Genomic DNA, 42,556 nt, shown 5'->3' on the forward strand with positions numbered 1-42,556 from the left:
GATTTTTGTCAGAAACATTTAAATCAAAAGATTAAAAAGGAAGAAAAGAAATTAGCCTTGCGTAAGCAAGTTGCAAAAAAACGGCAAGTTCATCTCAGTGAGGCTAAGAATTATCAAAAACAAAAGAAAAAAGTGGCGCAGTTGGAACAACGAAAAGCCAATCAAAAGCGTGATTATTTGGATCAACTTTCCTATTTATTCGTTCAAAAATTTGATGAAATCGACGTAGTGAAAGGGATGAATCAAGCAGAAGTGCCCCAAGCGACTTTTCAAGGAGCAGACTGGCAACAATTTTTAAATAAGTTGCAATACAAGACGACTTGGTATCAAAAAAAGTTGAAAAGCACCTAAAAAAACGTTCAGACCCAAAAAAGTCTGAACGTTTTTTGATTGGCAAAAAGAAAAGCATCCTGGAGTAGTTTTAAGAAAACTCACCAAACAAAATTTCTTCTTTGAGGCGATAGACTTTTGATGGACGACCAATTCCCATTGAGCGAACACCAACTTCTTCTAAAAAGCGTAAAAGGGATTTCTTAAAGTTTGAATGGTCAATCTCTCGATAGTTCACACCTAAAAATTTGGCAAAAACTTTTCTCGCTTCCGTAATCGTGAAGTTTTCACCAAGGACTTGTAAGACTTGGGGTTGGTTTTCCATTTTATTTGTAATACGATTGAAGGCTTTTAAGAGAATCTCGCTATGGTCAAAGGCTAATCGATCGGAACTCAATGCTTCACCCGTTGTTAAATCTAATAAAATTTCTGTTTCCTGATCTTTTAAGGCTAAAACATTGCCCTCTCTTTCAAGAGCAAACCATCGAACTTGCTTGGCGTCGTCGCCGGCAGTTAAGGGTTCTTCTCCAATAAATGCTAAGTAACTCACCGTAACGACCCAACCACGAGGATCACGATTGGGCGTACTAAAAGTATGGAGTTGTTCGATGTTTTGTTCTGAAATGACAACGCTTGTTTCTTCTTTGGTTTCGCGTAAAACAGATTCACCGGTCGATTCTTTTGGATTAACGAATCCTCCCGGCAAGGCCCATGAATTGCGGAAAGGATTGGTCTTTCTTTGAATGAGGGCGACTTTCAAACGATCTTCTTCTTTGTTGTAACACATGAGAACCATATCAACTGTGACGGAGGGCTTTTCAAATTGCGGCTGCTCCTGTTTTTTATACCAAGCAAGGAACGCTGCTTCACTCGCTTCTTGTTCGTAATATTGTTTTTCTTGTTCTTTTGAAGTAAACGTCATCTCGAGACTCCTTTATTAGATAAATGCTTCTTATATTTTAGCATGCTTCCCGTACAAGCAAAAGCCTCGAAGCCACTTCTTTGTTTTTTTATCAAAGAAACTGATGGAAATATAAAACGGAAATAAAAAAATATGGTATACTGTCGAAGAATGACTTTTGAAAAGAGCAAGGAGGAAAAGATAAATATGGCTGAAAAAGAAACATTTTACATTACGACGCCTATCTATTATCCAAGTGGAAAATTACATATCGGAAACTCTTATACAACGATTGCCTGTGATGCAATTGCGCGTTATAAGCGTTTAATGGGTTTTGATGTCTTTTATTTGACAGGTGTGGATGAGCACGGACAAAAGATTGAACAAAAAGCAGATGAATTGGGTGTGGAGCCACAAGCATACGTTGATCATATGGTGGCAGACATTCAAAAATTGTGGCGAACACTTGATATTAGCTATGACAAATTTATTCGAACAACCGATCAAGATCATAAAGAAGCGGTCCAAAAAATCTTCCAACAATTACTTGACCAAGGAGATATTTACTTAGGGGAGTATGAAGGTTGGTATTCCGTTTCAGATGAAGAATATTTTACAGAAACACAATTAGCAGAAGTTTATCACGATGCCGACGGAAAAGTTACTGGTGGAAAAGCGCCAAGTGGGCATGAAGTTGTTTTAGTTAAGGAAGAATCATATTTCTTTAAAATGAGTAAATATGCGGATCGCTTATTAGCCTACTATGAGAGCCATCCAGAATTTATTCAACCAGAATCACGCAAAAATGAAATGATTAATAACTTTATCAAACCAGGATTAGAAGACTTAGCAGTTTCACGGACGACCTTCTCATGGGGCGTACCGATTCCATCAGATCCCAAACACGTGGTTTATGTCTGGATTGATGCCTTGTCTAACTATATTTCAGCGTTAGGCTACGGAACCGATCATGACGAGCTCTTCCAAAAATATTGGCCAGCAGATGTGCACATGGTTGGAAAAGAAATTGTGCGTTTCCATACGATTTATTGGCCAATTATGTTAATGGCCTTAGACATTCCTTTACCAAAGAAAATCTTTGGTCATGGTTGGTTAATGATGAAAGATGGGAAAATGTCAAAATCAAAAGGGAACGTTGTGTATCCAGAAATGCTTGTTGAACGCTACGGGCTAGATGCTTTACGTTATTACTTATTGCGTGCAGTTCCTTTTGGGAGCGATGGCGTCTTTACACCTGAAGATTTCGTTTCTCGTGTGAACTTCGATTTAGCAAATGACCTAGGAAACTTATTAAACCGTACCATTGCGATGATCAACAAATATTGTGATGGTGTGGTACCCGCCTACGCATCTAAAGTGACAGAATTTGATAGCGAATTATCCACGACTGCAGCGAACGTGATTGGACGTTACCATCAGGCAATGGATCGAATGGAGTTTAGCACCGCTTTATCAGAAATTTGGACCTTAGTCTCTCGTGCGAATAAATATATTGATGAGACGGCTCCTTGGGTCTTAGCAAAAGACGAAAGCAAAAAGGCAGAACTCGATAGCGTGATGGTTCATTTAGCAGAAACTTTGCGTATCTCAGCTATTTTATTACAACCAATTATGACTCAAGCACCCGTTCAAATCTTTACACAATTAGGCTTGAATCCTGAGAACATGAACTTAAAAGGCTTGCACTTTGGAGAATTCCCAGAAGGAACGAAAGTGATTGCCAAAGGAACGCCAGTCTTCCCACGTCTAGAATTAGAAACGGAAGTCACCTATATTAAAGAGAAAATGGCAGCAGGCAGCCCAAATGCAACGGAGACCATTAAATGGGACCCAGAAGAAACAGAAATGGTTTCCGTGAAAGAAAAAGAAATCAAGTATGAAGACTTTGATAAAATCGAATTAAAAGTAGCAGAAGTCATCGACTGTCAAAAAGTCAAAGGTGCCGATAAGTTACTGCAATTCCGTCTAGCAGCTGGCGATAACCAAGACCGTCAAATTTTATCAGGAGTGGCCGAATTTTATCCTGATCCAAGTCAATTGATTGGCAAGAAAGTCGTCATTGTAGCAAACTTGAAACCACGGAAAATGCGAGGCTTAATCAGTCAAGGAATGATTTTATCCGCTGAAAATGCAGCCGGTGAGCTAAAAATCGTGGATGCACCAAGTGGCATGCCTAACGGTTCGATTATTGCGTAACCATGATCATGACGATTTCATGGAAGTTACAACCTCAAAAAGAGCGATGAGCAACATCATCGCTCTTTTTTCATATCAAAACCAAGCTGTTCCCTTTCGCGAAAGAAGCACCTGTAAAAATAGAAGAATTAAGAAAAAGCATTGTTTGAGGGAATCAATCTAAAAAGATTGTCAAAAGGGTTGGCTATCTTGTATAATAGAATTTGTAATTATTTTTTGTTCATAGGGGAGTAACTGGCAGCATACAAAAAGCTGTGGCAACATCACCAGCCGAAATGAAAGTTTCTGGTGTTGCCTTAATTAGTGAGACTTATGTATGTGTTGCACATACACAAGTCTATTTTTTTTTGGAAAGATGGATTTGTGACAAACCAAAGGAGGAAAATCATGTCAACAGAAGAAACAAAGAAGCAACAAACCGGCCAAGCTTTCTACACGAAAACCGAAGAGGAAGTCTTGCAACAGTTTGACACAAGCCTTGAAGGGTTAACAGACGCGGAGGCCAAAAAACGTTTGGCTGAGTATGGAGCCAATGAGTTAGACGAAGGTAAACGAACCACCATGTTCCAAAAAATCTTAGCGCAATTTAAAGATTTAATGATTATCGTTCTACTTGCAGCTGCAGCCGTTTCTGCTATGGTACCAAACGCAGAAGGCCATCGTGAGTGGGTCGATGCGGTAATTATTTTAGCCGTAGTCGTGATCAACGCGATTATGGGTGTCATTCAAGAAAATAAGGCCGAACAAGCCATTGAAGCCTTGAAAGAAATGTCCACGCCAGATGCACACGTCTTACGTGGCGGGCACAACGTAACGATTAACAGCCATGAACTCGTTCCAGGAGACGTGGTTTTATTAGAAGCAGGAGATGTGGTTCCTGCAGATATGCGTTTAATCGAAATTAGTAACTTGAAGATTGAAGAAGCCGCTTTAACCGGAGAATCTGTACCGACAGATAAAGAGCGGGTCGTCTTGGAAGATACAGAAGTTGGTATCGGCGACCGTGTGAATATGGCTTTTGCCAATAGTAACGTCACATATGGTCGTGGGAAAGGGATCGTTGTTTATACGGGAATGAATACAGAAGTTGGGAAAATTGCCAACATGCTCGCAAACGCCGACGAAACCGAAACCCCATTAAAACGAAACTTAAACCAATTAGGTAAATTCTTAACCTATGCAATTTTAGCGATTGCCGTCATTATGTTCTTCGTTGGAACCTTAATTAACGGTCAAGGGTGGGTGGAGATGTTATTAACCTCCATTTCATTAGCCGTTGCAGCAATTCCAGAAGGATTACCAGCGATTGTGACGATTATCTTAGCCTTAGGTACCCAAGTGATGGCGAAACGAAATGCAATGATTCGTAAATTGCCAGCCGTAGAAACATTAGGTGCAACAGATATTATTGCATCTGATAAAACAGGTACCCTAACCTTAAACCAAATGACCGTTGAAAAATTGTATGTAGACCGCCAAGAATACGATGCAAGAGGCGATGTACCAAAAGATACTTTAGCTGTGAAAATTATGAACTATGCCAACGATTCTCGTTTTGATAAAGAAGGAAAAGTCGTCGGTGATCCAACCGAAACCGCGCTCATCCAATTTGGTTTGGATTTAGGTTTCGATGTTCGTGAAGAAGTGGCGAAAGAACCACGTGTCGCTGATCTTCCCTTTGATTCGGAACGTAAATTAATGAGTACCATTCATGAACTCGCAGACGGTCGTTTCTTAGTTGCTGTCAAAGGTGCACCGGATGTCTTATTAAACCGTGTCTCTCACCTATTCGTTAATGGCGAAACAGTTGAAATGACGGAAGCGGAGAAAGAACAAATTTTAGCAGCCAACAAAGGCATGGCCAAACAAGCTTTGCGTGTTTTAGGAACAGCGTATAAATATGTCGATGCAGTACCAACAGAACTTGTTTCAGAAGAAATTGAAAATGATTTAATCTTTGCTGGTTTAATCGGAATGATTGACCCAGAACGACCAGAAGCAGCTGGCGCAGTAAAAGTAGCCAAAGAAGCGGGCATTCGTCCAATTATGATTACAGGAGATCATCGCGATACAGCAGAGGCAATCGCCGGTCGTCTAGGAATTATCAAACCCGGTGATGACAAGGCCGTGTTAACAGGCGCAGAATTAAACTTAATGTCTGAAGAAGAATTCGCCAAAAGAATTACAGAATATTCCGTTTATGCTCGTGTGTCACCAGAACATAAAGTTCGAATTGTAAAAGCCTGGCAAGAAGCAGGAAAAGTCGTTGCGATGACGGGGGATGGTGTCAACGATGCGCCTTCACTCAAACAAGCGGATATTGGAATTGGTATGGGAATTACCGGGACAGAAGTTTCGAAAGGTGCTTCTGATATGGTTCTTGCGGATGATAACTTTGCAACCATTGTCGTGGCTGTTGAAGAAGGACGTAAAGTCTTCTCGAACATTCAAAAAGCGATTCAATACTTAATGGCAGCCAATCTAGGTGAAGTACTTGTACTATTCATTGCGACGCTACTTGGATGGGATACCTTGTTACCGATTCACTTACTCTGGATTAACTTAGTCACCGATACATTCCCAGCGATTGCTTTAGGAATGGAGCCGGGAGAAGGAAACTTAATGTCACGCAAACCTCGTGGAAAGAGCTCGAACTTCTTTTCTGGTGGTGTGATGAGTAGTATTATTTATCAAGGAATTTTAGAAGGGGCAACCGTCCTCTTTGTTTATTGGTCAGCTATTAAGTGGCCGGCACATACGGCCTTAAATATGGTTGGTTTAAGTGCGACAGAACTTTATGACTTACAGCATGCAGATGCGTTAACAATGGCTTTTGCGACATTAGGTCTGATGCAACTATTCCATGCCTTTAACGTGAAATCCGTTCACCAATCCTTATTCACGGTTGGCTTCTTTAAAAACAAAGCCTTTAACTGGGCGATTTTATTATCCTTTGTCCTAATGATGGGGATCATTTTAGTCCCAGGATTAAATGACATCTTTAAAGTCACACACTTAGACACTTATCAATGGGGAATTGTCACGGCAGCGTCCTTTGCCATCATTCCAGCTGTTGAAATTGTTAAGTTTGTTCAACGTCGCATGGGTAAGATTTAATAATAGAAAAGAAAAAATGACTGGCCTCTCGCTTCAGTCATTTTTTTCTTTTCTATTTGCTTCAAACAGGGTAAGATAGAGCTAAGTATTAGGAAAGTAGGGAATCTTGTGAGACCAAATTTAGGTTTTTATGTTCAGAATATTAATCAAATTGTGAAAGATACAGAAGAAATTGGTGAAACTTTGCATCCGAAGTATGAGGAAATTCGCCAGGCCATTGATTCAGACAAAGTATCCGAATTATCCGCAGAAACACTAACGAAAACCATTGAAAACTTTGAAAAAGGCACCGAAAAATACAAAGCGATGTTAAAACAAATTAAGGCCTTGCGCCCGCCCGCACAAGTCTTAGGCATTCATAAAAAATTTGAGAATTCTTATTTAAGTTACGTGGCAGGTTGCGAGGAAATGATTGCCAGCCTAGCGAACGGGACAGTAGATGTCGCTGCTTTTAATGCGGCAGAGGAAAAACAAGACCTAGCAACAGACGGTATTTCTTTCTCAATTCAAAGAATGACTAGTACATTATTAAAAAGATAAAGTGAAAAGCAGAACAAAACAAGAAATATCTAATAAAACTATTATCTGTTTTTTATGTATGAAAGTGTAAAAGAGTATATACTATAGTCATAACCAACAAATAACCTTTTTATTTTTCATTTTACTCCTTAATCGAGTAAAACTCCTTTTTTTCACCCGACCTAACCAATCGGGTGATTTTTTTTGTTCCTTGTGTTAAAATAAAACAAATAGATGTGAAGTGAGGGATCCTAGATTGAAAAACTAACCCATTGATTGAAGCTGCATTCAGACGACTTTTTTGGTAAGACCAAGGGAGGCGTGTGCAGATTTTCAGGATGGGTATGTTTTTAATCGGGGGCTTTTTAGGCTTTTTTGATGACGAAACGACCTTTTCCTGAAAATAGGAAGAGGTTTTTTTCTTCTTTTTTTAGAAGGGAAAGGAGTTTCTATGTCCACGATACAGTTAAAAAATGTAACTTACGGATTTGACCTACAAGGCCAGTTCTTATTTGAAAATGCGAATGTAACAATTCAAACAACTTGGAAGTTGGGGTTAATCGGACGAAATGGGCGAGGAAAAACCACGCTCTTAAACTTGATCCGAGGAGAACTGGCTTATTCTGGGAAAATCGAACACCAAACATCTTTCCTTTACTTTCCTCAAAAAATAATCGATCCGACCCGATTGACTTATCAAGTCTTAGAAGGTTTCGAGGAAGTGGAATATTGGAAGCTGGAGCGAGAATTGAATTTACTCGCTGTTGATCCAGAAGTTTTATGGTTACCCTACCAACAGCTTTCTGGTGGGGAGCAAACAAAAGTCTTACTGGCCATCTTATTTGCCCAAGATTCGGGTTTTCCACTTATTGATGAGCCAACCAATCATTTGGATTTGGCTTCTCGGGAATTCGTCGCTCGTTACTTAAAAGAGAAAAAACAAGGCTTTATCCTAGTGAGTCACGACCGGCAATTTGTTGACGCGGTCGTTGATCATCTTTTATCGATTGAAAGAAGCCAACTTGTCTTGCATCAAGGCAACTATTCTCAATATGAAAAAGAAAAACAGCAACGCGATGCCTTTGAACTGGCTAGTAATACAAAGTTAAAAAAAGAAATTCAGCGATTGCATCAAACCGCAGCTGAAAAAGCTCGTTGGTCGGCTTCTCGGGAAAAGGATAAGTATGGCGATCCAAGGAAAAAAGGAAGTGGTTCGATTGGTGATACTGGATTTATCGGCGCAAAAGCAGCAGCGACAATGAAACGCAGTAAAGCGATTGTGCATCGCATGGAGGAACAGGTGCAAGAAAAAGAAAAGTTGCTAAAAAATCTTGAAAAAGTTGACCCACTCACGCTACAAGTGAAACCCACACATCGCAAGCAGTGGCTGAAAGTTGACAAGTTACAGCTATTTTATGCAGACAAAGCCTTGTTTCAACCAATTTCTTTTGAATTAAATCAAGGCGATTGTTTGGCGATTATCGGCAAAAATGGTTCAGGAAAAACGTCCCTGCTGGATTTTCTTCTTGGGAAATTTAAAGGGGAAGTGAAAGGAGAGGTGACCCTTTCTCCTGATTGGACCTTAAGCTTGGTCCAACAGAGTTTTTCGGACAACCAAGGCACCTTAAAAGCCTTTGCGGAAGAAAGGAAAATTAGTGAACAAGCATTGTTAAATCATTTGCGAAAATTAGGAGTCGAACGCTCCGTCTTTTTAAATAAAATTGAAGACATGAGTCAAGGGCAACAAAAGCGTGTTGAAATTGCCAAGGCGATGGTCACTCCCGCCGATGTATTTATTTGGGACGAGCCTTTAAATTACTTAGATGTCTTTAACCATCAGCAATTGGAAGAAGCAATTGTAAAAAGCCGCCCCACCATGATTGTTGTCGATCATGACCGATACTTTTTAGATAAGATTGCCACAAAGAGAATCGAATTGAAGAAATAAGACGCGGAGGCTGTGACGGATGTCACGGCCTCTTGGTAATTTACGGGGGTTCGGCGGATAAACGGGCAACAAAGGGCTGCACTTTCGGAAATCTCATGAAATCCAAGTCATTTAAAAAGTCAATTGCTCGCATTTTCCTCCAGTATCTCAGAGCAAAACAACTTTTGTTCCATCCTCTTCTTATGATTTTTATCGAGATAGCGCTTTATAGGCGAACGATTGATTAATGTTAGATGAGAAATGTTACGTTGTTTCGATGTTTTTTCTGAAAAGTTTGTATAATAAATGCATAAAGGAGAGGATTTAATATGGGCGTTCAATATTTTAAAGGTTCATTTTTTCATACACCGACGCACGGCCAGTTAGAATTTTTGAATGATGCCTTATTCATTGTTGATGAAGCAGGAATGATTCAAGAAATTCTGCAACCGACCGCCAGTCTTTATCAAGAAAAATTAAAAGCGGCAAGACAAACGACCAATTTTGTTGAATTAAAAGAGGGCCAGTATTTCTTACCAGGCTTTATTGACTTACATGTTCACGCACCTCAATGGCCACAAGCAGGCGTTGCCTTAGGTGCGCCTTTACATACGTGGTTAGATGAATGTACGTTTCCTCTAGAAGCAAAATATGCAGATGTCGAATTTGCGAATGAAGTATACAACGACTTAGTCTCGCATTTACTTTCTTTAGGAACAACGACTGTTTTATATTTTGCAACCGTTCATTATGATGCGAGCTTGGCCTTGGCTAAAATTTGTGCCAAACAAGGTCAGCGCGGCTTAGTTGGGAAGGTCGTGATGGATTTAGAAGAGATGAATCCAAGCTTTTACCGCGATGCTTCGACAGAAAGTGCCATTCAAGAAACAGAAGCATTTATTCTTGCAGTCAAAGCATTAGGAAAAGACGTGAAGCAAGGGGTTTATCCAGTCGTTACCCCACGTTTTGTTCCAAGTTGTAGCGATGAAGCTTTAGCCGGACTCGGTCAATTAGTCGACAAGCATCAAGTGCATGTGCAATCTCATTGTAGCGAGAGTCAATGGGCCCATGATTTTGTTTTGGAACGCTTTGGTAAGCGAGATACAGAAGTCCTACGGGATTATGGCTTATTATCCGACAAATCAGTCATGGCGCATTGCAACTTCTTGAATGAATCGGATGGAGAGATTTATATTGAAACAGGAACTGCGGTTGCGCATTGTCCGATTTCCAATAGTTATTTTGCCAACAGTGTGTTCCCAGTCAAAAAACGAAAAGAACAAGGCGTAGAAATGGGTTTAGGCACCGATATTTCTGGTGGTTTCTCACCTAGCCTATATGACAATCTCAAACAAGCAGTGATTTCTTCACGCATGTTGGAAGATGGGGTAGATACCAATCGACCGATGAATGAAAGAGGCGTATCAGACGCTAGAATATCAGTTATCGATGCCTTTTCATTAGCCACTCAAGGAGGAGGCCAAGCACTCAGCTTACCTATTGGCGTGCTCAAACCTGAGTATGCTTTTGACGTTCAAGTTCTTGATTTGAATGTTCCCCATCATCAAATCAATGGTTTTGGCGTTTTTGAACAACCCGAAGAGATTTTACAAAAGATCCTCTACTTGGCAACAGGAGAAAACATTCGTCAAGTTTGGGTGCAAGGAAATCTTGTTCATACAAAAGAAGAGGAGAGCAAAAAGAATGGAAGCAAATAAGCAAGGAACAAACTCACATTTAACAATCGGAGTCAATGATAAGGTCCCAACCGGCCAAGCAATTTTACTTGGGTTACAGCATGTTTTAGCAATGGATGTGTATGTCGTACCTTTTATCATTGCCGCAGCAGTTTCAATGCCACCAGGTGACGCATCGAGCTTCATTCAATCGACTTTTTTAGGGGCCGGGATTGCGTCCCTCATTCAAGTCTTGTTTTTCTTAAAGTTACCTGTCTGTCAAGGACCTTCTTTTGTTCCAGTTGGAGCGATTATCGGAATCTATCTTGGTGGAAATGGGATGAATACGGTATTAGGCGCCAGCCTCGTCGGAGCGATTGCAATTACGATATTGGGTTATACCGGTATTTATAAACACATTGTTCGTCGTTTTATTCCAACGATTGTAAGTGGGACCATTATTATGATTGTTGGGTTAACCTTACTACCTTCTGCTTTTAATGGGAATATTTTCATTGAAAGTGATGCTTTAAGTATGGGACAAAACGTCTTATTAGCGGGTATCACAGCAGCCATTTTAATTTTGTTCTCCATGTTGGGTGTTTATTTTCCTCAATTAGGAAAGATTTTTCGGATTAGCTCTGTCATTATTGCTTTAATTCTAGGTTCTGTGATTGCTTCATTTATGGGCGGTCTCGACTTAACGTCTGTCTCAGAAGCTTCATTCTTCCGCTTGCCGAATGTTGCCTTTCTTCATTACGGTTTTGATTTTGACCTGTCTGCGATTGTGACGATGCTAGTCATTTACATGGTTTTATTGGCGGAAACAACCGGAACTTGGTATGCAGTCAGTTCGGTGACCGAAACAGCAGTGACGGATGAACAAATTAACCAAGGTGTCATCGGCGAAGGAATCGGCTGTCTGATTGCTTCACTCGTGGGAGCGACACCCGTCACCGGTTATTCAACAAATGCGGGAATTATTTCAATCACCGGCGTTGCGAGTAAAGTCGTTTTTGTGGCAGCTTCCGTATGGTTCATCCTGTTGTCTTTTTTAGGAAAGCTATCCGCACTTATTAATGCCGTTCCAGCAGCAGTTATCGGTGGTGTTTTTATCGTGGTTTGTGTCATTATCATGTTAAGTGGTTTTCGTGTCATCAAAAATGAAGAGTTCTCTGAAAGAGAATTATACATCATCGGTGTTCCTTTGATTGTTGCCCTAGGCCTAATCTTTATGCCTGCCGAGTTAAAAGGAAGTGCGCCACAATTTATCCAGTATTTACTTGATTCGCCGATTGCAGTGAGCGCCTTGACCGCTGTGGCCATGAATAAATTGATTCCTGTACCAAAAAGAGCGTAAAAAACGAGACGAGAGGCGGACCTCTCGTCTCGTTTTAATTTTCGACGTTTCGAACATATTCATCAAAGTAGCGAAGTAAATCACTTTTAAACTGTTGATAGTCTTCTTCGGAGAACATTTTTTCTTCAACCTTCACTTGGAAGAAAGGAAGTTCTAATTCTTCTCGTAAACGGTCTAAGACTTCAGTTGGTGTCACGTGTTTTCCCTCATTTCTAAAATAAGTTAAAGGACGTATTTACTTTTTCATAGGCTTCACGCATGGCTCTCAATTGGACGCGCAAGGCTTCAAAATCACGGTCATCATGGAATAAAACTTGTTTTAAGCTGAAATAAAAGTCATCGAAAGCATTGACGTAATCTTCGACAGCAGGGGTTTGCAATTCTTTAAAAGTGTCACAACGAACATAGGCCTTTTCAGCAATCGCATAAGTTTCGGCAGCGGTTAAAATGGCTAAGGATTCATTGTAACGACGGCTCGTCACAAGTTCGTAGATAGACTGGCACTTATTATACATATTTGAAAAATCTTTTGATAACAATTCGATCGGTGTTTTAGAAAACATTCGAATCCCTCCTTCATTTTTTTCGCTTGGTTTTTAAAACAAAATACAAACACATTCAGGTGCGTAGCGATCCTTTTGTAGCATCGTTAACGTACCCTTGTCAAAATCACGCTCATATAGGGTAAGGTTGTCTGTGTTTTGATTGGCGCAAACAACAAATTGCTCCGTCGGGTCAAGATCAAAGTCTCTTGGGTGGTCTCCTTCGGTTGAAATCAGTTGAATCAAATCAATATGAGTGCCTTCTTCAAACACTTCAAAGACTGCTAAGGAATTGTGTCCGCGATTGGAAGCGTAAAGGAAACGCCCATCTGTAGAGATACGAATTGCTGCACCGCCACTGAATTCCGTAAAGTCTGCGGGAATCGTTGAAATCGTTTGAAGAGAATGAAAAGCGCCAATTTCGGCATTGTAAGCAAGAACCGTGATCGTATTAGCCAATTCTCCAAAAACATAAGCATATTTTCCATTTGGATGAAAGACTAAATGACGAGGGCCGGTTCCAGGAAGTGCTTCAAACAAAGCCACACGTGTCAGTTTTCCCTCATCGGATACGTCATAGGTATATACACCATCGGTACCAAGGTCACAAACGACCAAGCGACCATCGGGGGTTAAACCAGTATAATGCACATGCGGACGGTCTTGATTGGCATGTGGTCCGGTTTCTTCTTGATGAAAAACAGTATCTGCTGCTGCAAGTGAACCATCTGCCTGAATCTTATAAACGGTTACTTGTCCTTTGTGATAATTTGCGCCGTAGACGAGTTGACGTGCTTCATCGACTGCCAGGTGACACAAAGGTGCGCCTTCTTCCGTAACGGCATTTAGGAAACGCCAATCTTTGTCATAAGCGGCAGCACCGCCACGTCCGTCGATTGAAGTGACTGTATAAATGGCTTGTTTTTGACTTTCTGCTAAATAAGTAGGGCTTTCTTCTTTTTGGACGAGGGTAAGACCAGAAAGTGTTTTTGCTTGGGTGTCGAGTTCCAGTGAGTATATCCCTTCGCTTTCACGACGTGTATAGGTTCCTAACAACATTTTATGCTTCATAAAACTCCTCCTAAAGTAATGAACTAATTCTTTCTTTATTTTACCATACTCCGCAACGTAAGAAAAAAGAATGTGCTATAATTATATTATTCATAGCATAAAGGAGGAATCTTTTTTGAAACAAGTAGCAAAAGTGACTCATATTGGCGCGCAAGCAATCGATCATCAAGAACCGCTTTTACTTTTTTTCGGTGAGGGAGTGACGGATGGGCTGCGTGAACATTCAATTATCCAAAAAATAGAACAACCTGAAGCAATCGATGTCAGAGTCGGTGGGCAAATAATTTTTGGAGAAGAAGTCTATCAAATCACCTACGTTGGGAAATTCGTCAATCAAAATTTACAAACAATTGAACACGTTTCATTTGTCTTTTCAGAAGAACCACAAGAAAAAATGGAGGGGACGATTTATCTCACTCCAGCGAAAGTTCCAACGATTACACTAGGGATGGAAATTATCTATCAAAGTTAGGAGCGGGTTTCGATGAATCAACAAGAAAAAGCACCTCTTTCATGGTTTTGGCGTTGGTTTTTAAACAATAAAGTCGTCACGGGACTATTGATCTTTTTATTAATCTTATGTAATCTGTTCGTCTTTACGAAAGTGGCGTATTTGTTTACGCCTGTTTTAGAATTTTTAGCGATTGTTGGCTTGCCGATTATCATGGCAGCCATTTTGTATTACTTAATGAATCCGGTCGTTGATTACTTAGAAAAAAAGGGGATTAAGCGAGTTTATGCCATTTTAGGGCTCTTTATTTTTGTTTTAGGTTTAATCATTTGGGGCGTAGTGGTGATTATTCCAAAAATTCAAGAACAAACAGTCAGTTTTATTAATAATTTTCCAAGTTATGTCAAAGTAGTCGAAGATTCGGCGGACAATTTTTTATCCAGTCCGATTTTTTCGCAAGTGCAAGAACAACTGGAAGAATCATGGGATAAAATCTTCTCATGGGCAACCAACATTTTACAAAATATTTCCAAAGTCACCATCCAAAATATTGGTAGTTTCTTTGGAGCGGTTGCTTCTGTCGTGATTGCGATTATCACCATGCCCTTTATTTTATTTTATCTTTTACGGGATGGGAAAAGCTTGGCGCCGTATGCCGTTCAGGCGCTACCAACAAAATGGCGTCAACCAACTCTAAAAGTACTAAAAGAAATGAATCAACAAGTGTCTTCTTATATTCGAGGCCAGTTGACCGTTGCCTTTTTAGTGGCCGTGATGTTTATCATCGGTTTTGGAGTGATTGGTTTAGATTATGCGGTTACCTTAGGAATTGCAGCAGGCTTCTTAAATCTAATCCCTTACCTAGGGTCCTTTTTAGCAATGATTCCTGCTATTTTTCTAGGCATCGTTGGGGGACCGGTACTGTTAGTCAAAGTCCTGATCGTTTTTGTGATTGAGCAAACGCTCGAAGGCCGTTTTGTCTCACCGTTGATTCTTGGAAGTCAACTATCGATTCATCCGATTACGATTTTATTTGTTTTACTCACTTCAGGAAAACTGTTTGGCTTGGCAGGAGTGATTCTAGGAATCCCTGTCTATGCCGCAGCCAAAGTCCTGATTCAAGCAATTTTTGAATGGTATACAAGTATCTCAAGCTTGTATGAAAAACCAGTGCCAGCAGAAACAGAACCAACAAAGTCAGAAGCAAACGAAGAATAAGCGAAAAAAGGGCGTTGCGACAAGTTGTCGCAACGCCCTTTCAATAGAAGGCGATTGTATTAAAAAGTTAAGCTGACTTCTTCTGCTTCTTTAATAGCTGCCGCAATGATTTCTTCTGTTTTTTCTGGTTGGTGGTCGGCTCCTTCAACCAAAACTTGTTGGACATCGTTGACACCAATAAAGTTGAAAATGCCTTTGATGTATTGAGAAGAAAATTCTTGTCCTTTGTACACGCCGCCGTTGGCTTGAATGTGTAATAATTTTTTCCCTTCAGTCATTGGTACGGGACCTTCTTCTGTATAGCGGAAAGTTTTCCCTGCTACGTTAATCGTGTCAATCCAAGCTTTTAAACGGGTCGGAATATTTAAGTTCCATAAACCATTGCCGATAACGATTTTATCTGCTGCTAAGAATTGTTCGGTCGATTCATTGAAGCGAGCGATTTTCTTTTGTTGGCTAGCGGTTAAAGCAGAAAAATCTTTGCCTGCTCGTAAGTCGTTCCAACCAGTTAAGATATCCAAATCGATTTCAGGGAAATCTTCGTTGTATAAATCGAGTAAGATGATTTCATCTTCGGGATTACTTTTTTTATAGCTTTCTAAAAAAGCATAGAATACTTTCATTGATTTTGAATCTTCTCCCATCAGGGGGTGTGCTTTTACTGCGAGTAAAGTTGACATCTGAAAAAACTCCTTCGAATTCGTAATATTTTATTCAAAAAGTAGTATATAAAAAGAAAAAAAGAATTTCAACCTATTTGCTCATTGGTTGAAATTCTTTTTTTTAGGCTGCAGAACTTTGGCGATAGGCCTTCATTCCACCAATGATCGCAACGGCATCATACCCTTGATTGACTAAAAAATCAGTGATGATCTGAGCGCGACGACCCGCATGGCTAAGAATATAATAGGTGGTGTTTTTGTCTAATTCATTTAAACGGTTAGGTAAACTAGTAATTGGCATGGAGATGGCATTAGCTAGGTGTTCTTCGTTGAAGGCACCTTTGTCACGAATATCTAAAATCGTCATCTCTTGAGTGGCAAGCAGCAATTGAAAATCTTGTGTATTGATTGTATGCATTCTCTAAATTCCTCATTTCTCTCTTGCTGAAATTTATATTAAAGAGAATTGTCGATGAATGCAAGTCATTCGTCTGGTAAAAGAAACATAATGAGTTTTTTCTTATTTTACTTTCATCAACGAAAATGAAAGCAAATCAGCAAAAAAAATGAAAGAAGAAACTTGCTTTTTATGGAAGAATACAGTAAAGTATACCTGTGCGTAAAAGCACCACCTGTTACTTGGTTTAACGAATCACCAACGTTGTACTCAGTCATAGGGGAAATATAAGAAAGAGGTGGAAACACATGGCAATTTCAAAAGAACGTAAAAACGAAATCATTGCAAAATTCGCTCGTCATGAAGGAGATACTGGTTCACCAGAAGTACAAATCGCTGTTTTAACAGAAGATATCAACACGTTAAACCAACACATTCGTGAACACAAAAAAGATCACCATTCATACCGTGGATTAATGAAAAAAATCGGACACCGTCGTAACTTACTTGCTTACTTACGTAACAAAGACTTAATCCGTTACCGTGACTTAATCCAAGCATTAGGCTTACGTCGTTAATCATTGGAAAAAGAAGTGAGGTTCCTACGAATCTCACTTTTTTACTATGTATTTGGTGAAAAGACAACTTGAAACACAAAAAATAAAGAAAAAGCAGGCAAGTTTGGCATTGGCTTACTACTAACCAAAGAAAAGAAGTGAAGCCGCTTCACTTTTTCTCTTTGTTTAGTAGCAGTCACAACTTGTAGCAAAAAGGAGAAACTTATGACAAAACAAGTATTTTCAACGACTTGGGGCGGACGCCCACTTTCAGTAGAAGTCGGACAATTAGCAAAACAAGCAAATGGTGCGGTTCTCGTACGTTACGGAGACACCGTTGTTTTAACCGCTGCCGTTGCTTCAAAAACAGCCAAAGATACAGATTTTTTCCCTTTAACGATTAACTATGAAGAAAAAATGTACGCCGTTGGTAAAATTCCTGGAGGATTTATCAAACGGGAAGGGCGTCCAAGTTTAGACGCTACCTTAACGGCTCGCTTGATCGATCGCCCGATTCGTCCAATGTTTGCGGAAGGTTTCCGTAACGAGGTTCAAGTCACAAACATCGTGATGAGTGTGGAACAAGATTGTTCACCTGCAATGGCTGCAATGTTAGGTTCTTCTTTAGCGTTAGCGATTTCTGACGTGCCTTTTGATGGACCCATTGCCGGAGTCGACGTTGGTTTTATTGATGGCGAGTACATCTTAAACCCAACCATCGAGCAACAAGAAAATAACCAAATTGAATTGACTGTAGCAGGGACCAAAGATGCGATTAACATGGTAGAATCTGGTGCCAAAGAAGTTTCTGAAGAAGACATGTTAGGTGCTTTATTATTCGGACATGAAGCAATTAAAGAGATGTGTGCCTTCCAAGAAGAAATTATCGCAGCAGTTGGTAAAGAAAAAATGGAAATTACTTTACTGCAAGTCGATGAAGCGTTACGCCAAGAAGTGTACGCAGCCTATTACGAAACAATGAAAACAGCTGTATTAACAGAAGAAAAATTGGCTCGTGAAGAAGAAATCGAAGCGGTAAAAGAAATGGTGAAAGCGGCCTATGCTGAAAAAGCGCTGACCTTAGAAGAGGAAGAAGCAGCACAATTAACGAAAGAAATCAAACAGCTAGCCGAAGATTTAGAAAAAGATGTAGTTCGTGAGTTAATCACGATTGATAAAATTCGCCCGGATGGTCGTAAAGTCGATGAAGTGCGTTCATTAGCTTCGGAAGTTGGCTTATTACCGCGGGTCCATGGTTCAGGATTATTTACTCGTGGGCAAACTCAAGCCTTATCCACTTGTACTTTGGCACCTTTAGGCGAACATCAAATTATTGATGGTTTAGGCATTGAAGAATCAAAACGTTTTATCCATCACTATAATTTCCCACAATTCTCAGTAGGATCAACTGGTCGTTCAGGCGCACCAGGTCGTCGTGAGATTGGTCACGGTGCTTTAGGTGAACGGGCGATGGCGCAAGTGATTCCTTCAGAGGCGGATTTCCCTTATACCATCCGGATTGTATCAGAAGTTTTAGAGTCAAATGGTTCTTCTTCACAAGCAAGTATTTGTGCAGGAATCTTAGCTTTAATGGACGCAGGGGTACCAGTCAAAGCACCCGTTGCAGGAATTGCCATGGGACTTGTTTCAGATGGGGAAAACTATACGATTTTAACAGATATCCAAGGTTTAGAAGACCACTTAGGAGATATGGACTTTAAAGTTGCAGGAACGGAAGCAGGAATCACTGCTTTACAAATGGATATTAAAATCCAAGGAATCACAGAACAAATCTTACGTGAAGCATTGGCACAAGCGAAAAAAGCAAGAATGGAAATTCTAGAAGAATTAGTTTCTACGATTGCAGAGCCTCGTAAAGAGTTAAGCCCATATGCACCGAAGATTGAAATGATTCAAATCGATCCAGATAAAATCAAAGTGGTTATCGGTAAAGGCGGCGAAACCATCAATAGCATTATTGATGAAACAGGCGTTAAGATTGATATCGACCAAGAGGGGAACGTGTCGATTGCTTCTTCTGATGCAGAAATGATTCAAAAAGCCATTCAAATCATTGAAGAATTAGTGAAAGAAGTCAAAGTTGGCGAAGTATACCTAGGGAAAGTGGTTCGCGTGGAGAAATTTGGCGCATTTGTCAACTTAATTAAAGGAAAAGATGGCTTAGTTCATATTTCTCAACTGGCGCATGAACGTGTCAATAACGTAGAAGACGTGGTCAAAGAAGGCGACGAAATCTTAGTGAAAGTTATGGAAATTGACCGTCAAGGCCGTGTGAACCTTTCAAGAAAAGTCATGTTAGACGATCCGAAAAAAGACGAGAAAAAATAAATAGCTACGAAACTCTGACTCCTGGTGGAAACACTTTGCGAGTCAGAGTTTTTTTGATAGGACAAAAATAAAAAAGAAAAATGAAAGTCATGCAACCTTTTAGCAAGAAATTGACTCTAATAAGTGTATCGCAAATTAACCGAAGGGATGGGAGCTAGTTGAAAGAAACAAAAAAGCTAGTGAAGAAAGCAAAAAAGGGGGATGAAGAAGCTTTTATTCAACTGATTAAAAACTATGAAGTCATCTTATATAATATGGCACGACGTTTTTTAAAAGAAGAAAAGGACATTGAAGATGCCTTGCAAGAAACGATTTTAAGTGCTTATCAAAATTTACATCAATTAAAGAAAGATGCCTATTTCTATACTTGGTTGTGTCAAATCATGATGAACCAATGCAAACATTATTTAAAGAAGGAAGAATGGTTCGAAGAAATCGAAGAGAACAGTGTGGTCGAAGAACCTACTTTTACCGAAAAACAAGAATTGAATCAATTTGTGCAACAATTAAGCCAACGCTACCGCATTCCGATTGTACTCTATTTTTATAATGGCTTTAGCATTAAAGAAATTGCCGAAATCTTAGCTGAACCGACAGGAACAGTAAAATCGAAGCTGTCCAGAGGCAAGAAATTATTATTCGACATGTACCAAAAAAATGAAGGGGGAACAAACCATGAAGCGATTTGAAGAAAGGATTAAAGAAGAGATGAAAAAAGAAGAGAGACTTTCACCAGGAGCACGTAAAGGATTTGATCAAGCCTATGCACAGATTCGACAAAAATCTGCTAAGAAAAAGAATTATTGGGTACCAGTTTTACAATTTGCTGCAGTGGGTGTTTTGGTTGCCGGAGTTGTTTGGCATGAGCCCGTTGTTCAGGCAGTGCAATCCTTTTTTGGATTTGGCGAATTCCAAGCAAAAAAAGTACAAGAATCTGATTTCGTTGCCAAAAATCCTTTGAGTGTCACCGATCAAGGAATCAAAATTACGACAGAAGAAGTCTATCGCGATGCAACAGAAATTGGAGTCAAGTTGACGATTGATTTCTTAAAGCCAAAAAATGCACTCAAAGAAGTGGATGATTTAGGATTAGAAGTTCGCTTTAAAAATGAAGGGGAATATATTTCTGAACTGATTCCAGATACGAAAGCGTTGAAAGGTACAGGGAAGCAAGCTAATTATCAGGATGCGAAAGCAATCAATGGGAAAGACAATCAAGTGGAATATATGATTACCTTAACACGAGCAGAAGAAGATTTTCTAGAAACAGGACGTTTAGAAATGGAAATTGAAGGGATTCATCTATTTAGTGAGACGTCTTCAAATGGTTCTTCTCTACAAAAAATCGCAGGAACTTGGAATTTTGATTTAGGAACAGCGCCAACTGCTACTTTTGAGAAAGTTTCTTATACTTGGTCAGAAAGTACAGACATCGAAGTGCTAGCCGCTTCAGCCACAGCGACAGGTTTCACTCTGAACTTCCGTTATGACGCGTCTGCTCCATGGGATACGGACTTTATTCCAAGTTACTTAGCAGATGAGGAAGGAAATACTTACCATGCACCTGGTTACCGCACCGAACGAAAAGATGGATTTGTTGAGGTGTTTGTGACCTATCCTTATACGAATTATGATGAAAGCGAACAATTAACCTTGTATTTTGAAGCACCTGAACTCGCCCCTCTTTTGTTCACCCTGACCGATTGATTTTTGCGTGAAAATTAGAAAACAGCCATGATGTTTGAACCGCTGAAAAAGTACTCCGATAAAAGACCATAGAGGGGATGTGCCCTTTAAGTAAAAAATAGTAGCGGAGGTCTTATTTTGAAAAAGAAGCGGTTCGGTTTCATGTTGGCAATCAGTTTAGGTGTCAGTCTCTTGTTAATGCTAAGTGTCGAAGGAATGAGTGAGACAAGTGATTTTGAAAGAATATCTGTGGAAAAGCGATTGCCAGAAACAAAATCAAAAATAAAGGTCGTAAACCAGAAAAAAGTGACGGTGAAAGCCAAACCGAAGCTTGTAGCAGCACCTAAGAAAAAAACGGTCCTACCAACGCAAGGAAAGAAGCTTAAAAAGAATCAGTTAACCTTTTCTGGTCAGACGATATCCTTGGTCAACAGCCAAGGAAAAACGAGCGCCCCAAGTGGCAACAAGGCAGGGTATTGGCGTGGAAATGGGAAAGTCAACGATCAGAAAACGACGCACATCATTGGTCACAATCCAGGTGCTTTTTCTGGCATCTTCCGATTGAAAAAAGGTTCCGTTATCCAAGTGACCGATTCGAATGGTAAGAGCCGTAACTATAAGGTTTATTCGATTTTAACGGTGAATGATTATGGTTATGGAAAAAATGGCAAGGACTATTGGTCCACTATTTTTAATCAAAAGGGAGAAGCGATTAGTCTCCAAGCGTGTATCAATGAAGATTGGAATCTGATTGTCTTAGCGAAATGATAAAAGTTGTGAGAAAACGAAAACTCCTCGCTTTTTCTTGAACTTTTTGTGAAGTCCCGGTATTTCACCTTCTTCCATGCTAAAATGAGAAATAGAAGAAGGTGAAAGGAGTCTGGTTCCATGTTTATGAATTTACGGATGAAGTTACAACACTTTATGAGAGGTCGCTATGGGCGCTTTGACGCCTTAAATAAAACGCTGATTGTCAGCAGTTTGATTTTCTTATTTTTTGCCAACTTTGGCATCCTATGGCCCTTACGCATTTTTGCCTACGGTCTATTCATTTGGGCCTATATCCGATTGCTATCGAAAAAAATATACCATCGTTCCAATGAAAACCAAAAATTCATTGTCTGGCGCATGAAATACTTAAAAAAATGGCAACTCATGAAAAAGAAGTTTTCTGATCGAAAGACGTACGCTTATTTTCGTTGCAAGACGTGTCAGCAACAATTGCGTGCACCACGAGGCCGTGGAAAAATAAAAGTGACCTGCTCGAAGTGTCATCAAAGTTTTGTTAAAAAGGTCTAAGAAAAAAGCCCAAACTTTTCACACTCTTCCTATCAAGAAGAAGGGGAAAGTCTGGGCTTTTTTTTATTCCTTGTTTCGCTCGTAGGCCATGATTTTTTCGCCGTTCATCGGATCGATGGTTTCAAGGTCAATAAACCCAAAAGACTCGTAGAAGGGAAAAGCTTGGCTGTTTTCGGCATGGACACTCAAGTAAATCGTTTCGATCGGATAATGTTGCAACAAATAATTTAGAACCGTTTTAAAGAGTGCGTGGCCATAGCCTTGACCTTGGTGTTGGTGAGCAATCATAAAGCGATCCAGCCAAATGGAGCGATCGGTTTTGTTTTCTGCTCCAATCATCGAAAAACCAACCGGGTGGTTATCTACGTAAAGGCCAATTGGCGTCCAGTTTAAATCCTTCACATAAACAGCTTCTAGTAAGGAATCACGATTGTCTTCAATCAAGTGTCTTTGCTCGGGGGCGACTTGCAGCTGTGCGATTTTTTGCCAATTTTCTTTGGTAATTGGTTTGAGTTGATAACGCATAAACATTCTCCTCACTTGCTCTTGCTTTTATTTTACGGATTTTCAAAAGAATCGTCAATAAATCAAATTTTATAGGTTCATTATTTGAGTTTCATTCTCAATTAGTCTACAATGAGTGAGAATGAAAAAAAGAATTTGGAGGAATCGACATGTCTGTTTTAGAAATTAAAAACCTACACGTTTCAATTGACGATAAAGAAATTTTAAAAGGGGTCAACCTAACCTTAAAAACGGGAGAAATCCATGCCATCATGGGACCAAACGGCACAGGGAAATCCACCCTCTCTGCTGCGATTATGGGCAATCCAAATTTTGAAGTAACCGAAGGCGAAGTCCTTTTAGATGGTGAAAACATCTTAGAATTAGAAGTGGATGAAAGAGCACGTCTAGGCCTCTTTTTAGCAATGCAATACCCAAGTGAAATTCCTGGAATCACGAATGCCGAATTCATGCGTGCAGCAATGAATGCTAAACGCGACGAAGATAACAAAATTTCTGTCATGGAATTCATCAACAAATTAGATGAAAAAATGGCACTTTTAAATATGCCTGAAGAGATGGCTGAACGTTACTTAAATGAAGGCTTCTCTGGTGGAGAGAAAAAACGCAACGAAATCTTGCAACTCTTAATGTTAGAACCAAGCTTTGCCATCTTAGACGAGATTGACTCTGGTCTAGATATTGACGCCCTAAAAGTTGTAGCAAAAGGAATCAATGAAATGCGAGGAGATAATTTCGGTTCATTAATTATCACTCACTACCAACGTCTCTTAAACTACATCACGCCTGACGTGGTTCATATTATGATGGACGGCCGTGTCGTGATGACGGGTGGCGCAGATTTAGCGAAGCGTCTAGAAGCAGAAGGGTATGCAGGCATTAGCCAAGAATTAGGTATCGACTACAAAGAAGAAGAAGCTTAAGAAGGAGGTTTCATTTGATGAAGAAAAATTTACAAGACTACCTAGGTGCTGTAAAAGTTTTTTCAGCAATCAAAGAAGAACCGACTTGGATGCTGGAATTACGAGAAAAAGCCTTAGAAAAAATAGATGCTCTACCATTTCCAAAAATTGAACGCGTGAAGTATGAACGTTGGCCATTATTTAACATTAGCGAAGAAGCACTAAATGGTGAAACTGCAGAAATCACGTCTGTTCCAGCCTTTGATGATATGCACAACCATCCGATGGTTGTCCAACAAGACGATGTAACCATTTTTGAACAAGTGCCAATCCACTTGTCGAATAAAGGAGTCATCTTCACCGATTTATACACAGCCATGTTAAACCATCCAGAACTAGTTGAAGAATACTACATGAAAAAAGCAGTACCCATGGATGAAGACAAAATGACGGCCGCCCATGCCGCCTTTATGAATAGCGGCTTGTTCTTATACGTACCAAAAGGCATGGTAATCGAACAACCATTAGAAGCGATTTTCAAGCACAACCAAGAACTGGGTCACCATTTCTACAAACACATTTTAATTGTGGCTGATGAAAATAGTGAGTTTAGTTACTTGGAACGTTTTCTTTCAGAAGGCGAAACCAAAGAAAAGCTTTCTGGTAATATTGTGGTTGAAGTAATTGCCAAAGCAGGTGCGAAAGTCAAATATGCAGCGATTGATCAATTAGGCGAGAACATCGCCACTTATATTAATCGTCGAGGGTATTTACTACAAGACGCTTCGATCGATTGGGCCATTGGTGTCATGAACGAAGGGAATGTCGTGGCTGACTTTGATTCAGAATTAATCGGAAACGGCTCCCATTCTGAAGTGAAGATTGTCGCAATTAGTGGCGGTCGTCAAACCCAAGGAATCGATACACGCGTGACCAACCACGGCTTGCACTCCATTGGTCACATTTTACAACACGGGGTCATTCGTGAAAAAGGCACCTTAACCTTTAACGGAATTGGGCACATTTTACGTGGCGCAAAAGGAGCCGACGCGCAACAAGAAAGCCGTATCTTAATGCTTTCAGATCAAGCACGTGGCGACGCCAACCCGATTTTATTAATTGACGAAAATGAAGTGACTGCTGGACACGCAGCCAGTTCTGGCCGTGTCGATCCAGAAGAAATGTATTACTTAATGAGTCGTGGATTGCCAAAAGAAGAAGCGGAACGTCTCGTCATTCGTGGCTTCTTAGGCTCTGTGATTACTGCGATTCCAGTGAAGAGCGTCAGACAAGAATTAATTGATGTCATCGAAGGGAAGTTGAATGCCTAATGAATAACGAGAAGCTCCGTCAAGATTTTCCGATTTTAGATCAGATTGTAAATGATGAGCCGTTAATTTATTTAGACAATGCAGCAACGACCCAAAAACCCATGGCTGTTTTACAGGCGATGGATGACTATTATCTTAAAAACAATGCCAACGTTCACCGAGGCGTCCATACCTTGGCAGAACGAGCAACCGCCCAATACGAAAATGCACGCGAAACGACCCGTCGCTTTATTAATGCCAAGGAAACAGCGGAAGTGTTATTTACTCGTGGAGCAACCACGAGCTTGAATTGGGTGGCGCAAAGCTTCGGCCAGTTGAAAGTCAAAGAAGGCGATGAAATCGTGATTTCCTATATGGAGCACCACGCTAACATCGTTCCTTGGCAACAACTAGCAAAAGCCAAAAAAGCCAAATTAAAATACATCGGCTTAACACCAGAAGGAGAATTGGACTTAGTGGATGCGAAAGCGCAAATCACTGAGAAAACAGCGATTGTGGCTCTCGCTCACGTGTCTAATGTCCTAGGTGTCATTAATCCAATCAAAGAATTGACGGCCTACGCCCACGAAAAGGGTGCAGTTATGGTTGTCGATGGTGCACAGGCAACGCCGCATATGCCGGTGGACGTCCAAGATTTAAACTGTGACTTTTATGCTTTTAGTGGCCACAAAATGTGTGGACCAACGGGCATCGGGGTCTTATATGGGAAACGGGAATGGCTCGAACAAATGGCGCCGATTGAATTTGGTGGCGAAATGATTCAATTCGTCCACCTCGAAGAAAGTACTTGGGCAGAACTCCCTTGGAAATTCGAAGCAGGAACGCCAAACATGGCTGGCGCCATTGGTTTAGCCGCCGCCATCGATTACTTAGAAGCGATTGGCATGGAAGAAATTCACGATTACGAAGCAAGCCTCGTCGAATACGTCCTACCCAAATTGCAGGAAATTGACGGACTGACTATTTACGGCCCAACCGATCCGAAAAAACATACCGGCGTGATTGCCTTCAATATTGATGGGGTGCATCCACACGATGTGGCCACTGCGATGGATATGCAAGGCATCGCCGTTCGTGCCGGTCACCATTGCGCCCAACCGTTATTAAAATATTTAGATGTTTCAGCAACCGCTAGAGCCAGCTTTTATCTTTACAATACCAAAGCCGATGCTGACGCCCTCGTTGAAGCCATCTATGCAACAAAGGAGTTTTTCAGTCATGGCACTATCTAGACTTGATCAATTGTATCGCCAAGTCATCTTAGATCATTCCGGTCATCCACGTAACCATGGGCATTTAGGAGAAGACAGCCAAAAAGTCGAGTTGCATAACCCGACTTGTGGCGATGTCATCACCTTAGAAGTCAAACTAACCGATGGAAAAATCGAACAAGTCGCCTTTTCTGGCCATGGATGTTCGATCAGTACCGCCAGCGCTTCGATGATGACTGAAGTGATTATCGGTAAAACTCTTGAAGAAGCCAGTGAATTGTCTGAAATTTTCTCTGGCCTCGTTCAAGGAAAAAGCGTAGATGCCGATCGTCTAAAAGACGGCGCCATTTTAAGCGGTGTCGCAAAATTCCCAGCGCGCATTAAATGTGCGACGCTTGGTTGGAAGGCATTAGATCAAATCATTGCCCATCCAGAAATCCAAAATTATCAAGAAAATATCGAAGATTAGGAGTGAGAAAACATGAGTGGTGTTCCAGAATTAGAAGAATATAAATATGGCTTCCATGATGATGTCAAGCCTGTTTTTAGTACAGGTAAGGGTTTGACGGAAGAAGTCGTTCGTGAAATCTCACGAGTAAAAGATGAACCAGAATGGATGTTAGATTTCCGTCTAAAATCGCTTGAAGCGTATCACAAAATGCCGATGCAAGATTGGGGTCCTAGCTTAGACGATTTAGATTTTGATGAAATCAAATATTACCAAAGAGCCAGCGATAAACCAGCCAGAGACTGGGATGACGTACCAGATAAAATCAAGGAGACTTTCGAACGCATCGGGATCCCAGAAGCCGAGCGTGCCTACTTAGCGGGAGCTTCTGCGCAGTACGAATCAGAAGTGGTCTACCATAATATGAAAGAAGAATTCCAAAAAATGGGCATCGTCTTCACCGACACAGATTCTGCACTAAAAGAGTACCCAGAAATCTTCAAACAATATTTCTCAAAACTCGTTCCACCAACTGACAACAAACTTGCTGCTTTAAACTCAGCCGTTTGGTCAGGAGGAACATTTATCTATGTACCAAAAGGCGTAAGAGTCGACGTCCCATTACAAACCTACTTCCGAATTAACGCAGAAGGAACCGGACAATTCGAACGTACGCTAATCGTAGTTGATGAAGGCGCGAGTGTGCATTACGTTGAAGGCTGTACCGCACCAACCTATTCATCAAACAGCTTACACGCAGCCATCGTTGAAATCTTTACCTTAAAAGACGCCTACTGCCGTTATACCACGATCCAAAACTGGTCGGATAACGTCTATAACTTAGTAACCAAACGCGCCCGTGCCGAAGCTGGCGCAACCGTAGAATGGATTGACGGCAACCTAGGTGCCAAAACAACGATGAAATACCCAAGTGTCTTCCTTGAAGGCGAAGGCGCTCGCGGAACCATGTTATCTGTTGCCTTTGCCAACGGCCAACAAATCCAAGATACTGGTGCAAAAATGATTCATAACGCACCAAACACTTCCAGCTCCATCATTTCGAAATCAATCGCAAAAAGCGGTGGTGAAGTCAATTACCGTGGCCAAGTGACTTTCGGTAAAAACAGTGCCGGCTCGATTTCCCATATCGAGTGTGACACCATCATTATGGATAACCAATCGAAATCCGATACCATTCCATATAACGAAATCCATAACAGCCACGTCGCTTTAGAACACGAAGCCAAAGTCTCAAAAATTTCAGAAGAACAACTTTACTATCTAATGAGCCGCGGCTTAACAGAAATTGAAGCGACTGAAATGATCGTCATGGGCTTTGTCGAACCATTTACAAAAGAATTGCCGATGGAATATGCGGTGGAATTGAACCGATTGATCCAGTATGAGATGGAAGGCAGTGTAGGTTAATAATAATAGATAAGCTAGAAACGTTGTTAAATCAATGTTCCTAGCTTTTTTGTTTGCCTTAAATTTGAAGATGCTATCCGTAATACTATCTATTTGTTAGAAACTTAAATAGTTCGCTAACTTTTGGCTAGTATTTTCAGCTTGTTGTGGTGTTACGTGGGAATATATATTCATTGTGGTTTTTACGTCTTTATGACCTAACCTTTTTTGAACTTCATTGATTGATGCCCCAGCTTCAAACATTAGGGAGCATGAAGTGTGTCTAAATCCATGCGGAGCAATCGGGAATAAATTCAGTCCTTCATTATCCGATTTCTTGTATATCCACTTTAACCAGTCGTTGACTGCCTGGGGATAGTAATAAGTATTGTATTGGTTAGGGAACATGAGTTGATTCTTTTTCGATGAATTATAACCGAGTTTAAGAAAATCTTGTTTCATTATGTGAATCCATTTTCTTAATGCTTTGACTGTTTCATCATCTAATGAAATTGTTCGATAAGAAGTAGTTGTTTTAGGCGTTTGAAGAATGACCTCATCATGTTCATCAATCGCAATCGTTTTGCCAATTTTTAAAGTGTTATTGATTAAGTCTAGATCAGTAACGTATAAGGCTAATGCTTCACTTTTTCGCATACCCGAGAAGGCAAGCAATCGGAAGAAAGCATAATACTTATAGTTGTCTAACGTTTCCGTAAAGTCTAAGAACTCTTTAAGCTGAACTTTATTATAGAAGTTCGGCTTTTTTTCTTCTTCTTTTTTCCGTGGAAGAATCGTCTTTTTCATTGGATTTGAATCCATTAGTTCCATAGATACGCCATAAGTCATGATTTGGGCAGTCGCACGTCTTATATAGTTGTATTGCTTAAACTTACCATGCCATTCATTTACGCACTTTTGACAATAAGAAACGGTTATCTTATCCAATCTAAGCTTACCGAACTTAGGCAGTACATGACCTTCAATGAAACGTCTGTTAGTAGCCACAGTTGACGGTTTAACGCTCATTCGATGTTGAACTAGCCAATCATCATACAGTTGTTGGAATGTGATTGTAGGCTTGTTTTTAGCGCCTTTTAAGATGCTGACTTTCAACTTTTCAAATTCTTCACTTGCTTCAGCTTTAGTGTTAAAACCTCTGCGACTTGTAACTACTTTCTTATCAGTAATTGGATCAGTAGCGACATATCCGCTAAACATCCATTTTCTTTTATTGTTCTTATCTTGATATTGTGTAAATTTTGCCATTGTTGTTTTCCTCCCATTTGTTACTAGCTGGGGGCAAGTAGGGGAGGGGTTAATCTAATTCAAATATAGCATCTAAAACTTTTTTTATTTTTATTTTATCATCATATGAGAGTTTTACGCCTCGATAATATGTTGGTACTTTACTGTATTGAGTGAAGCCTTTTGAAGAGTTGGTAACGATATTTAAGTCATTAAATAACCACGGATTTATATCGAAGATTGAAGAATCTTTGTCAAAGGGAGAACGTATTTTTGATTCATTTCCATCATTGTCTTTAAAAACAATCATAAACTCATTATTTTCTAAAGGCCTGTTTTCTTCTTCTTCTAACCCCTTCACCAATTCCCAGAGCGGACGAATTTCTGTTTCTTTATTATTTTGTTTTTCTCCATGTACTACGAAATTTCGTTCAGTAGTATAGCCCGCTAGTTCTAGAAATTGGATGTAAAGATAAGTAACCATCCCCTCGTCACTTCCACCAAAGTATTGTGCAACTTTTTCTAGTATTTCGATTCTAGGCCTTTTTTTCTTTGCATTTTCTAAGTCTGAGATATAGCTTTGGGAAACGCCTAGATCTTTAGCGAAATCAACACTCTTAATATCATTGCTTGTTCTTAGTTCCCTTATTGTTTGTCCTAGTTTTTCTAAATTTTTATCGTTCATACTTTCCCTCCTTACATTTCTCATAATATCATTATATCTCGTTTGGGATTTAAAATAAACAAAAATATTTAAAACTAGGTATTGTTTTATTATTTCGTATGAGATATACTTGAAATATAAATATCGGAAGTTAGATATAGGGAGGAGATTGACGATGAATATTGTTGCGAAAAAAAAAGAGATAAAAATAGCTTTAATCCATAATGGGTTAAATCAAAAAGAACTTGCTCAAAAAATAAAAATCAGTGATTCAGCATTATCAAATTTTTTAAATAACAGGTTTTCAATATCTGCTGATAAAGCTAAATTGATTTGTATTATATTGCATAAGAAATTTGATGATTTATTTTTCATTAAAGGAGGTGATTAAATGGAACTTAGAATAGATCAGTTGGAATTATCGGAACAAGCAAGTGATTTGTTTATTCAAAAAGTGATAGGTGAGATTAGGCCCGCACTAGAAGTTGTGGCAAAAGAGTTAAAACAAAAAGAATGGTTATCGCTGGGTGAAGCTTGCGAGTATATCGGTATTTCAAGAAATACTTTAACTAGTCATTTCCTTGAACGAGGGTTACCCGTATCAAAAATTCAACAAGTGAAGCGGATTTCTAAAACAGATATAGATATTTTTTTAAATGAAAACAAATTTTAGTTGTTGCTGGGGGCAAGTAGGAAGTCGCAGAAGATTAATAAATAGGAGGAACAAAAAATGTCAGCTAATAAAACGATTGAAAAATTTCAAGAGATAATTAAGAGTGAAGCAGATGTGGCAAGTTTAATCGAGAGTATCAGTGAAGTTTATATGATGCTACAAGGGGCGTTTGACATCGAAGAAGGGAAGTCTTATGAAGTTGATTATTATGATGGCAGACAATGGGAGAAGGTAACAGAGAGCGCTTTTCAACGTATTCAATCGTTAGTAGCATTCGTTTTAGAACGTCCGCTAAGTGAAATTGTAGAAAATTTAGGTATTGATCCAGAAGAAGAAACGCACCAATTAAGCAAGAGCGAAAATCTTGAGATGTATCTTGGGATGATTGAAGAAACGTTGAGCGAGTTACAGGAAGATTTTACATCAAACAAAACTGATGATGAATTATTCTCGAAAGTATCAGATATAGAGGATTTTCTACATGATTTTAAATTGACGCTCGATCCCGAAAAGGAGATTCATAAGCAATCTTTATTGATGGTTAGTGTACCCGAAGAGTTATTAAGAAAGGTTTTATGATTATGATGGAGAATACAAAAAAAGCCCTAACGTTTCAACCGACCAAAGCGATACGTTAAAGGCAAACTAAATTGTATTCTCCTCAATTATACCACAAATATTAGGAGGACGAAATGATGAAGAAAAAGACACGAAGATTTTTATTATTAGTAATTTTGATTACGGTATTTTCAGCATTTAGCCCATTGGTGAAATTGTTGATATGTCTACCAATGCTGATTTTATTGCTGGTAGAATGGGATGCCTTTACACTTGAGAACAATAGAAAAATTGAGGGAGTTAATTAATATGAAAACGAATAATATTGCAAAAATAAACGGTCTAGAAGTAACTACAAAACATTTAGAAAAAAATGCTATTGATTTAACTAAGCTATCAACTCGTTTAGATTTAGTCGTTAAGCTGTTATCAAATGTAAATTATCAAAGGTTGCAAGGAGACGAGTTTTCAATGACATATTTTTTTGATGGCCAATTAACCAATGTAATTGACTTCCTTCAAGACTGCCAGGAAGAAATTTTAGAAGTTTCAAACGAGATTTGTCCGGATTAGGAGGGATAGGCAATGATTTACACAGGTACACCAATTCCAAGCACCTTAAATGAAGGTTTAGATGCTGATATTATGCAATTCTTTCTTGATTATCAACCGTCTACTGTTTTGGTATCACAATCGGAAGAAGAGCAGCGAAGGTTGAAAACGACAGTAGTTGATAGTTTTATATCCGGTGAATTTAGTCAGTTAGTTAGAAATGACGATAACATTATTTCTCGTGATGCTTTAGTGGTTGATATAGATCATACGAATTTATCCGAACAAGAACTTACTAAGTCTATCCATCAAAGGCTAGGTAATATTAATTACGTGCTATACCCTAGTCTTAACAATGGGTTTAAGGGTGTTCGTTATCGTTTGGTTGTACCACTTGATAAGTCGGTTGATAAGGATGATTACAAATTACTAACGAAGTATTTTTGTTCCATCGTCTTAAAAGAGATTGTTGCGAGTGTTGATGAAAGCAATTTTACTTTTTCTCAATTACAAGGATTGCCTATCTTAACTCAAAATAATACAAAAGAAAAAATAATTGTATGGATAACAGACCAAATTTTTCCAGTAGAAGCAGGGTTAAAGGCTGCTAGAGAGACTTATAAAGAAAGGTCTTATCCGAAAAAAAATGATTACCGCCCAACAAACAAAACAAGAACAGCGTCATTTTTAGATATGATTTTCAACGGATTGGATGAAGGGTCTAGAGATAGTTCACTGACTAAGCTTGCTGGGTGGTGTCTATGGCACGGGGTGGATAACGAGACGTTAGTTCAAGCTATGCACGTAGCCAATGTAAACAGTAACCCGCCATTAAATGAAAAAGACGTGAACAAGATTATAACAAGCATGATAAAAAAAGACGTTAGGGGGAGGGGAACACGATAGATCTTAAAGATATTTTGAATTTTCCAGAAGCAAAACAAAGAAATGAAAAAATTGTAGAATTAAATTCTTGGAAGTCTCGATTGCGATTGAATAAAGAAGAAAAGATACTGACTTCTTCAATTAGAAATATTGAGTTGATTTTAACGAATGATAGCAATTTAAGGGGAACGATTGGATATAACGAGTTTAGCGGCTATGTTTACTTGATGAAAGATTCCCCTTGGGTCAATCGGAATGCTGGGCAATGGGAAGATAGCTTTGAATCGGCGTTACTATCTTACATGGAAGAACATTATGGCGTGTCGTTTAACGAAAACAAGCTACGCAATGCCATTGATAACGTGTCTAGGATGAATGTATTCAACCCAGTTAAAGAACGTATAGAATCACAAGTATGGGATGGTAAAAGCCGAATTGAAACACTATTCATTGATTTTTTAGGTGCAGAGGATAACGTATATACACGAGAAATTACAAAGCGTTGGATTGTTGGAACAGTAGCAAGGACTTATCAGCCAGGTGTCAAGTTTGAAATGGTTCCCGTATTATCGGGGAAACAAGGGATAGGGAAGTCCACGCTACCTAGTTTGTTATACACTGATGAATACTTTTCAGATTCGTTGGAAGGGTTGGGCGAAAATAAAGATGATTACCTCCAATTAAGAAGTAACGTCATATTGGAGTTGGGTGAGCTATCTTCACTAAAGAAAACCGATATAAATAAAGCAAAGAACTTCATATCCGCCAAGTACGACGATATAAGAATGCCTTATGAAAAAAATACGGTTAAATGGCCTAGAAGATGTGTATTCATTGGAACAACGAACGATAATGAGTACCTAGTCGATTTTAGCGGAAACAGAAGATTCTTTCCTTTGCCATGTAAAAACGAACCAAAACAAAATATGTTCAAGATGAAAGACGATTACTTCCTTCAAGTCCTAGCAGAAGCGAAAGTTTTATATGAAGACAAGCAACCAATATTCTTTGATTATGGAAATGAGTTGGATAAAAAAGTTCTTGAAATGGCTGAAAAATACCAAGATGAAGCCAAGCTTGATGATCCAGCAGAAGAATCAATAGTCAAATACCTAGGAATGGTTGTTCCCGATACGTGGGATAAGGCGCAGGTTTGGGTGAGACGTTCATATTACCGAGAATACCCGGAAAGTAAAATTGATAAACGAATACTCGAAATGTTCCCTAGATATTCTCGAATGGTATTGCTGGAAGGTGTGTTAACTGCAGATATATTGGAAGTGGTATTTGAAAGAGAACCCAAAGAAACAATACAAGGAAAAAGCAATTCAGACAAAAAGAAAATTTCGTTAATTATGGGTAACATTGGAGAATGGGAAAAAAAACAATTATCAAACAGAAATAAACGCAGAGGTTTTTTTAACAAGGAAAATAGCACTGAAAACAAGAAAAGTAACATTAAGTAACATTGGGTAACATTGCTAATGTTACCACTCAATCGCTTGTGTGGTAAGGGTTATAGCGTGTTGGTAACATTGAACATTGATATATAGTAAAGAGTTTTGTAAGTCTGTATATTAGCTATAAGGTATAGAGGTACAGAATTGTTGTGATTTTAATGTTACCAATGTTACCAATGTTGCAAGCCTTGGTAGATAAGGGTTTGAGCAGTAACATTGGAATGTTACATAAAATAGAAACTAAAAGGAGAAAAACATGACTAAAGAATTAAAATACTTCAATGGGTTAGCAGTTGTTCGATTATATGAGGGGCAAGACAATGTTAAATCAATGTGGTTAGCAGAAGATACAGCAATCGTGATGATGGAAGATGGAACACAAAGAACAATCATTAGTCCTTATATCGAGTTGAAAGAAAAGTATCAGTCGATTGAAGAACAATTTAAAGACACACCGCTATTCAAATAAAATCAAAGGAGACAAGAACTATGAGAAAAATAATGTTTTTTTATACAGAACAACAACTAACAGCCGCACAACGAATTTTGGATGAGTGCTTCACTGACTACATGGCGTATGTGGATTCAATCGGTACGATGCTAGAAGCGAATGCGGAGGAACACGACCTACCGAATCATTTACAATCAAAGCTAGATATTATTAAACATGGAATGATGGAATATGAATATTTCGTTGTAATACTTGGTGAGAACTTTAAAGGTTATTCAGAATTATTTAAAGCAGTGTTCAGTCATTGGTTAGATAACAAGTATCTTCATCATTTAGGACTGCTAGGTTATCAGACCAATGCGGAGATTGACGAGGATGAAAAGAAAGAGATGAACCGTAAAGGACAGCTACTCATAGAGGTCACCAATGCAATAGCTGGTAGCCTAAATAAGGACGGCTCAATTCCTATGGCATCTAAATGATTCCGCAAAAACAGTGCAACAAAGCTGGATGTAGAAACTTAGTGAACTATACAGTGAGGTATTGCAGGAAGCATGAGCAGGTATCAGAGAAACAAAACTATCAAGATCGTGTAGCGAAAGATGGAAAGTATCTTCACTTTTATAATGGAAGGTCATGGAGAACTTTATCAAGATTGTATCGTTTGAAAAATCCAATTTGTGAAGTTTGTTTATTAAATAATGTAATAAAGAAAGCTGATGTAGTAGACCATATCCTGGAGGTCAAGGATAGGTGGGATTTGCGATTAGATGAGAAGAACCTTCAATCTATGTGTCATTCTTGCCACAATACTAAGACAGCCGAGGAAAAACGGCGTAGAAAGGCCACCATTAAGGGTTAGGGGGCAGTCGTTCAGAAATTATTTACATCGCGTCCCCATCAAAGTCTCACAAGAAGCCTTCTCGAAAAACCACAACCGTTTACAAAGGTAAACATAAATAGTATAATGGAGGTATAGAAGTTTATGCAAGATAAGATTGTCATTACACTATCTAACGGAACAACTAAAGAAATTACAATCCCAAAATATGGCGAGATAAATTTCACTGTTCGCAACGGAAAGATAGCAAACATAAAAACAACTTTAGATGAAAAAATATGTTAAATACACCTAGACAGTAAAACTGAGGATGTATCACTTGATTGTGGTATGTCCTCTTTTTTTGTTAGAAAGGAGGACAAAATGAGTAGTATTAAGATTTTATCAGATGATTTTAAAGGTCATGCTTCAAAAGAGCATAAAGCCCAGCGAGAAGATGCTAGGCAATCAATGTTTAATCAAGTGGAATTGGTATCATGCCCCCCAGACTATTTCAATGCAACTGCTACAAAGGAGTGGGAGCGAATTATTCCAGTATTAAAAAAAGATTTACCTTTAAGTGAAGCCGATTATGGAATGTTGGTTGCTTATTGTTTGGCTTTTGCACGAGTTGCATCGGCTGAAAGAGAAATACGAAACAAAGGTGTATTCATGAAGGCGGCCAATGGTGCAAGAGTAGCCAATCCAGCAGTTAGAATGCAAAGTAATGCTATGAGTGATATGAAAATGGCGGCTACCGCACTAGGTATGACGATGTTAGAACGGTCAAAAATTGCTTTAAATAGTGCAAAAGAAAAAGCGCCAAGTGATCCCTTTGCGGAGTTGATGCAAAATTGATTGAATACATTGAAAAAGTGTTGTCGGGGGAATTAATCGCACCTAAAAAGATTATTCTAGCTTGCGAACGGCATCAAAAGGATATAGAGCGTTCCAAGTCAGATGATTTTCCTTATTACTTTGATGAAGCACAGGCGAATAAATCAATTAAGTTTATCGAACTACTGCCATCAACGAGTGGCGAGAAAATCAATATGCTAGGTTTTCAAAAGTTTATTATTGGTAGCTTGTATGGATGGCGAACGAAAGAAGATAATTTCCGCAGGTTTAACCGTGCTTTTATTTCTAAATCAAGGAAGAACGGCAAAACGTTTTTAGCAAGTGGAATGGCTGCGAATGCACTTATCTTGGAGAACGAGCCAGCAGAAGGTAGGCAAGTATTATTTGTTAGTAACGCCTTAAAACAAGCAAAACTTGGCTACGATATGCTTTCTAATTCATTGAAAAGTGTAACGAAAACAAGTAAATTTCTACGGCAACAATTAAAGATTATGAACTCAAAAATCATTCATATTCCAAGTAATTCATTCGCAATCGCATTGGCTAGTGAAACAAGCACATTAGATGGTTTTGGCCCGACTACCGCCATCTTGGATGAGTGGCATGAAGCTAAAAATCGAAAAACTTATAACGTTATTCGTTCGGGTCAAACGCAACAAAAGAACGGATTGCTAGGCGTTATCAGTACAGCAGGACTTGATTTGAATGTTCCGATGTATGAGGAATATCTCTTGTTAGAACGCATACTAGAGGGCTTAGATGAAGCGGATAGATACTTCATTGCGATTTGGGAACTTGATGATGAAGATGAAATTCACGATCAAGAGAAATGGATAAAAGCGAATCCGATATTTGAAAGCGAAGAAATAAAAAAAGTAATGCTACCCACTATTCAAGATGATGTTGATTTAGCTTTGAAACAAAATAACCTTAATTCCGTTCTCGTGAAAAACTTCAATCTATGGCGACAAGCGAGCGAAGATAGTTTTATGAGCGGGGAAGACTGGCAAGCCGTAGAGGTTGAGCCAAAGGATATTAAAGGAAAGCCCGTTTATATCGGTATCGACTTATCGAAAACGGACGATTTAACAAGCGTTTCTTGGATTGTCCCTTTAGATGAAGGCAAGCTTTATTGTGATTCTCATTCCTTTGTAGCTACCAAGTACGGCTTACAGGATAAAGAAAAGCGTGATGGCTTACCTTATCGAGAACTAGAGAAAATAGGAGAATGTTCTATCACGCAGTTAGCTAGTGGCGTAGTTGATTACGACCAAGTTTTTCATTTTATCCAAAGTTTGATTGAGGAGAATGATTTGGAATGTTTGGGTATTTGTTATGACCCATACAATGCTAACAGCTTAATTTCAAAGGCAGAAAAAGCGAATTATCCAATGCTAGAGGTTCGCCAGGGAACATTGACTTTAAACGTACCGACAAGAACCTTTAGGGAACAAGTCTTTGAGAAAAATATCGTTCATAAAACGAATACTATCCTTACTCATGCGGTCAATAACGCCATAACAAAGGAAGATAATAATGGTATTCAGATAAACAAAGCGAAGAATAGCAACAAAATAGACCCCGTGGCGGCCTTAATGAATGCTTATGTCTTTGCAATGGATTACTACGACAGTAAGGAAGGAGCGAAAGCAGACAATGATTTTTATACAAGTGATGAATTTTCTTTTTAACCATCTTCATTCTATTTTATTGTTGCTGGGGTTAGTTCTTATCGTGGTAGCTATTTCATTTTTATCAAGTGTGTATTACGGAATGTTAGCCCTAGGAATCGTACTTATAGGCGTTTCATTGGTAATAAATCCAAAATAGAAAGGAGGTAAAAGAATGGCATTTTTCAAAAGTAAAGAAATAAAAACGACCACAGGCGACCCATTTCTAGATCATGTCGTCAGTCTTCAAACGGATGATTATAGTACCAGTTATTCAAGTGTGAAGGCAATTCGAAACAGTGATGTTTTTACGGCCATCAAAATTATAGCCAGTGATATTGCTTCAAGTCCGATTCAGTTAGTAAATGCAAGCATGCCCCAAGAAGATGATGAAGTTGTTAAATTACTTAACCATCGACCCAATTCAGAAATGGATGGTTGGCACTTCAAGTTTGCTTTGGCAGCTAATATGCTACTGAACGGCAATAGTTTTGCTGAAATTAAGCGAGAAAGTGAGCAGGCGAAAGCACTTCACTTGCTACCCAATTCATCCGTAACAGTTAAACAAGCAGACGATGGTTCGCTTATTTATTCAGTCGGTGAAAAGAAACGAAGGATTGCTTCAAAAGATATTCTTCATTTTAAATACTTCACACAAGACGGCTTAACAGGACTATCACCATTGTATGCGCTACGTGATGAAATTAAAATTCAAGCAGCAGGTAACCGAACGTGGTTCAGTTTCTTTTCAAGAGGGGTCAATGGTAGTGGAATATTGAAAATCAATAAATCCGACCTAGACAACAAAGCGAAGAAAGCGATACGTGAAAAGTTTGAAGAAGCCAACGGTTCAAACGATGGCGATAATGCACTAAGAACCATTATCTTGGACGATACGATGGACTACAAAACATTAGAAATCAATACCGATGTATTAAAGCTAGTCAATTCAAGCGATTGGACGACTAAACAAATATCTAAAGCTTTTGGGATTCCATCGGAACGCTTAGGAGTGGAGAACGTGCATTCCAGTAGCGCCCAAAGTAACTTAACTTACATTCAGAGTACATTGATTCATTATTTTAATGTCTTTATCAGTGAGTTGGATAATAAGCTAAAGTCTGATGTAAGTGAAAATTTTCGTTTCAATACGGATCGTTTACTCGAATCAGACCCCGAAACAATGGTTAAAAATATCTTGGACCAGGTAAAAGGTTCGCTGATTACGATAAATGAAGGACGTGCAAAAATGGGCTTGCCATCAATGGTTGGTGGGGATCGATTGCTTGCTAGTCTGAACTTTACATATTTGGATTCACTAGAGAAATATCAATTTAGAGAACAGGAGGGAACAGATGGAACAGGAGAAACGAGTAACGGAACAAGCGGAATTACAGGAGAACAACGAAACAAGTAAGAATATTTCGGGTTATGCTTTTAAGTTTAATCAGCCATCAAAAGATTTGGGTGGTTTTGTAGAAGTCATTACACCTGAAGCTTTGCAAGAAGTGGATTTATCAAATGTCTTTTTGTTATATGGGCATGATTATTCAAAACCTTTAGCAAGCACCAAAGCAGGCACATTGAAATTAGAGGTAGACGATACAGGACTTCACTTTGAAGCCGAGTTACCAGATACCACCTATGCCAATGATGTTTATGAAAATGTCTCAAAAAAGATTTTGGATTCAATGAGTTTTGGTTTTGTATTGGGAATGGATTCGTTCGACCAAGCAGAAGATGGTAGCGTGGTACGTTCGATTGACAAAATGAAGGCATTGAATGAAATCAGCGTTGTAACTATTCCAGCGTATGATAGTACAAATGTTCAAGTGGATAAGCGTTCCTACGAGGCGTTTATGAGCAATAGTCCATCAAATAAAAATGAAACGGCCTTAGAATCCACTTCTAAGACACAAGAGGAGAGCAAAAACATGGAAAAAACATTAATTGATAACGAAAAAACAGAAATTAGAGGATATGAAGATTATATCCGCAGTCAAGGGGAAGAACGTGATGGCGTAACTACGGTAAGTGCAGCAGCAGTTGTTCCAAAAGAAGTAATTGGTGAAGTGTTCGATTTAAAACGTTCAAGTTATAATTTGGCACAATATGCAACGGTTAAAAGTGTTTCAAACGGTCAAGGTACATATCCAGTTGCAACAAACCAACAAGCGATTTTAGGAACAAAGGCAGAGTTAGCAGAAATTGGTGATGTTGAAGCTGAAATGTTCACACAAGTTGAATATAAAGTTGAAACACGAGCAGGTAAAATTGCTTTATCTAATGAAGTCATTGAAGATGCAGAAGTAAATATTGTTCAAGAAGTAAAATCTCAACTTGCTAAGTTAGTAGAAAATACCGACAACAAGCATATTATGGATTTACTGAAATCATTTGCTAAGAAAACAATCGCTACATTGGATGAACTAAAAGAATTGCACAACGTGGCACTTGATCCAGCGTTAAATAAAATGGTAATCGTAAATCAAAGTGGTTTTAATCATTTAGATACCTTAAAAGATTCTGATGGCCGTTACTTATTACAGCCCGATGTAACCGCAGCAAGTGGTAAGTCATTGTTTGGAATGGCAGTTGTGATTATTTCAGATAAATTGTTTGCCAATCCTAAAGCAGGTACTTTCCCAATGATTATGGGTGATATTGCCCAAGCGGTATTTGTAGCACGTAGAAACCAAGTAACAACCCAATGGGAGAAGTTCGACCACTACTCACAAGGGTTAGCAGTTATTGTTCGAAATGACTACAAAAAGATTGATGATGAAGCAGCCGTGTATATTGAATTTACACCAGTTGTAGAATAAAGAATTGTAGGGAGGGGATTTCATATCCCTTCCTTTTTTAATTTCACAGTCGAATTTTCGACAGTGAGCTGACCACAAAAGTGTGGTTACCTGAAAAGTCAGCCGATTAAAATAGGTAAGGGAAAAAGTTCCTCCACCTATATCAAAGTGTTGGCGTCGCGAATCGCTACCCCCATGTTTTAACATATTGATGAACAGGAGCCGCCAAAGTTGGCGAGACCTAAAAAAGGAGGATAAAAAAATGATTCATGTAGAAGATATAAAAAATAGTCTAAGAATCGACCATGATCTAGATAATGAAATGATTGAACAATTAATCGCTACTTCAAGCGCTTATATTATTAGTGCGATTGACAGCGAAGATACAGAAGGCGTTATTGAGGAGTTCAAGCAGTTTGATTGGGCAGTGTCTTTACTAGTCCAGCATTGGTATGTAAACCGTCAAGAAGTTAGTAGCGAACGTATGCCAGTAACGGTGCTTTCATTAATTCAACAAATGAGAGGTGCATATTATGGCAATCATTAATAATATAAATGAGTTAGATGAGCGTATTGTTTTTCAAGAGAAAAGATTCATTAAAGATGAAAATGGCGATATGACAGAGAGTGTTGTAGAGGTTGGAAAGTGTTGGTGTCATGTAAAGAAACAACTTTTAAAAGAGATTAAGGCGAATTGGGGAACAGTTTTGCATGATACGGTTACCTTTATCATTCGTTCTTATCAGATGTTTGAAATAGAGCATACTATGACGATTCAGTACGATGGTAAACATTATGAAATCATTCAATCAGCGCCAGATGCAACAAGTAAAGAATATCAGCTAATCATTGCTAAGAGAATAGATTAGATAATTGATTACAGTTGTAAATTTATAGTTATTTTAGTATAATAGAAGTAGTAAACGAAGGGAGTGGCTACCTGGAGTTTATAGGTTAAGCTGACCGAAACCTTGTACTACTTGAAAATTGTAGGCATGATTGCAAGCGTGCTGGACTAGAGTAATACAAGTGAAATGTAATCAGTAGGGAGGAGGGGAAACTCACCTCGTAGTCATAGCTGTTTGAATGATTGCCAATCTTCTTCCATGTCAATGACTATACTGTTTACGACCTAATTTTTCGTATATAAAAATAGCCCAAGGTAATTTTGCCAGCGGCTTTCTTATAACGATTTTAAAACTTCTTCTTAACACACTCTTAACAGGGTGTGTTTTATTGTGTTATAGTTAATTAAAAAGGAGAATAAGATGAACGTAGATAAGATAGCCTTTACAGATGGATTTGAAATAAGAAAACTAGAAAGCGGAACAATAAATGTTTATAAAACAGAATATGTAGGAAATAGACAAAATAAAAAATATTTGAGAGAGATAGCATCAAACTTAGGCGTTGATATTTTAAACTCTAGAGGTAATGAAAAAGGCACAAGACAACTTGGAAACGATATAATAAAAGCGATAAATAATTAATGCCCCCAGCTAAAAAAGCTATCTAAATACTATCTATTTGTAAAAACAGAAGTGAATGTATGACCTATTCACGCTAGTATTCAGTTTTAAAACGTTGTTAAATCAATGTTTGTAACTGTTTGAAAAGGATAGTCTTAAATGGAAGGGTCAGTGGGCTAGACCCATAATAGAAGTTCCGAATGTTGATTTAACAGGCTCTTTAACAATAGGTGTTGGTAAATATTTAGACAATCTTTAGAATAGAGTCAAACGATCAAGCGGCGATTTTCACTGCTTGGTCGTTTTTATTTTTTTGGATGGGCTTTGTTTTAAAATACTTT

At 38.9% G+C, this 42,556-nt stretch carries 47 protein-coding genes (1 of these 47 running past the window's edge); 38 read left to right on the forward strand and 9 right to left on the reverse strand.

The window, feature by feature from the left end; all coding sequences use genetic code 11:
• Positions 1–351: the 3' end of an RNA-guided endonuclease TnpB family protein gene (locus ACYSNO_RS10680; RefSeq protein WP_461731077.1), read on the forward strand. The gene continues 570 nt to the left of window position 1, outside the view; the window shows 351 of its 921 coding nt (coding positions 571–921); the start codon falls outside the window, past its left edge; its stop codon occupies positions 349–351.
• Positions 352–421: 70 nt separating this feature from the next.
• On the opposite strand, the gene ACYSNO_RS10685 is transcribed toward ACYSNO_RS10680, so the two are convergent.
• Positions 422–1,252, reverse strand: coding sequence for an NUDIX hydrolase (locus ACYSNO_RS10685; protein ID WP_461731078.1), 831 nt, complete (start codon positions 1,250–1,252; stop codon positions 422–424).
• A gap of 150 nt (positions 1,253–1,402) precedes the next feature.
• Between ACYSNO_RS10685 and metG the strand changes: the two genes are divergently transcribed.
• The 6 genes from metG (at position 1,403) to ACYSNO_RS10715 (ending at position 12,047) form a co-directional block, all read left to right on the forward strand.
• Positions 1,403–3,448, forward strand: coding sequence for a methionine--tRNA ligase (gene metG / locus ACYSNO_RS10690; RefSeq protein WP_461731079.1), 2,046 nt, complete (start codon positions 1,403–1,405; stop codon positions 3,446–3,448).
• A gap of 387 nt (positions 3,449–3,835) precedes the next feature.
• Positions 3,836–6,565, forward strand: coding sequence for a cation-translocating P-type ATPase (locus tag ACYSNO_RS10695; RefSeq protein ID WP_461731080.1), 2,730 nt, complete (start codon positions 3,836–3,838; stop codon positions 6,563–6,565).
• Positions 6,566–6,673: 108 nt separating this feature from the next.
• Positions 6,674–7,105, forward strand: a complete 432-nt coding sequence (locus ACYSNO_RS10700) for a hypothetical protein (RefSeq protein ID WP_461731081.1) — start codon at positions 6,674–6,676, stop codon at positions 7,103–7,105.
• 430 nt (positions 7,106–7,535) lie between these two features.
• Positions 7,536–9,032, forward strand: a complete 1,497-nt coding sequence (abc-f, locus tag ACYSNO_RS10705; protein WP_461731082.1) for a ribosomal protection-like ABC-F family protein — start codon at positions 7,536–7,538, stop codon at positions 9,030–9,032.
• A 308-nt stretch (positions 9,033–9,340) separates the two neighbouring features.
• On the forward strand, positions 9,341–10,729 hold the full coding sequence (gene guaD, locus ACYSNO_RS10710) for a guanine deaminase (protein ID WP_461731083.1): 1,389 nt from the start codon (positions 9,341–9,343) through the stop codon (positions 10,727–10,729).
• Positions 10,716–12,047 (forward strand): uracil-xanthine permease family protein, encoded by a 1,332-nt coding sequence (locus tag ACYSNO_RS10715; protein WP_461731084.1) that lies wholly within the window; start codon positions 10,716–10,718, stop codon positions 12,045–12,047. Before guaD ends, ACYSNO_RS10715 begins: the two co-directional genes overlap by 14 nt.
• A 34-nt stretch (positions 12,048–12,081) precedes the next feature.
• Here ACYSNO_RS10715 and ACYSNO_RS10720 read toward each other — a convergent pair whose 3' ends face one another.
• From ACYSNO_RS10720 to ACYSNO_RS10730, 3 genes are read right to left on the reverse strand one after another with little or no spacing between them, the layout of a single operon-like run.
• Positions 12,082–12,243 (reverse strand): hypothetical protein, encoded by a 162-nt coding sequence (locus ACYSNO_RS10720; protein WP_461731085.1) that lies wholly within the window; start codon positions 12,241–12,243, stop codon positions 12,082–12,084.
• A 16-nt stretch (positions 12,244–12,259) separates the two neighbouring features.
• Positions 12,260–12,610, reverse strand: a complete 351-nt coding sequence (locus ACYSNO_RS10725; RefSeq protein ID WP_461731086.1) for a hypothetical protein — start codon at positions 12,608–12,610, stop codon at positions 12,260–12,262.
• Between the two features lie 33 nt (positions 12,611–12,643).
• Positions 12,644–13,660, reverse strand: a complete 1,017-nt coding sequence (locus tag ACYSNO_RS10730; RefSeq protein ID WP_461731087.1) for a lactonase family protein — start codon at positions 13,658–13,660, stop codon at positions 12,644–12,646.
• A gap of 115 nt (positions 13,661–13,775) precedes the next feature.
• On the opposite strand from ACYSNO_RS10730, the gene ACYSNO_RS10735 reads away from it, so the two are divergent.
• Both ACYSNO_RS10735 and ACYSNO_RS10740 read left to right on the forward strand, forming a co-directional pair.
• Positions 13,776–14,132, forward strand: a complete 357-nt coding sequence (locus ACYSNO_RS10735) for a PTS glucitol/sorbitol transporter subunit IIA (protein ID WP_461731088.1) — start codon at positions 13,776–13,778, stop codon at positions 14,130–14,132.
• A 12-nt stretch (positions 14,133–14,144) separates the two neighbouring features.
• Complete coding sequence (locus ACYSNO_RS10740; RefSeq protein ID WP_461731089.1) at positions 14,145–15,329, forward strand: AI-2E family transporter; 1,185 nt, start codon at positions 14,145–14,147, stop codon at positions 15,327–15,329.
• A gap of 59 nt (positions 15,330–15,388) precedes the next feature.
• Here the strand turns inward: ACYSNO_RS10740 and ACYSNO_RS10745 are convergent, their stop codons facing one another.
• Together ACYSNO_RS10745 and ACYSNO_RS10750 are read right to left on the reverse strand one after the other, a co-directional pair.
• Positions 15,389–16,009, reverse strand: a complete 621-nt coding sequence (locus ACYSNO_RS10745; RefSeq protein WP_461731090.1) for an FMN-dependent NADH-azoreductase — start codon at positions 16,007–16,009, stop codon at positions 15,389–15,391.
• Positions 16,010–16,112: 103 nt separating this feature from the next.
• Positions 16,113–16,409, reverse strand: a complete 297-nt coding sequence (locus ACYSNO_RS10750; protein ID WP_461731091.1) for a rhodanese-like domain-containing protein — start codon at positions 16,407–16,409, stop codon at positions 16,113–16,115.
• Between the two features lie 287 nt (positions 16,410–16,696).
• On the opposite strand from ACYSNO_RS10750, the gene rpsO reads away from it, so the two are divergent.
• The 6 genes from rpsO to ACYSNO_RS10780 all read left to right on the forward strand — a co-directional run bounded on the left by rpsO (position 16,697) and on the right by ACYSNO_RS10780 (position 22,279).
• Complete coding sequence (rpsO, locus tag ACYSNO_RS10755) at positions 16,697–16,966, forward strand: 30S ribosomal protein S15 (RefSeq protein WP_461731092.1); 270 nt, start codon at positions 16,697–16,699, stop codon at positions 16,964–16,966.
• Between the two features lie 204 nt (positions 16,967–17,170).
• Positions 17,171–19,294 (forward strand): polyribonucleotide nucleotidyltransferase, encoded by a 2,124-nt coding sequence (gene pnp / locus ACYSNO_RS10760; RefSeq protein WP_461731093.1) that lies wholly within the window; start codon positions 17,171–17,173, stop codon positions 19,292–19,294.
• A 158-nt stretch (positions 19,295–19,452) separates the two neighbouring features.
• Positions 19,453–19,983, forward strand: coding sequence for an RNA polymerase sigma factor (locus ACYSNO_RS10765; RefSeq protein ID WP_461731094.1), 531 nt, complete (start codon positions 19,453–19,455; stop codon positions 19,981–19,983).
• Positions 19,970–21,001, forward strand: a complete 1,032-nt coding sequence (locus ACYSNO_RS10770) for a DUF4179 domain-containing protein (protein ID WP_461731095.1) — start codon at positions 19,970–19,972, stop codon at positions 20,999–21,001. Before ACYSNO_RS10765 ends, ACYSNO_RS10770 begins: the two co-directional genes overlap by 14 nt.
• A 117-nt stretch (positions 21,002–21,118) precedes the next feature.
• Positions 21,119–21,748, forward strand: a complete 630-nt coding sequence (locus tag ACYSNO_RS10775; protein ID WP_461731096.1) for a sortase domain-containing protein — start codon at positions 21,119–21,121, stop codon at positions 21,746–21,748.
• Between the two features lie 120 nt (positions 21,749–21,868).
• A complete protein-coding gene (locus tag ACYSNO_RS10780) occupies positions 21,869–22,279 on the forward strand; it encodes a hypothetical protein (RefSeq protein WP_461731097.1) in 411 nt (136 codons plus the stop codon).
• Between the two features lie 63 nt (positions 22,280–22,342).
• Here ACYSNO_RS10780 and ACYSNO_RS10785 read toward each other — a convergent pair whose 3' ends face one another.
• Positions 22,343–22,804: a GNAT family N-acetyltransferase gene (locus ACYSNO_RS10785; protein WP_461731098.1), complete on the reverse strand. Its 462-nt coding sequence runs from the start codon at positions 22,802–22,804 to the stop codon at positions 22,343–22,345.
• A 149-nt stretch (positions 22,805–22,953) separates the two neighbouring features.
• On the opposite strand from ACYSNO_RS10785, the gene sufC reads away from it, so the two are divergent.
• The 5 genes from sufC to sufB are packed head-to-tail and all read left to right on the forward strand — an operon-like array spanning position 22,954 to position 28,124.
• The gene (sufC, locus tag ACYSNO_RS10790; RefSeq protein WP_461731099.1) at positions 22,954–23,727 is read left to right on the forward strand and encodes a Fe-S cluster assembly ATPase SufC; all 774 of its coding nucleotides are present in this window, start codon (positions 22,954–22,956) and stop codon (positions 23,725–23,727) included.
• A gap of 17 nt (positions 23,728–23,744) precedes the next feature.
• Positions 23,745–25,037 carry a Fe-S cluster assembly protein SufD gene (gene sufD, locus ACYSNO_RS10795; protein WP_461731100.1) on the forward strand — a complete coding sequence of 431 codons (1,293 nt, stop codon included), beginning with the start codon at positions 23,745–23,747 and terminating at the stop codon, positions 25,035–25,037.
• A complete protein-coding gene (locus ACYSNO_RS10800; RefSeq protein ID WP_461731101.1) occupies positions 25,037–26,269 on the forward strand; it encodes a cysteine desulfurase in 1,233 nt (410 codons plus the stop codon). The genes sufD and ACYSNO_RS10800 overlap by 1 nt, the downstream gene beginning before the upstream one ends.
• Positions 26,256–26,717, forward strand: coding sequence for a Fe-S cluster assembly sulfur transfer protein SufU (sufU, locus tag ACYSNO_RS10805; protein WP_461731102.1), 462 nt, complete (start codon positions 26,256–26,258; stop codon positions 26,715–26,717). Before ACYSNO_RS10800 ends, sufU begins: the two co-directional genes overlap by 14 nt.
• A gap of 12 nt (positions 26,718–26,729) precedes the next feature.
• Positions 26,730–28,124 (forward strand): Fe-S cluster assembly protein SufB, encoded by a 1,395-nt coding sequence (gene sufB / locus ACYSNO_RS10810; protein WP_461731103.1) that lies wholly within the window; start codon positions 26,730–26,732, stop codon positions 28,122–28,124.
• A 96-nt stretch (positions 28,125–28,220) separates the two neighbouring features.
• Here sufB and ACYSNO_RS10815 read toward each other — a convergent pair whose 3' ends face one another.
• Complete coding sequence (locus ACYSNO_RS10815) at positions 28,221–29,372, reverse strand: tyrosine-type recombinase/integrase (RefSeq protein WP_461731104.1); 1,152 nt, start codon at positions 29,370–29,372, stop codon at positions 28,221–28,223.
• Positions 29,373–29,421: 49 nt separating this feature from the next.
• Positions 29,422–30,036: a helix-turn-helix domain-containing protein gene (locus ACYSNO_RS10820; RefSeq protein WP_461731105.1), complete on the reverse strand. Its 615-nt coding sequence runs from the start codon at positions 30,034–30,036 to the stop codon at positions 29,422–29,424.
• 154 nt (positions 30,037–30,190) lie between these two features.
• On the opposite strand from ACYSNO_RS10820, the gene ACYSNO_RS10825 reads away from it, so the two are divergent.
• The 18 genes from ACYSNO_RS10825 (at position 30,191) to ACYSNO_RS10910 (ending at position 42,236) form a co-directional block, all read left to right on the forward strand.
• A complete protein-coding gene (locus ACYSNO_RS10825) occupies positions 30,191–30,406 on the forward strand; it encodes a helix-turn-helix transcriptional regulator (RefSeq protein WP_461731106.1) in 216 nt (71 codons plus the stop codon).
• Positions 30,407–30,688 (forward strand): helix-turn-helix domain-containing protein, encoded by a 282-nt coding sequence (locus ACYSNO_RS10830; protein ID WP_461731107.1) that lies wholly within the window; start codon positions 30,407–30,409, stop codon positions 30,686–30,688.
• 57 nt (positions 30,689–30,745) lie between these two features.
• Positions 30,746–31,267 carry a hypothetical protein gene (locus tag ACYSNO_RS10835; protein ID WP_461731108.1) on the forward strand — a complete coding sequence of 174 codons (522 nt, stop codon included), beginning with the start codon at positions 30,746–30,748 and terminating at the stop codon, positions 31,265–31,267.
• A gap of 116 nt (positions 31,268–31,383) precedes the next feature.
• Complete coding sequence (locus tag ACYSNO_RS10840) at positions 31,384–31,554, forward strand: hypothetical protein (protein ID WP_461731109.1); 171 nt, start codon at positions 31,384–31,386, stop codon at positions 31,552–31,554.
• A gap of 1 nt (position 31,555) precedes the next feature.
• Positions 31,556–31,819, forward strand: coding sequence for a hypothetical protein (locus ACYSNO_RS10845; RefSeq protein ID WP_461731110.1), 264 nt, complete (start codon positions 31,556–31,558; stop codon positions 31,817–31,819).
• 12 nt (positions 31,820–31,831) lie between these two features.
• A complete protein-coding gene (locus ACYSNO_RS10850; RefSeq protein WP_461731111.1) occupies positions 31,832–32,704 on the forward strand; it encodes a primase alpha helix C-terminal domain-containing protein in 873 nt (290 codons plus the stop codon).
• A gap of 86 nt (positions 32,705–32,790) precedes the next feature.
• Positions 32,791–34,149, forward strand: coding sequence for a virulence-associated E family protein (locus tag ACYSNO_RS10855; protein ID WP_461731112.1), 1,359 nt, complete (start codon positions 32,791–32,793; stop codon positions 34,147–34,149).
• 250 nt (positions 34,150–34,399) lie between these two features.
• Entirely contained in the window at positions 34,400–34,612 is a 213-nt protein-coding gene (locus tag ACYSNO_RS10860) for a hypothetical protein (RefSeq protein ID WP_461731113.1), read from the forward strand.
• A gap of 20 nt (positions 34,613–34,632) precedes the next feature.
• Positions 34,633–35,076 (forward strand): hypothetical protein, encoded by a 444-nt coding sequence (locus tag ACYSNO_RS10865; RefSeq protein WP_461731114.1) that lies wholly within the window; start codon positions 34,633–34,635, stop codon positions 35,074–35,076.
• Positions 35,073–35,456: an HNH endonuclease gene (locus ACYSNO_RS10870; RefSeq protein WP_461731115.1), complete on the forward strand. Its 384-nt coding sequence runs from the start codon at positions 35,073–35,075 to the stop codon at positions 35,454–35,456. The genes ACYSNO_RS10865 and ACYSNO_RS10870 overlap by 4 nt, the downstream gene beginning before the upstream one ends.
• Before the next feature lie 123 nt (positions 35,457–35,579).
• Positions 35,580–35,720 carry a hypothetical protein gene (locus ACYSNO_RS10875; protein WP_461731116.1) on the forward strand — a complete coding sequence of 47 codons (141 nt, stop codon included), beginning with the start codon at positions 35,580–35,582 and terminating at the stop codon, positions 35,718–35,720.
• A 78-nt stretch (positions 35,721–35,798) separates the two neighbouring features.
• The gene (locus tag ACYSNO_RS10880; protein ID WP_461731117.1) at positions 35,799–36,272 is read left to right on the forward strand and encodes a phage terminase small subunit P27 family; all 474 of its coding nucleotides are present in this window, start codon (positions 35,799–35,801) and stop codon (positions 36,270–36,272) included.
• Complete coding sequence (locus ACYSNO_RS10885) at positions 36,269–37,963, forward strand: terminase large subunit (RefSeq protein WP_461731118.1); 1,695 nt, start codon at positions 36,269–36,271, stop codon at positions 37,961–37,963. The genes ACYSNO_RS10880 and ACYSNO_RS10885 overlap by 4 nt, the downstream gene beginning before the upstream one ends.
• Positions 37,964–38,117: 154 nt before the next feature.
• On the forward strand, positions 38,118–39,359 hold the full coding sequence (locus tag ACYSNO_RS10890) for a phage portal protein (RefSeq protein ID WP_461731119.1): 1,242 nt from the start codon (positions 38,118–38,120) through the stop codon (positions 39,357–39,359).
• A complete protein-coding gene (locus ACYSNO_RS10895) occupies positions 39,298–40,767 on the forward strand; it encodes a phage major capsid protein (protein WP_461731120.1) in 1,470 nt (489 codons plus the stop codon). The genes ACYSNO_RS10890 and ACYSNO_RS10895 overlap by 62 nt, the downstream gene beginning before the upstream one ends.
• 241 nt (positions 40,768–41,008) lie before the next feature.
• A complete protein-coding gene (locus ACYSNO_RS10900) occupies positions 41,009–41,293 on the forward strand; it encodes a head-tail connector protein (RefSeq protein ID WP_461731121.1) in 285 nt (94 codons plus the stop codon).
• On the forward strand, positions 41,280–41,615 hold the full coding sequence (locus ACYSNO_RS10905) for a phage head closure protein (RefSeq protein ID WP_461731122.1): 336 nt from the start codon (positions 41,280–41,282) through the stop codon (positions 41,613–41,615). Before ACYSNO_RS10900 ends, ACYSNO_RS10905 begins: the two co-directional genes overlap by 14 nt.
• A gap of 399 nt (positions 41,616–42,014) precedes the next feature.
• A complete protein-coding gene (locus ACYSNO_RS10910) occupies positions 42,015–42,236 on the forward strand; it encodes a hypothetical protein (RefSeq protein WP_461731123.1) in 222 nt (73 codons plus the stop codon).
• The last annotated feature ends 320 nt before the right edge of the window (positions 42,237–42,556 follow it).

The organism is Enterococcus sp. LJL98 (genome assembly GCF_054871745.1).

Excerpts from the sequence above, each read along its gene's own strand:
- sufD (WP_461731100.1), top strand. The coding sequence starts at position 23,745 with ATGAAGAAAAATTTACAAGACTACCTAGGTGCTGTAAAAGTTTTTTCA.
- ACYSNO_RS10815 (WP_461731104.1), bottom strand. The coding sequence starts at position 29,372 with ATGGCAAAATTTACACAATATCAAGATAAGAACAATAAAAGAAAATGG.
- ACYSNO_RS10780 (WP_461731097.1), top strand. The coding sequence starts at position 21,869 with ATGTTTATGAATTTACGGATGAAGTTACAACACTTTATGAGAGGTCGC.
- ACYSNO_RS10750 (WP_461731091.1), bottom strand. The coding sequence starts at position 16,409 with ATGCATACAATCAATACACAAGATTTTCAATTGCTGCTTGCCACTCAA.
- rpsO (WP_461731092.1), top strand. The coding sequence starts at position 16,697 with ATGGCAATTTCAAAAGAACGTAAAAACGAAATCATTGCAAAATTCGCT.
- ACYSNO_RS10850 (WP_461731111.1), top strand. The coding sequence starts at position 31,832 with ATGATTTACACAGGTACACCAATTCCAAGCACCTTAAATGAAGGTTTA.
- sufB (WP_461731103.1), top strand. The coding sequence starts at position 26,730 with ATGAGTGGTGTTCCAGAATTAGAAGAATATAAATATGGCTTCCATGAT.
- abc-f (WP_461731082.1), top strand. The coding sequence starts at position 7,536 with ATGTCCACGATACAGTTAAAAAATGTAACTTACGGATTTGACCTACAA.
- ACYSNO_RS10800 (WP_461731101.1), top strand. The coding sequence starts at position 25,037 with ATGAATAACGAGAAGCTCCGTCAAGATTTTCCGATTTTAGATCAGATT.
- pnp (WP_461731093.1), top strand. The coding sequence starts at position 17,171 with ATGACAAAACAAGTATTTTCAACGACTTGGGGCGGACGCCCACTTTCA.
- ACYSNO_RS10740 (WP_461731089.1), top strand. The coding sequence starts at position 14,145 with ATGAATCAACAAGAAAAAGCACCTCTTTCATGGTTTTGGCGTTGGTTT.
- ACYSNO_RS10890 (WP_461731119.1), top strand. The coding sequence starts at position 38,118 with ATGGCATTTTTCAAAAGTAAAGAAATAAAAACGACCACAGGCGACCCA.
- ACYSNO_RS10685 (WP_461731078.1), bottom strand. The coding sequence starts at position 1,252 with ATGACGTTTACTTCAAAAGAACAAGAAAAACAATATTACGAACAAGAA.
- ACYSNO_RS10745 (WP_461731090.1), bottom strand. The coding sequence starts at position 16,009 with ATGTCAACTTTACTCGCAGTAAAAGCACACCCCCTGATGGGAGAAGAT.
- guaD (WP_461731083.1), top strand. The coding sequence starts at position 9,341 with ATGGGCGTTCAATATTTTAAAGGTTCATTTTTTCATACACCGACGCAC.
- ACYSNO_RS10865 (WP_461731114.1), top strand. The coding sequence starts at position 34,633 with ATGAGAAAAATAATGTTTTTTTATACAGAACAACAACTAACAGCCGCA.
- ACYSNO_RS10725 (WP_461731086.1), bottom strand. The coding sequence starts at position 12,610 with ATGTTTTCTAAAACACCGATCGAATTGTTATCAAAAGATTTTTCAAAT.
- ACYSNO_RS10840 (WP_461731109.1), top strand. The coding sequence starts at position 31,384 with ATGAAGAAAAAGACACGAAGATTTTTATTATTAGTAATTTTGATTACG.
- ACYSNO_RS10860 (WP_461731113.1), top strand. The coding sequence starts at position 34,400 with ATGACTAAAGAATTAAAATACTTCAATGGGTTAGCAGTTGTTCGATTA.
- ACYSNO_RS10730 (WP_461731087.1), bottom strand. The coding sequence starts at position 13,660 with ATGAAGCATAAAATGTTGTTAGGAACCTATACACGTCGTGAAAGCGAA.
- ACYSNO_RS10895 (WP_461731120.1), top strand. The coding sequence starts at position 39,298 with ATGGAACAGGAGAAACGAGTAACGGAACAAGCGGAATTACAGGAGAAC.
- ACYSNO_RS10905 (WP_461731122.1), top strand. The coding sequence starts at position 41,280 with ATGGCAATCATTAATAATATAAATGAGTTAGATGAGCGTATTGTTTTT.
- ACYSNO_RS10825 (WP_461731106.1), top strand. The coding sequence starts at position 30,191 with ATGAATATTGTTGCGAAAAAAAAAGAGATAAAAATAGCTTTAATCCAT.
- ACYSNO_RS10695 (WP_461731080.1), top strand. The coding sequence starts at position 3,836 with ATGTCAACAGAAGAAACAAAGAAGCAACAAACCGGCCAAGCTTTCTAC.
- sufC (WP_461731099.1), top strand. The coding sequence starts at position 22,954 with ATGTCTGTTTTAGAAATTAAAAACCTACACGTTTCAATTGACGATAAA.
- ACYSNO_RS10845 (WP_461731110.1), top strand. The coding sequence starts at position 31,556 with ATGAAAACGAATAATATTGCAAAAATAAACGGTCTAGAAGTAACTACA.
- metG (WP_461731079.1), top strand. The coding sequence starts at position 1,403 with ATGACTTTTGAAAAGAGCAAGGAGGAAAAGATAAATATGGCTGAAAAA.
- ACYSNO_RS10870 (WP_461731115.1), top strand. The coding sequence starts at position 35,073 with ATGATTCCGCAAAAACAGTGCAACAAAGCTGGATGTAGAAACTTAGTG.
- ACYSNO_RS10880 (WP_461731117.1), top strand. The coding sequence starts at position 35,799 with ATGAGTAGTATTAAGATTTTATCAGATGATTTTAAAGGTCATGCTTCA.
- ACYSNO_RS10785 (WP_461731098.1), bottom strand. The coding sequence starts at position 22,804 with ATGCGTTATCAACTCAAACCAATTACCAAAGAAAATTGGCAAAAAATC.
- ACYSNO_RS10900 (WP_461731121.1), top strand. The coding sequence starts at position 41,009 with ATGATTCATGTAGAAGATATAAAAAATAGTCTAAGAATCGACCATGAT.
- ACYSNO_RS10910 (WP_461731123.1), top strand. The coding sequence starts at position 42,015 with ATGAACGTAGATAAGATAGCCTTTACAGATGGATTTGAAATAAGAAAA.
- ACYSNO_RS10835 (WP_461731108.1), top strand. The coding sequence starts at position 30,746 with ATGTCAGCTAATAAAACGATTGAAAAATTTCAAGAGATAATTAAGAGT.
- ACYSNO_RS10830 (WP_461731107.1), top strand. The coding sequence starts at position 30,407 with ATGGAACTTAGAATAGATCAGTTGGAATTATCGGAACAAGCAAGTGAT.
- ACYSNO_RS10820 (WP_461731105.1), bottom strand. The coding sequence starts at position 30,036 with ATGAACGATAAAAATTTAGAAAAACTAGGACAAACAATAAGGGAACTA.
- ACYSNO_RS10875 (WP_461731116.1), top strand. The coding sequence starts at position 35,580 with ATGCAAGATAAGATTGTCATTACACTATCTAACGGAACAACTAAAGAA.
- sufU (WP_461731102.1), top strand. The coding sequence starts at position 26,256 with ATGGCACTATCTAGACTTGATCAATTGTATCGCCAAGTCATCTTAGAT.
- ACYSNO_RS10715 (WP_461731084.1), top strand. The coding sequence starts at position 10,716 with ATGGAAGCAAATAAGCAAGGAACAAACTCACATTTAACAATCGGAGTC.
- ACYSNO_RS10770 (WP_461731095.1), top strand. The coding sequence starts at position 19,970 with ATGAAGCGATTTGAAGAAAGGATTAAAGAAGAGATGAAAAAAGAAGAG.